The 55,595-nt window shown below is 63.4% G+C and carries 60 protein-coding genes, 1 tRNA gene and 1 other RNA gene (2 of these 62 running past the window's edge); 44 read left to right on the plus strand and 18 right to left on the minus strand.

Annotated features, from left to right (window positions below; genetic code table 11):
• On the plus strand, positions 1-219 hold the end of the coding sequence (locus G8E03_RS05595; RefSeq protein ID WP_430693239.1) for an ABC transporter permease. The gene continues 1,458 nt to the left of window position 1, outside the view; 219 of the gene's 1,677 nt are visible here — the last part of the coding sequence; the start codon falls outside the window, past its left edge; its stop codon occupies positions 217-219.
• A 37-nt stretch (positions 220-256) separates the two neighbouring features.
• Here the strand turns inward: G8E03_RS05595 and G8E03_RS05600 are convergent, their stop codons facing one another.
• The 7 genes from G8E03_RS05600 to G8E03_RS05630 all read right to left on the minus strand — a co-directional run bounded on the left by G8E03_RS05600 (position 257) and on the right by G8E03_RS05630 (position 3,784).
• The gene (locus G8E03_RS05600) at positions 257-460 is read right to left on the minus strand and encodes a SlyX family protein (protein ID WP_166189578.1); all 204 of its coding nucleotides are present in this window, start codon (positions 458-460) and stop codon (positions 257-259) included.
• Positions 457-1,398 carry a 2-hydroxyacid dehydrogenase gene (locus G8E03_RS05605; protein ID WP_166189581.1) on the minus strand — a complete coding sequence of 314 codons (942 nt, stop codon included), beginning with the start codon at positions 1,396-1,398 and terminating at the stop codon, positions 457-459. The genes G8E03_RS05600 and G8E03_RS05605 overlap by 4 nt, the downstream gene beginning before the upstream one ends.
• Positions 1,398-1,709, minus strand: coding sequence for a tRNA-binding protein (locus tag G8E03_RS05610; RefSeq protein WP_166193911.1), 312 nt, complete (start codon positions 1,707-1,709; stop codon positions 1,398-1,400). Before G8E03_RS05610 ends, G8E03_RS05605 begins: the two co-directional genes overlap by 1 nt.
• Positions 1,710-1,735: 26 nt before the next feature.
• Complete coding sequence (locus tag G8E03_RS05615; RefSeq protein ID WP_166189583.1) at positions 1,736-2,161, minus strand: phasin family protein; 426 nt, start codon at positions 2,159-2,161, stop codon at positions 1,736-1,738.
• Between the two features lie 2 nt (positions 2,162-2,163).
• Positions 2,164-2,985: a pyrroline-5-carboxylate reductase gene (gene proC, locus G8E03_RS05620; RefSeq protein ID WP_166189585.1), complete on the minus strand. Its 822-nt coding sequence runs from the start codon at positions 2,983-2,985 to the stop codon at positions 2,164-2,166.
• A gap of 23 nt (positions 2,986-3,008) precedes the next feature.
• Positions 3,009-3,512, minus strand: a complete 504-nt coding sequence (locus G8E03_RS05625; RefSeq protein WP_166189588.1) for a type III secretion system chaperone family protein — start codon at positions 3,510-3,512, stop codon at positions 3,009-3,011.
• A gap of 196 nt (positions 3,513-3,708) precedes the next feature.
• Positions 3,709-3,784 (minus strand) — tRNA-Glu (locus G8E03_RS05630).
• Positions 3,785-4,109: 325 nt separating this feature from the next.
• Between G8E03_RS05630 and glyA the strand changes: the two genes are divergently transcribed.
• The 3 genes from glyA to G8E03_RS05645 all read left to right on the plus strand — a co-directional run bounded on the left by glyA (position 4,110) and on the right by G8E03_RS05645 (position 8,039).
• Positions 4,110-5,405: a serine hydroxymethyltransferase gene (gene glyA / locus G8E03_RS05635; RefSeq protein ID WP_166189590.1), complete on the plus strand. Its 1,296-nt coding sequence runs from the start codon at positions 4,110-4,112 to the stop codon at positions 5,403-5,405.
• 213 nt (positions 5,406-5,618) lie between these two features.
• Entirely contained in the window at positions 5,619-6,788 is a 1,170-nt protein-coding gene (locus tag G8E03_RS05640; protein ID WP_166189592.1) for a zinc-dependent alcohol dehydrogenase, read from the plus strand.
• A 420-nt stretch (positions 6,789-7,208) separates the two neighbouring features.
• Positions 7,209-8,039, plus strand: a complete 831-nt coding sequence (locus G8E03_RS05645) for a LysR family transcriptional regulator (protein WP_166189594.1) — start codon at positions 7,209-7,211, stop codon at positions 8,037-8,039.
• 46 nt (positions 8,040-8,085) lie between these two features.
• Here the strand turns inward: G8E03_RS05645 and G8E03_RS05650 are convergent, their stop codons facing one another.
• On the minus strand, positions 8,086-8,907 hold the full coding sequence (locus G8E03_RS05650; protein ID WP_166189597.1) for a pseudouridine synthase: 822 nt from the start codon (positions 8,905-8,907) through the stop codon (positions 8,086-8,088).
• A gap of 145 nt (positions 8,908-9,052) precedes the next feature.
• Here G8E03_RS05650 and G8E03_RS05655 point away from each other — a divergent pair, with 145 nt between their 5' ends.
• The 3 genes from G8E03_RS05655 (at position 9,053) to G8E03_RS05665 (ending at position 12,114) form a co-directional block, all read left to right on the plus strand.
• Positions 9,053-9,502, plus strand: a complete 450-nt coding sequence (locus tag G8E03_RS05655; protein WP_166189599.1) for a nucleoside deaminase — start codon at positions 9,053-9,055, stop codon at positions 9,500-9,502.
• A gap of 87 nt (positions 9,503-9,589) precedes the next feature.
• Positions 9,590-11,362 carry an aspartate--tRNA ligase gene (gene aspS / locus G8E03_RS05660; protein ID WP_166189602.1) on the plus strand — a complete coding sequence of 591 codons (1,773 nt, stop codon included), beginning with the start codon at positions 9,590-9,592 and terminating at the stop codon, positions 11,360-11,362.
• Positions 11,363-11,364: 2 nt separating this feature from the next.
• Complete coding sequence (locus G8E03_RS05665; RefSeq protein WP_347340511.1) at positions 11,365-12,114, plus strand: BglII/BstYI family type II restriction endonuclease; 750 nt, start codon at positions 11,365-11,367, stop codon at positions 12,112-12,114.
• Here G8E03_RS05665 and G8E03_RS05670 read toward each other — a convergent pair.
• The 4 genes from G8E03_RS05670 to nudC all read right to left on the minus strand — a co-directional run bounded on the left by G8E03_RS05670 (position 12,090) and on the right by nudC (position 15,094).
• Complete coding sequence (locus G8E03_RS05670; RefSeq protein WP_166193914.1) at positions 12,090-12,722, minus strand: MT-A70 family methyltransferase; 633 nt, start codon at positions 12,720-12,722, stop codon at positions 12,090-12,092. The two genes, G8E03_RS05665 and G8E03_RS05670, sit on opposite strands and share 25 nt — an antisense overlap.
• A gap of 88 nt (positions 12,723-12,810) precedes the next feature.
• A complete protein-coding gene (locus G8E03_RS05675) occupies positions 12,811-13,650 on the minus strand; it encodes an alpha/beta hydrolase (RefSeq protein WP_166189606.1) in 840 nt (279 codons plus the stop codon).
• A gap of 66 nt (positions 13,651-13,716) precedes the next feature.
• Positions 13,717-14,130 (minus strand): SRPBCC family protein, encoded by a 414-nt coding sequence (locus tag G8E03_RS05680; protein WP_166189608.1) that lies wholly within the window; start codon positions 14,128-14,130, stop codon positions 13,717-13,719.
• A gap of 1 nt (position 14,131) precedes the next feature.
• Positions 14,132-15,094: an NAD(+) diphosphatase gene (nudC, locus tag G8E03_RS05685; RefSeq protein ID WP_166189610.1), complete on the minus strand. Its 963-nt coding sequence runs from the start codon at positions 15,092-15,094 to the stop codon at positions 14,132-14,134.
• Positions 15,095-15,272: 178 nt separating this feature from the next.
• Between nudC and ftsY the strand changes: the two genes are divergently transcribed.
• Positions 15,273-16,313, plus strand: coding sequence for a signal recognition particle-docking protein FtsY (ftsY, locus tag G8E03_RS05690; protein ID WP_166189612.1), 1,041 nt, complete (start codon positions 15,273-15,275; stop codon positions 16,311-16,313).
• Positions 16,314-16,398: 85 nt separating this feature from the next.
• Here the strand turns inward: ftsY and G8E03_RS05695 are convergent, their stop codons facing one another.
• Positions 16,399-16,893: an MgtC/SapB family protein gene (locus G8E03_RS05695; RefSeq protein WP_166189614.1), complete on the minus strand. Its 495-nt coding sequence runs from the start codon at positions 16,891-16,893 to the stop codon at positions 16,399-16,401.
• A 185-nt stretch (positions 16,894-17,078) separates the two neighbouring features.
• Here G8E03_RS05695 and G8E03_RS05700 point away from each other — a divergent pair, with 185 nt between their 5' ends.
• The 8 genes from G8E03_RS05700 to G8E03_RS05730 all read left to right on the plus strand — a co-directional run bounded on the left by G8E03_RS05700 (position 17,079) and on the right by G8E03_RS05730 (position 22,463).
• The gene (locus G8E03_RS05700; RefSeq protein WP_166189616.1) at positions 17,079-17,984 is read left to right on the plus strand and encodes an EamA family transporter; all 906 of its coding nucleotides are present in this window, start codon (positions 17,079-17,081) and stop codon (positions 17,982-17,984) included.
• Between the two features lies 1 nt (position 17,985).
• A complete protein-coding gene (locus G8E03_RS05705) occupies positions 17,986-18,594 on the plus strand; it encodes an inner membrane-spanning protein YciB (RefSeq protein ID WP_166189618.1) in 609 nt (202 codons plus the stop codon).
• Between the two features lie 64 nt (positions 18,595-18,658).
• Complete coding sequence (locus G8E03_RS05710) at positions 18,659-19,585, plus strand: DMT family transporter (RefSeq protein ID WP_166189620.1); 927 nt, start codon at positions 18,659-18,661, stop codon at positions 19,583-19,585.
• 50 nt (positions 19,586-19,635) lie between these two features.
• Positions 19,636-19,974 (plus strand): DUF952 domain-containing protein, encoded by a 339-nt coding sequence (locus tag G8E03_RS17420; protein WP_240910433.1) that lies wholly within the window; start codon positions 19,636-19,638, stop codon positions 19,972-19,974.
• Complete coding sequence (locus G8E03_RS05715) at positions 19,971-21,026, plus strand: quinone-dependent dihydroorotate dehydrogenase (protein WP_240910434.1); 1,056 nt, start codon at positions 19,971-19,973, stop codon at positions 21,024-21,026. Before G8E03_RS17420 ends, G8E03_RS05715 begins: the two co-directional genes overlap by 4 nt.
• 57 nt (positions 21,027-21,083) lie before the next feature.
• Positions 21,084-21,809 carry a heme ABC transporter permease gene (locus tag G8E03_RS05720; protein ID WP_166189624.1) on the plus strand — a complete coding sequence of 242 codons (726 nt, stop codon included), beginning with the start codon at positions 21,084-21,086 and terminating at the stop codon, positions 21,807-21,809.
• Entirely contained in the window at positions 21,809-21,952 is a 144-nt protein-coding gene (gene ccmD, locus G8E03_RS05725) for a heme exporter protein CcmD (RefSeq protein ID WP_166189626.1), read from the plus strand. Before G8E03_RS05720 ends, ccmD begins: the two co-directional genes overlap by 1 nt.
• Positions 21,942-22,463, plus strand: coding sequence for a DsbE family thiol:disulfide interchange protein (locus G8E03_RS05730; RefSeq protein ID WP_166189628.1), 522 nt, complete (start codon positions 21,942-21,944; stop codon positions 22,461-22,463). Before ccmD ends, G8E03_RS05730 begins: the two co-directional genes overlap by 11 nt.
• Before the next feature lie 6 nt (positions 22,464-22,469).
• Here the strand turns inward: G8E03_RS05730 and G8E03_RS05735 are convergent, their stop codons facing one another.
• A complete protein-coding gene (locus tag G8E03_RS05735) occupies positions 22,470-22,916 on the minus strand; it encodes an MmcB family DNA repair protein (RefSeq protein ID WP_166189630.1) in 447 nt (148 codons plus the stop codon).
• A 90-nt stretch (positions 22,917-23,006) separates the two neighbouring features.
• Between G8E03_RS05735 and ssrS the strand changes: the two genes are divergently transcribed.
• From ssrS to G8E03_RS05755, 5 genes are all read left to right on the plus strand, one after another.
• Positions 23,007-23,163: non-coding RNA, 6S RNA (ssrS, locus tag G8E03_RS17680), on the plus strand.
• A gap of 38 nt (positions 23,164-23,201) precedes the next feature.
• The gene (locus G8E03_RS05740; protein WP_166189632.1) at positions 23,202-23,777 is read left to right on the plus strand and encodes a 5-formyltetrahydrofolate cyclo-ligase; all 576 of its coding nucleotides are present in this window, start codon (positions 23,202-23,204) and stop codon (positions 23,775-23,777) included.
• A gap of 9 nt (positions 23,778-23,786) precedes the next feature.
• Entirely contained in the window at positions 23,787-24,614 is an 828-nt protein-coding gene (locus G8E03_RS05745; RefSeq protein WP_166189634.1) for a TIGR00282 family metallophosphoesterase, read from the plus strand.
• A gap of 123 nt (positions 24,615-24,737) precedes the next feature.
• Positions 24,738-26,516, plus strand: a complete 1,779-nt coding sequence (locus G8E03_RS05750) for an SLC13 family permease (protein ID WP_166189636.1) — start codon at positions 24,738-24,740, stop codon at positions 26,514-26,516.
• Between the two features lie 123 nt (positions 26,517-26,639).
• On the plus strand, positions 26,640-27,380 hold the full coding sequence (locus G8E03_RS05755; protein ID WP_166189638.1) for a YebC/PmpR family DNA-binding transcriptional regulator: 741 nt from the start codon (positions 26,640-26,642) through the stop codon (positions 27,378-27,380).
• Between the two features lie 51 nt (positions 27,381-27,431).
• On the opposite strand, the gene G8E03_RS05760 is transcribed toward G8E03_RS05755, so the two are convergent.
• The 3 genes from G8E03_RS05760 to G8E03_RS05770 form a co-directional block, all read right to left on the minus strand.
• Entirely contained in the window at positions 27,432-28,781 is a 1,350-nt protein-coding gene (locus tag G8E03_RS05760; protein WP_205793273.1) for an MATE family efflux transporter, read from the minus strand.
• A 142-nt stretch (positions 28,782-28,923) separates the two neighbouring features.
• Entirely contained in the window at positions 28,924-29,373 is a 450-nt protein-coding gene (locus G8E03_RS05765) for an SRPBCC family protein (protein WP_166189642.1), read from the minus strand.
• Positions 29,374-29,450: 77 nt separating this feature from the next.
• Positions 29,451-30,830, minus strand: coding sequence for a helix-turn-helix domain-containing protein (locus G8E03_RS05770; RefSeq protein ID WP_166189645.1), 1,380 nt, complete (start codon positions 30,828-30,830; stop codon positions 29,451-29,453).
• A gap of 135 nt (positions 30,831-30,965) precedes the next feature.
• Between G8E03_RS05770 and G8E03_RS05775 the strand changes: the two genes are divergently transcribed.
• The 8 genes from G8E03_RS05775 (at position 30,966) to G8E03_RS05810 (ending at position 37,958) form a co-directional block, all read left to right on the plus strand.
• Positions 30,966-32,498 carry an acyl-CoA carboxylase subunit beta gene (locus G8E03_RS05775; protein WP_166189646.1) on the plus strand — a complete coding sequence of 511 codons (1,533 nt, stop codon included), beginning with the start codon at positions 30,966-30,968 and terminating at the stop codon, positions 32,496-32,498.
• A 33-nt stretch (positions 32,499-32,531) separates the two neighbouring features.
• Positions 32,532-32,780 (plus strand): DUF7218 family protein, encoded by a 249-nt coding sequence (locus G8E03_RS05780; RefSeq protein WP_166189648.1) that lies wholly within the window; start codon positions 32,532-32,534, stop codon positions 32,778-32,780.
• Between the two features lie 17 nt (positions 32,781-32,797).
• On the plus strand, positions 32,798-33,127 hold the full coding sequence (locus G8E03_RS05785) for a glycosyltransferase family protein (RefSeq protein WP_166189651.1): 330 nt from the start codon (positions 32,798-32,800) through the stop codon (positions 33,125-33,127).
• 418 nt (positions 33,128-33,545) lie between these two features.
• A complete protein-coding gene (locus tag G8E03_RS05790; protein WP_166189653.1) occupies positions 33,546-33,743 on the plus strand; it encodes a hypothetical protein in 198 nt (65 codons plus the stop codon).
• 33 nt (positions 33,744-33,776) lie between these two features.
• Positions 33,777-34,121 (plus strand): hypothetical protein, encoded by a 345-nt coding sequence (locus G8E03_RS05795; protein WP_166189655.1) that lies wholly within the window; start codon positions 33,777-33,779, stop codon positions 34,119-34,121.
• A 155-nt stretch (positions 34,122-34,276) separates the two neighbouring features.
• Positions 34,277-34,456, plus strand: coding sequence for a hypothetical protein (locus tag G8E03_RS05800; protein ID WP_166189658.1), 180 nt, complete (start codon positions 34,277-34,279; stop codon positions 34,454-34,456).
• Between the two features lie 44 nt (positions 34,457-34,500).
• The gene (locus G8E03_RS05805) at positions 34,501-36,495 is read left to right on the plus strand and encodes an acetyl-CoA carboxylase biotin carboxylase subunit (RefSeq protein ID WP_166189660.1); all 1,995 of its coding nucleotides are present in this window, start codon (positions 34,501-34,503) and stop codon (positions 36,493-36,495) included.
• Positions 36,496-36,722: 227 nt separating this feature from the next.
• Positions 36,723-37,958, plus strand: coding sequence for a Y-family DNA polymerase (locus G8E03_RS05810; protein WP_166189663.1), 1,236 nt, complete (start codon positions 36,723-36,725; stop codon positions 37,956-37,958).
• 37 nt (positions 37,959-37,995) lie between these two features.
• Here G8E03_RS05810 and G8E03_RS05815 read toward each other — a convergent pair whose 3' ends face one another.
• Positions 37,996-38,427, minus strand: coding sequence for a DUF4174 domain-containing protein (locus G8E03_RS05815; RefSeq protein ID WP_166189665.1), 432 nt, complete (start codon positions 38,425-38,427; stop codon positions 37,996-37,998).
• Between the two features lie 253 nt (positions 38,428-38,680).
• On the opposite strand from G8E03_RS05815, the gene scpA reads away from it, so the two are divergent.
• The 15 genes from scpA to G8E03_RS05890 all read left to right on the plus strand — a co-directional run.
• Positions 38,681-40,798, plus strand: coding sequence for a methylmalonyl-CoA mutase (gene scpA / locus G8E03_RS05820; protein WP_430693240.1), 2,118 nt, complete (start codon positions 38,681-38,683; stop codon positions 40,796-40,798).
• Between the two features lie 2 nt (positions 40,799-40,800).
• Positions 40,801-41,106: a hypothetical protein gene (locus G8E03_RS05825; RefSeq protein ID WP_166189669.1), complete on the plus strand. Its 306-nt coding sequence runs from the start codon at positions 40,801-40,803 to the stop codon at positions 41,104-41,106.
• 28 nt (positions 41,107-41,134) lie between these two features.
• Positions 41,135-41,620, plus strand: coding sequence for a GNAT family N-acetyltransferase (locus G8E03_RS05830; protein WP_166189672.1), 486 nt, complete (start codon positions 41,135-41,137; stop codon positions 41,618-41,620).
• Positions 41,621-41,666: 46 nt separating this feature from the next.
• Positions 41,667-43,952 carry an NADP-dependent malic enzyme gene (locus G8E03_RS05835; protein ID WP_166189674.1) on the plus strand — a complete coding sequence of 762 codons (2,286 nt, stop codon included), beginning with the start codon at positions 41,667-41,669 and terminating at the stop codon, positions 43,950-43,952.
• Positions 43,953-44,032: 80 nt separating this feature from the next.
• Positions 44,033-45,925, plus strand: coding sequence for a propionyl-CoA synthetase (locus G8E03_RS05840; RefSeq protein WP_166189676.1), 1,893 nt, complete (start codon positions 44,033-44,035; stop codon positions 45,923-45,925).
• Positions 45,922-46,656, plus strand: a complete 735-nt coding sequence (locus G8E03_RS05845) for a response regulator (protein ID WP_166189678.1) — start codon at positions 45,922-45,924, stop codon at positions 46,654-46,656. The genes G8E03_RS05840 and G8E03_RS05845 overlap by 4 nt, the downstream gene beginning before the upstream one ends.
• A 129-nt stretch (positions 46,657-46,785) precedes the next feature.
• Positions 46,786-48,138, plus strand: coding sequence for a sigma-54-dependent transcriptional regulator (locus G8E03_RS05850; RefSeq protein WP_240910435.1), 1,353 nt, complete (start codon positions 46,786-46,788; stop codon positions 48,136-48,138).
• Positions 48,139-48,291: 153 nt separating this feature from the next.
• The gene (locus G8E03_RS05855) at positions 48,292-49,293 is read left to right on the plus strand and encodes a BMP family lipoprotein (RefSeq protein WP_166189683.1); all 1,002 of its coding nucleotides are present in this window, start codon (positions 48,292-48,294) and stop codon (positions 49,291-49,293) included.
• 86 nt (positions 49,294-49,379) lie between these two features.
• A complete protein-coding gene (locus G8E03_RS05860; protein ID WP_166189685.1) occupies positions 49,380-50,366 on the plus strand; it encodes a BMP family lipoprotein in 987 nt (328 codons plus the stop codon).
• A 92-nt stretch (positions 50,367-50,458) separates the two neighbouring features.
• Positions 50,459-50,884 carry a VOC family protein gene (locus tag G8E03_RS05865; RefSeq protein WP_166189687.1) on the plus strand — a complete coding sequence of 142 codons (426 nt, stop codon included), beginning with the start codon at positions 50,459-50,461 and terminating at the stop codon, positions 50,882-50,884.
• The gene (locus tag G8E03_RS05870) at positions 50,881-52,395 is read left to right on the plus strand and encodes an ABC transporter ATP-binding protein (protein WP_166189689.1); all 1,515 of its coding nucleotides are present in this window, start codon (positions 50,881-50,883) and stop codon (positions 52,393-52,395) included. Before G8E03_RS05865 ends, G8E03_RS05870 begins: the two co-directional genes overlap by 4 nt.
• A 70-nt stretch (positions 52,396-52,465) precedes the next feature.
• Positions 52,466-53,563, plus strand: a complete 1,098-nt coding sequence (locus G8E03_RS05875; RefSeq protein ID WP_166189692.1) for an ABC transporter permease — start codon at positions 52,466-52,468, stop codon at positions 53,561-53,563.
• A complete protein-coding gene (locus G8E03_RS05880; protein ID WP_205793275.1) occupies positions 53,556-54,536 on the plus strand; it encodes an ABC transporter permease in 981 nt (326 codons plus the stop codon). Before G8E03_RS05875 ends, G8E03_RS05880 begins: the two co-directional genes overlap by 8 nt.
• Positions 54,536-54,922 carry a cytidine deaminase gene (locus tag G8E03_RS05885; RefSeq protein WP_166189695.1) on the plus strand — a complete coding sequence of 129 codons (387 nt, stop codon included), beginning with the start codon at positions 54,536-54,538 and terminating at the stop codon, positions 54,920-54,922. Before G8E03_RS05880 ends, G8E03_RS05885 begins: the two co-directional genes overlap by 1 nt.
• Positions 54,919-55,595 carry the 5' portion of a purine-nucleoside phosphorylase gene (locus G8E03_RS05890; RefSeq protein WP_166189698.1) on the plus strand. The gene runs 115 nt beyond the window's last position, so 677 of the gene's 792 nt are visible here — the first part of the coding sequence; its start codon is at positions 54,919-54,921; the stop codon falls past the right edge of the window. The genes G8E03_RS05885 and G8E03_RS05890 overlap by 4 nt, the downstream gene beginning before the upstream one ends.

A 55,595-nucleotide genomic window follows, 5' to 3' on the forward strand; every position in this document is an offset into this window, starting at 1 on the left:
GCCACCCTGATCATGCGCCCGTTCAACTACGACACGCTGGCGGTGCAGGCGCACCGGCTGGCGGCAGACGAACGGCTGACGCAGGCGGCGGTTCCCAGCCTGGTGATCGTGGCGTTCGGATTGTTGCCTGTGATCCTGGTCTGTCGCTCGATAGGGGAGCGTCGAACCGCCCGCCCGCGCCGCCGCCCAGACGCCGCGCAGGCCGAGGGTGTGCTGTAACCATGAGGGTGTGCTGTAGCGATACTGGCGCTCAGCCTCAATAATGCGGGGGCCGTTGATCCGACAGGGGCAGACCGCTGGCCTGATCCGCCTCCTGCTCCGCTGCGCGGGTCATCAGCATGTTGACGCGACGCTCCAGCAACTCGATCCGATTCGCCTGATCGGTGACGACCTCGTTGAGATCCTCGACCACGCGCAAGGCCTCGGCCAGGGCTTCCTGCATTCGGACCGTATCGCTCATACCGGATTGGGCACCTGACGCCCCGCCACGAATGCCTCGACATTATCCAGCGCCATGTTTCCCATCGCTTCACGTACCTCCAATGTGGCTGAGCCCAGATGCGGCAGCAGCACGGCGTTGTCCAGTGCGCGCAGACGGGCAGGGACGGCAGGCTCGGCCTCGTACACGTCCAGACCGGCGGCGTAGATCGCGCCGGACTCCAAGGCTTCGATCAGCGCGCCCTCATCCACCACATCCCCGCGTGAAGTGTTGATCAGAACTCCCGTGGGTTTCATCGCGGCGATCGCGGCGGCACCAAACAGATGCCGGGTATCCGCGCCGCCGGGAGCATGGATTGCCACCACATCGGCCTGTGCGGCCAAATCCTCGACCGTGTCGAGCCGTTGCGCCGGAAAATTCAAATCCTTGGCCGAGCGATTGTAATACAGGATTTGCATTCCAAAGCCGTGATGCGCCCTGCGCGCCATTGCCTGACCGATCCGGCCCATGCCGACGATGCCCAGTGTCCGCCCGGTGACGGTTTGGCCCAGCATCTGCGTTGGCGTCCAGCCGGGCCACGCATCCGCGCGGACCATCCGCTCCCCCTCACCGGCGCGGCGCAGGGCCATCAGCATCAGCGCCATCGCCAGATCGGCGGTCGCATCGGTCAGAACGCCGGGGGTGTTGGTCACGGTGATGCCCGCAGCCTGTGCGGCATCGGCGTCGATATGGTTGTAGCCGACGCCGAAATTCGCGATCAGGCGGCAGCGCGGATCACCGGCGAACATATCCGCCGAAAACCTGTCGCCCAGCGTGCACACCACGGCGTCATAATCGCGCAGCAGGGCGGCACGGTCCGTGTCATTCAGAGCTGTATCGCTGTCGTGCAGCTCCGCGCCCATGCCGCGCGCGCGGGCCATGACGCTGTCGGGCAGTCGCCGGGTCACGAAGATCTTCATCAGTGCATCCGTCCCCCGACGGGCACGGGACCGTCCGGTCCGACCAAGACAATCTCACCCGATGCGTCGGGCAGGCCCAGCACCAGGACCTCTGACATGAACGGTCCGATCTGGCGCGGCGGGAAGTTTACGACCGCCATCACTTGCTTGCCGACCAGGACGGTCGGATCGTAATGCGCCGTGATCTGGGCGGAGCTCTTGCGCTCACCTATCTCGCCGCCGAAGTCGATCCACAGCTTGATCGCGGGCTTGCGCGCCTCGGCAAAGATTTCCGCGCGGAGGATTTCCCCCACGCGGACATCGACTTTCATGAAGTCGTCGAAGCTGATCTCGTCGCTCACTTCGGCTTCGCCATCTGTTCCAGCTCCGCGATGGAATCGCGCATACGGGCGGATACGATTTCCCAGGCGCGCGCGTTGGCCTTTTGGGCCTCGGTCGCCAGTTCGGTGCTGAGATCCATTGCCTTTTGCACGCCAGCGGCCATGACCTCCTGCGCCTTGGCCGGATCGCGGGCGGCCTCGGCCGAGGTCTTGGCCTCGCTCATCATGGTTTTCATCATCTCGACCTGCTTGCTGAACAGATCCTTGTACGCCTCGGACGCGGCGGAGTTTGCGGCCTGAAACGCCTCCATGTTGCGGTTCTGCATGTCGCTGAGCGCAGCAGGATCGAAGCCCTGCATCTTGGGCATCATGTCCGCGAAGGGCATTTGCTGCATCATCTTCATCATCGCTTCGGGGTCGAAGGGGTTGAAGCTCTTGTCCATCGTCATTCTCCCAGTTCGCGCGAGCGGTCCGCCGCGGCGTTGACGGCCCGGCGCATCAGTTGCGCCAGACCGGTTTGGTCATCCATCAGGACCGCCAGCGCCGCCGCGGTGGTGCCCCCCTTGGATGTTACGTTGACGCGCAGTCGCTCAGGCGTCTCGTCCGCCTGCTCGGCCAATACGCCGGCACCTGCGACAGTCGCGCGGGCCAGGGTCATTGCCAGTTCGGGGTCCAGTCCCTGTGCCTCACCCGCGGCGGCCATCGCCTCGATCATATGGAACACATAGGCCGGACCGGAGCCGGAAACAGCCGTCACCGCATCCATTTGCGCTTCGTCCTCGATCCGCACGGTCTGACCGACGGCCTGCAACAGCTCCTCCGCCAGATCCAGCGCTTCGGCCCCGGCGGCGCCATTGCCTACGATCGCGGTGATGCCGCGCCCGACGGCGGCGGGTGTGTTGGGCATGGCGCGCACGATGGCGGCCTTGTCTCCCAGCACCCGCTCGAAATAGGCCAGCGTCGATCCCGCCGCGATGGACAGGAATATCGTGCCCCCCTGCGCCAGATCGCTGATCTGCGGCAGCGCGTCCGTCATCATCTGCGGCTTGACCGCCAGAATGCAGATCGCGGGATCCTTGGGGGGCGCCTCGTTCAGCCGCAACCCCTGTTGCGCCAGTGATTCGAGCCGGTCCGACGGATAGGGATCTATGACGGATATCGAGGAGGGCGCGACGCCGCGCGCCAGCCAGCCCTCCAGCATCGCGGATCCCATTTTTCCACAGCCGAGCAGGACAAGGCCCTGACGGTCAATTCTCTCCAGCGACATGGAGCCTCCGCAAACGTTTAAGGTCAGGCCCGACCATACGCCTGTGACATCGCGATTCCCAGAGCCTGCTGCGGACAGGCACCATCCTCCAGACTGATCTGGAACGCGGGATAATACCGTTCACATGCCTCGATCGCGGCGGCGATCATGTCGTCGATCTGGGTTCCGCTGGCGCTGGCATCGCCGGCCAGGTTCAGCCCGTAGCGAAACACGATCATGTTGTGTTCGGGCCAGGTGGTGAAACTGCCGGACCACAGGGTGTCGTTCGCCCCGTCGATCACCTCCAGCACGGCGGGGCGTCGCTCGGCGGGGACATCCAGCTCGAACGTGCAGACCAGGCGCAGCGTCTCGTCATGGGGGGACCAGGCGAGGCTCAGCGAATAGGTCTGCCAGCTTCCCTCGATGCCCATCGCGATCTGGTTGTCCGCAACGCGATCGAAGTCCCACGCATGATGCGAGGCGAGTGTTTCCACGATGTCGATCGGGTCTGCGTCCTCTGCCGTGAGGTAATGTTCCAGCGTGTCCATGCCGCGCTCCTTTTTGGTGCGCCCCGGCAGGATGGCCCGCTAGGGCTGGTCAGATCGTCGATATGGGCGCGTGGGATGCACGTGCCCTACCAGATATCGTGGTTGCAGATAGCGGCTGTGTAAAGCGTCAATTCACGACAGTCCGGTGACAGGATCGCTGATGCGATGTGTCCGGTGTCATGTCTATGAGAGGAAGTGGTACGCCCTACGGGACTCGAACCCGTGTTTTCGCCGTGAAAGGGCGACGTCCTAGACCACTAGACGAAGGGCGCATTCAGTGGCGAGTGGTCGTCGTCGCCGCGCTGTGAGGGGTTACTAGAAGAATCGTTTCAGGGGTGCAAGAGGCAAATTTCCGCTTTTTGCAGCGCGTTTACACCTGCGCGCGTATTCGCAGGATCGTTCGCTCATGCGTGCTGCCGGAAACCCGGTTTGTCCGCTATGCGCACGGTTGCGCCTGTTAAGGGTTCCACCGCGACGCGCGTCGGCTTAGGACAACGGCAGGATCAATTTCGGTTCCGCGCTTTGCCGCGTCGTTTCGCGACAGTGATGGGCGGGAGCGAACCCGCATAGATGCACGATACCATCGAGGAGACGACAATGCCCAATTCCGTACGCGACGCAGGCTTCTTCACCCAACCCCTGGCCGAGCGCGACCCCCAGCTTTATGGCTCCATGACTGATGAGTTGACGCGCCAGCGCGACGAGATCGAGCTGATCGCGTCCGAGAACATCGTCAGCCTCGCCGTGATGCAGGCGCAGGGCTCCGTCCTGACCAACAAATACGCCGAAGGTTATCCCGGCCGCCGCTATTACGGCGGATGTCAGCATGTGGACGTGGCCGAGAATCTGGCCATCGACCGCGCCAAGCAGCTTTTCGGCTGTGATTTCGCCAATGTGCAGCCCAATTCCGGCTCGCAGGCCAATCAGGGCGTGTTCACCGCGCTGCTGAAGCCGGGCGACACGATTCTGGGGATGAGCCTGGATGCAGGCGGCCACCTGACCCACGGGGCGAAGCCGAACCAGTCGGGCAAGTGGTTCAACGCCGTACAATATGGTGTGCGCCGTCAGGACAGCCTGCTCGACTATGAGGAGGTTCAGCGCCTTGCCACGGAACATCAGCCCAAGATGATCATCGCCGGCGGCTCCGCCATTCCGCGCCAGGTCGATTTCGCCAAAATGCGTGAGATTGCCGATTCCGTCGGTGCCTACCTGCTGGTGGACATGGCGCATTTCGCCGGGCTGGTCGCCGCAGGCCACCATCCCTCGCCGTTCCCGCACGCCCATGTTGCGACCACCACGACGCACAAGACCCTGCGCGGCCCGCGCGGCGGCATGATCCTCACGAATGATGAGGCCATTGCCAAGAAGGTGAACTCCGCCATCTTCCCCGGCATCCAGGGCGGCCCCCTGATGCATGTCATCGCTGCGAAGGCTGTGGCCTTCGGTGAGGCGCTGCGCCCCGAATTCAAGACCTATCAGGCGCAGGTGATCGCCAATGCGCAAAAGCTGGCGGACACGCTGATGAAGGGCGGGATCGACATCGTGACCGGCGGCACCGACACCCATCTGGTGCTGGTCGATTTGCGCCCCAAGGGCGTGAAGGGCAACGCCACGGAGCAGGCGCTGGGCCGTGCCCATATCACCTGCAACAAGAACGGCATCCCCTTCGATCCGGAAAAGCCAATGGTGACCTCGGGCATCCGCCTCGGCACGCCCGCAGGTACGACCCGTGGATTTGGTGAGGCGGAATTCGAGCAGATCGGCAAGCTGATCGTGGAGGTCGTCGATGGCCTGGCCGCGAATGGCGAGGACGGCAACGCCGAGGTCGAAGCCTCCGTCCGCGCGCGGGTAAAGGACCTGTGCGATCGCTTCCCGATCTACCCCGAGCTATAAGTTTGACGATCGAGGGCGGCCCCCAGTTGGTCGCCCTCCACCCACCCTCTCTCCTGAAAATCTGAAACACCTGTCTTCATCGGCCTCACGCCAAGGGAGGCTCCTCACGTTTTCCGCACAGTGGAAACGCGCGCGGAATAGGGGAACTCCTTGCGCGTCAGATGGTTAACGACTTGTTCAAGTATTTTTATTCAGCGTTTCAAGGAGCCCCCCATGCGTGGCGTAACCTATCACGGTACCGGAGATTTTCGCGTCGATACCCATCCCGATCCCATCATCGGTCATGAGCGCGATGCCATCATCCGCGTGACCTCCACCGCGATCTGTGGGTCCGATTTGCATATGTTCGACGGCTTCATGCCAGAGATGAAAACCGGCGACATCATTGGCCATGAATTCATGGGCGTGATCGAGGATGTCGGTTCCGGCGTTGGCAACCTCAAGAAAGGCGACCGTGTCGTGGTGCCGTTCACCATCAATTGTGGCCACTGCCATTGGTGCCAGAACAAGCAATTCGCGCTCTGCGATGAATCCAACCCCGATGCCGAAAAGCTGGCCGCGATCACTGGGCAGGCGGCCGCAGGTCTGTTCGGCTTCTCGCACCTTTACGGCGGCTACGATGGCGGTCAGGCGGAATATGTCCGCATCCCGTTTGCGGACGCCACCCACCTGAAAGTGCCGGACGGCTTGACTGACGAGCAGGTCCTGTTCCTCTCCGATATCTTTCCCACCGGCTGGCAGGCGGCTATGAACGCAGAGGTCAAACCGGGCAGCACCGTCGCAATCTGGGGCGCTGGTCCTGTCGGCCTGTTCGCCCTGAAATCCTGCCTGCTGCTGGGTGCCGAGCGTGTCTTCGTGATCGACAACGTGCCGGAGCGTCTGGCAATGGCCAAGGCTCATGGTGCCGAGATCATCGATCATTCGCAGGTCAAACCCTATGATGCCCTGATGGAGCTGACCAACGGCATGCTTCCCGAAAAGACCATCGACGCGGTCGGGCTGGAGGCGCACGGCACTGGCGTGATCGACACCATCTACGACAAGGTGAAGACCGCGACGATGCAGGAGACCGGTCGTCCGCACGTTCTGCGTGAAGCCATCATGTGTACGCAAAAGGGCGGCATCCTGTCGATCCCCGGCGTCTATGCCGCGATCGTGGACAAGTTCCCCATCGGCGCCGCCTTCGCCAAGGGGCTGACCTTCCGCATGGGCCAGACCCATGTCATGCAGCACGCCCCCACGCTGTTGGAGCACATTCAAGAGGGCCGCATCGACCCCACCTTCCTGATTACCCATCGCGGCAAGCTGGAGGACGCGCCGGACCTCTACGAGACGTTCCGAGATAAGAAAGACGACTGCGTCAAGGTTGTCCTGACCCCATAACGACCCTGACCATAACGAATAAGCGGTGGCCCCTTCCGAGGGACCGCCCCCACTTTGCTCTAGAAATATCCAAATCCACCGTCGCCGCGCTTACTTCCACTTGCGAAGGCTTTTCGACGGGTTCACGGCTCCCCAGCTTGCTTTGAGCGGTACACCGCCTGCGCTCCGGCCTTGTGCCCGCCAGCTTGCGCAGACAGACTCGGACCCTTCTCAGTATTATATCCACCCGCGATGGGCGCAATTCGACTTGCATCCGTGCAAAGCTCTCCTGCTCCTTTTTGTATTCAGTGCACGGCTGATCCGGGATAGTCAGGGGACGAATGACCGGCATCATGGCGGCTCTCCTTTTCGATCTGCTTCAAAGGTAGCCAGCCGACCGCGTGGCGCTCAGCCCCTGAAACCGGATGTGGATTTGCAGAAATGAAAACCGCCCCCGACTGGAACGACCTCGCCTATTTCGCCGCCATCGCGCGCACCGGCGGTCTGTCGCGTGCGGCAGTCGAACTGGGTGTCAGCCCCGCGACACTCAGCCGTCGGATGAAGTTGTTCGAGGCAGAGCTGTCGCGCAGATTGTTCGTTCATGGCGCGGCGGGCTATACCCTGACCGCTGATGGTCAGGTCCTGTTCGAGCGGACCCGTACGATGGAGGACGCGGCCCGTCAGATTGCCCTGTGGCGCGATGCAGGCGCCGGCCGGGTCTGCGTCCGCATCTCCGCCGGAACATGGACGGCGCAGGATCTGGCCGAGAACCTGTCCGAGTACTGGACGGCATCAGCGCCCTGGCTGCCCGAATTCATGTATTGCGACCTAGATCTGGATATCGCGCGGCGCGAGGTCGATATTGGCATTCGCAACCGGCGTCCCGAACAGCCGTGGGTCGCGCGACGTCAAATCGGTTGGGTGGATTATGCTGTCTACGCTGCGAACGCCGATGTGCAAGGCTGGATCGGCGCGTCATGGAACGCGCCGATCACCCCCTCGATGCGCTGGGTGCTGGATCGTTACGGCGATGCAGTGACGGCGAAGGCCAACACGCCGCATCTGGCCGCGACGCTGGCCCGCGCCGGGATCGGGCGAATCGTCCTGCCGACCTTCGTGGGCGGGCGCATGGAGGGGCTCACCTGCCTGTCGGAGCCGATTGTCGATCTGCGCAGCGAACAATGGCTCGTCTCGCATCATGAGGCCCGCAACGAGGCCCCGATCCGCGCCGCGCTCGACGCCATCACGGATTATCTGAAGCGCAGGCCCTAGTACTGGCCTGACTTTGCTCTAGAAACATCCGAATCCTAGGCTGTGCTTACTTCCGCTTGCGAAGGCTTTTCGACGGGTTCGCGGCGCGCTTGTACGGCTCGCCAGCCTGTTTTGCACGCTGCACCGCCTGCGGTTCGGCTTTGATGCCCAACTGGTCGCGCAGGATCTTGCCGCGAATCTCCTCGACCTCGCCGTCCTTCATTTCACCCAGTTGAAATGGGCCGTAGCTGACGCGGATCAGGCGGTTCACGTCCAGTCCGACCTCGTTGAGCGCGCGGCGAATCTCGCGGTTCTTGCCTTCCTTCAGTCCGATGGTCAGCCAGCAATTCGCACCCTGAACCCGGTCGATGCTGATCGACATCGGGCGGAATTTCTCACCGTCGATCACGATGCCGCGTTCCAGCGGTTTCAAGGTCTGCTCCGTCGGGTTTCCCTTGGCGCGCACCCGGTACTTGCGCGTCCACCCGGTCGAGGGCAATTCCAGCTTGCGCTTCAACTCGCCGTCATTCGTCAGCAGCAGCAGACCTTCGGAGTTCAGGTCGAGCCGTCCGACGCTGAGCACGCGTGGCAGATCCTCGGGCAGGCGATCAAACACGGTCGGGCGGCCTTTTTCGTCCCGCTCAGATGTGACGAGGCCGACCGGCTTGTAATAGCGCCACATCCGCGGCGCCTCCGCTGCGGCCAGCGGGATGCCGTCCACCTCGATCCGGTCCGCGGCGGTGACGTTCAGCGCGGGGCTGTCGATGCTCTTGCCGTTCACGCGCACGCGCCCCTCACCGATCAGGCGCTCGGCCTCGCGGCGGGAGGCGCGACCGGCGCGCGCCATGCGTTTGGCGATCCGCTCGCCCTGAGGTGTGGTACTGGTCATCCGCTTCGCATACGCGCGGCAAGCGTTTGGCGCAATGGTGGGTGTGGGGGCAGATGCCTCCGGCGGGGATATTTGGGGAAAGTGAATGGGCTTGCACGGGGCGCCGGGGACTTGCACGCTTCGTGGGGGGCGGGCAGACAGGGGCATGACACGTTTCAACTCCCATATGGATGCAGCATTTGTCCAGGCGCAGGCCGCCGCGGCGCTGGGTGAGGTGCCGGTTGGCGCGGTCATCACGTTGAACGGACAGGTGATCGCGGCCGCAGGCAACCGGACGCGGACGCTGAACGACCCCACCGCCCATGCCGAGATTCTGGCGATCCGCGCCGCCTGTGATGTGCTGGGACAGGAGCGGCTGACGGGGGCCGATCTGCATGTGACGCTGGAACCGTGCCCGATGTGCGCCGGTGCCATCGCCGCTGCCCGCATCGCGCGGCTGTATTACGGTGCGTCCGATCCGAAATCCGGCGGGGTGGAGCAGGGGGCGCGGATCTTTGCCCATCCCCAATGTCACCACGTCCCCGAGATCTATCCCGGCATCCGCGAGGCGCAGGCCACGGAACTGCTGCGGGGGTTCTTCGCGACACGGCGCTGAGCCGCGCTCCCTTGACTTCGCAGCCCCGGCGCGGTGTATCGGCGCGGACCGTCCGCATCCAGCGCACGCCCATCCGGGAGAGATAAAATGCACGCCTATCGTAGCCATACCTGCGCCGACCTCCGCTCCACCAATGTGGGCGACGATATCCGTCTTGCGGGCTGGGTCCATCGGGTTCGCGATCACGGCGGCGTGCTGTTCATCGACCTGCGCGACCATTACGGCATGACGCAGGTTCTGGCCGACAGCGACAGCCCGGTGTTTTCCGAGTTGGAGAAGGTCCGCTCCGAATGGGTGATCCGCATTGACGGCACGGTCAAGGCGCGCGACCCCGAACTGGTGAACCCCAATATCCCGACCGGAGAGATCGAGGTCTATGTGCGCGGTCTCGAAGTGCTGGGCAAGGCGGACGAACTGCCGCTGCCGGTCTTTGGCGATCAGGACTACCCTGAGGAAACGCGCCTGAAATACCGCTTCCTCGACCTGCGGCGCCAGTCGCTGCATGACAACATCATCCTGCGGTCGGACGTGGTGAAGTCGATTCGCAAGCGGATGTGGGACATCGACTTCAACGAATTCCAGACGCCGATCATCACGGCGAGCAGCCCCGAGGGCGCGCGCGATTTCCTCGTGCCGTCGCGCCTGCATCCGGGCAAGTTCTACGCGCTGCCGCAGGCCCCGCAGCAGTTCAAGCAGCTGATCATGGTTGGCGGTTTCGACAAGTATTTCCAGATCGCGCCCTGTTTCCGCGACGAGGACCCGCGCGCCGACCGCTCCCCCACCGATTTCTACCAGCTGGACGTGGAGATGAGCTTCGTCGAGCAGGAGGACATCTTCGCCACCGTGCAGCCCGTCATCCAGGGTGTGTTTGAGGAGTTTGGCGGCGGACGCAAGGTCGACACCGACTGGCCCCGCATTCCGTATGCCGAGGCGCTGGCCAAATACGGCTCGGACAAGCCCGACCTGCGCAACCCGATCATCATGCAGGACGTGTCCGAGCATTTCGCAGGCTCCGGCTTCGCGATCTTCGCCAAATTGTTGGAGCAGGAGGGCACGCAGGTCCGCGCCATCCCCGCGCCAACGGGCGGCTCTCGCAAGTTCTGCGACCGCATGAACAAGTTCGCGCAGGAGCAGGGCCTACCCGGCATGGGTTATATCTTCTGGCGCGATCAGGGCGAAGGGATGGAGGCCGCAGGCCCCCTCGCCAAGAACATCGGGCCTGAGCGGACTGAGGCGATCCGCCAGCAACTCGGCCTTGAGGTCGGCGACGCCGCATTCTTCCTCGGCGGTAAGCCCGAGGCGTTCGAGGGCGTGGCGGGCCGCGCGCGCAACGTCATCGGCACGGAGCTTGGCCTCAGCGAGACCGACACCTTCCGCTTTGCATGGATCGTCGATTTCCCGATGTACGAGAAGACCGAGGACGGTAAGATCGACTTCTCGCACAACCCGTTCTCAATGCCGCAGGGCGGGATGGAGGCGCTGGACGGCGATCCGCTTCAGGCGCTCGGCTATCAATACGATCTGGCCTGCAACGGCTATGAACTGGTCTCGGGCGCGATCCGCAACCACAAGCCGGAGATCATGTATCGCGCGTTCGAAATCGCGGGCTATCCCAACTCCGAAGTGGACAAGCGGTTCGGTGGCATGGTCAACGCCTTCAAATATGGCGCGCCCCCCCACGGTGGCTGCGCGGCGGGTATCGACCGTATCGTGATGCTGCTGGCGGATGAGGCGAACATCCGCGAGGTCATCATGTTCCCGATGAACCAGCGCGCCGAAGACCTGATGCTGGGCGGCCCCTCGGACCCCACGAACGAACAATTGCGTGAATTGCACCTGCGGGTGGTGAAGGAAGACTGATGATGAACGATCTGCGCGCTGCGGGTTTCGACATCGAAACCCGCAACCATGCGCAGGCCATCCTCGTAGGCGATTTTCCGGAGGTGGCCGCAGATCTCTGCGAAGTTCTCTCCAGTTTTTCCATCGAGGCGCGCGAAGTCATCGGCAGCGGTGGCGGTCAGGCGAAATCCACTATGCGTTTGCGCGACGCCCTTTACGACAAGGGCTGGCCGAAACACGAATTCGTCGTGCAGACCATCGTGGACGGGGTTGAGCGCGAAGCGATCAGCCATGAGATCGACCACATCCATCATGCCGCCGCCGGGACGCTGGCCCTGGAAATCGAGTGGAACAACAAGGACCCGTTTTTCGATCGGGACCTTGAAAATTTCCAGAGATTGCATGCGCAAAGTGCGATCTCTCTCGGCATCATCATCACGCGCGGCGCGAGCCTGCAATCCTCGCTGGAGGATATCGTGGAGTGGACCCTGCGGCGCGATGGCATCCTCGACGTTTCCGAACTGGAGGATTGGGGCATGAAGGAGCGTACCGCCCGCCAAAAAAGAATGCTCGATGCCCAGCTGGAAAAGCAGGTGCCCTTTGCCAGAGCATTCGCGCGGTCATTCGTGGCGGATAAGTATGGCCAGGCGACGACACATTGGGAGAAGCTCGCCACCCGTGTCGCGCGCGGTGTGGGCAATCCATGCCCATTGGTGTTGATCGGGTTGCCGGTCGGGGTCGTTACGGATTATTCCGCCGCGACGCCGGAATGATAGGAATAGGTCTTCCAGTCCGGTTTGTAATCCGCGTCCGCCTGATTTCCCCACGTGGTCCAGCCATCGCGCACGCCGCGACTGAACAGTTCCAGATACGGACCCCATGAGCAGCTTTCGATAAGCTCGTATTGTTCGTCGGGCTTGCGGGAATGTTCACGCTTTCGGGTCTGGATCATGTTGACCTGACGGCGGCCGGCGGCCTCGGTCCGAACGTTCTTGCCGCGCGTGCCGAACAGCAAAATCTCCGTTACGTTTCGAAAGTAGAACCCGACGCCACGCCCGTCGGAGCCGCCATCCTTGCGGATTTTGTGCCAGATGATGTTCGACTTGTATTCGAAACCCCATGCGGACAGGACTTTCAGTCCGTCGGGCAGCAAGGCGTTCGGCACCCACATGTAACAATGGGCACGATCCTCCAGATGCTCCGCCACGGGCAGGGCGCAGATATCGTCGAGGGTCATGGTTGGATAGCGTGCGAGCCGTTTATGCTCCGGCGCGACCTTTCCCGTGCGATTGGTGAATCGCCAAGGGGGATCCGCCATGACGCAGCTGAACTTGCTACCGTTCAGGAACTGTCGCAAATCTTGTGAAGGGTTCGTATCCATGTCCAACATATTGCCCATCCACAGCGATATTCCAACCGAAAAGTCAGAAGAACGTTACGTGAACGAGCGTTGCGGATCCAGTATTATCTCACCTGCATCCTGACGCTCCGCCCTCGTCCAGCCAGGTTGTGATGTCGGTGAAGGTAGGCGCGGCACGCCGCAGATAGCCGTAGCGCGACATGGCGGAGATGATGTCGATATGGCCGACCCCTTCGTAGAGGCGCTCCTCCACCGGGTTGCCAGCGGCGCGCAGGGCGGCGCTCATCAGTTCGGTATCCTCGGCATGGACCGTCGTGTCGGCCAGACCGTGCAGCAGCAGGGAGGGCGGCTTCGGCCCCTGGGCGAAATTGATCGGCTGGCTGTCGTCGCGCGTGGCCTCGGGGAAGGTGACGCGGTGGGTTTCCTGTGTCAGCGGCAGGAAATCGTAGGGGCCTGAAATCCCGACAAAGCCCGCGAAATCGCAATTGCTGCGCCCCACGGCCTGCATATAGCGCGGGTCATAGGCCAGCAGTGCCGCGATGTGCGCCCCGGCGGAATGACCCATCAGGACGACAGGGCGATCACCCTGCAGAAAGTGATCCGCCGCCAGTGCCGCGTCCTCGACGAATCCCGGAAACACCGTTCCGGGGCTGAGGCGGTAATTCACGACCGCGACCGGATAGCCCGCATCCCCCAACGCGGTGCCGAGGAAGCGATAGATGTCCTTGGAACCCTCCATCCACGAACCGCCGTGCACGAACAGGATCAGCGGGGCGTCCACCCCCGCGTTCGCGGGTTCGTACAGGTCGTAGGCGTGACGTTCCAGCGGCCCATAGCTGAGGTCCCTCTGTTCGCGCACCATGTCCGAACCGGAGACGGAATTCAGAATCGTGACGGGGGAGCATCCCGCAGCGAACAGGGCGACGAAGAGGCTGGCGATGCGGCGCATGATATCTCCTGACTTTCGGATGACGGTAGCTGGTAGAGCCGTCCTGTAAAGCCGCGCAATACCGCGTCAGGTGGGGCGTGCGAGTTTGTAGACCATCTTGTCCAGACCCGTTTGCATCTTGGGTGCCATCAGTTTCAGCCCCTGCATCAACATCTTGCCCTTCATCGACGCACCTGCGAAATCCAGGACCACCGTCAGGTCGGTGCCGTCGCCCTCCTCGCTCAGTACGAATTCCAGGGTGATGACCAGCCCCTGCGCAGTTGCCTGATAGATCAGGCGGTCGGGGGCTTCGCGCACGGTGCACACCAGATCGGCCTCCACATCCGCGCCGTTCATCTGTGCCTTGACGGTCCATGCATCGGGGTCGGTGGGGATCACCTGCATGCTGTCGTTCAGGTGGGCGAGTCTGGCCGGATCGCTCAACCGGGCGTAAATGTCGGCGGGGCAATCATCCAGACGGGTTCGGGTCGTCAAGTTCATTTCAGGTCCTGTCTTCCAGCCACATATCGAGCAGATGGCGTGCAATGGCACCCCGTCGGGCTGGCATGATGTCCGGATCGCCACCGCCCATCGCACGCATGCAACGTTCGCGGCTGATCCAGATCGCATCCTCCAGCTCGACCGGGTCGAGTTTGATTTCAGTGTCCAGCGCCTCCCCCGCGCAGCCGATCATCAGCGACGCGGGAAAGGGCCAGGGTTGCGAGGCGAGATAGCGCACCGCCCCCACATTGACCGCGGTTTCCTCCATGACCTCACGTCGCACGGCGGCTTCGATGGTCTCTCCCGGCTCCATGAAACCGGCGAGGAGGGAATACATGCGCTTGGGCCATCCGGGGGAGCGGCCCAGCAACACGTCGTTACCATGGGTGATCAGCATGATGACGACCGGATCGGTGCGCGGGAAATGCAGCGCGCCGCAGGCGCCGCACATGCGCGACCACCCCCCCTTGATCGCGTCGGAGGGCTGGCCGCATTTTGCGCAAAAACGGTGCGAGTGGTGCCATTCCAGAATGCCCCGCGCCATCGCCGCGTTGCCGGCATCTGTTGGCGTGAAACGTACCATGTTGGCGCGCAGATCTCCGAAGGACGTGCCCTCCGGCAAGCCGGTGCCGTAATTTCGGGATGGATCGAGGAAAGTCGCCAGCTCCGCCGGGGCGCCCGCCGGTTCCTTCCACGTGGACAGGTCGGCGGCGAAACGTGGCGCGCCGGTCTGCGTCAAACCCAGAAAGATCGGCTTTTCCCGTCCATGATCCAGAACGGCATGATCGCTGGGCAGCCAGATCAGGTCCGGCTGCGGACCATCGCTGAGCAGCGGTTTCCCGCGCCAGACCGCCATCACACCCGCCTCGGGATGCGCCCAGGCGGCGGACAGGCCCGCCTCGTCCTCACGGATATGCGCGGCCCGGTCTATGTCCGCCCCGCCGAATGTCACCTGCTCGTCCATCACGCTCCGCCTTCGTGGTTTCGCTTCGCAGCTAACACGCACGGGGGCAGGGGGCAAAGGGGAAGGGGGCGCGGAGTGTACGATCTGGCCCTGCTGTCCCCCCATGCCTGAAGGTAGGCCCCTTCCCACCGACCGCGGGACGGTCTAGATGTTCGCCAGCACAGCAAAAGGGTCGCGCATGTCATTCTTCGGTAAGCTCAAGGATCGCCTGACCAAATCCTCCAGCAAGCTGGAGCAGGGTCTGGACGCCATAGTGGAGGAGGCACCGGCCCCCGAACCGCAACCCGCCCCGACACCCGATCCGCAACCGGCCCCGGTGCCCACGGACGCGCCCGCGCCGAAACCCGGTTTTTTCGCCCGGGCGCTGGGACGCAGCGATGCGCCGCGCCGGATCCTCGACGATGCGATGCTCGAAAGCCTTGAGGAAGTGTTGATCCAGTCGGACATGGGGGTGGAAACTTCGATCAATGTCGCCGCCGCGCTGGCCGAGGGGCGCTTTGGCAAGCGGTTGTCCACGCCCGAGATCAAGGACGCGCTGGCGCAGGAAATCTCTAAGATCATCGCGCCGGTCGCCCGCCCCATGCCGCTCTACGCAAAGAAGCCGCAGGTCGTGCTGGTGGTCGGCGTCAACGGATCGGGCAAGACCACGACCATTGGCAAGTTGGCATCCCAGTTCAGGGCGGCGGACAAGTCGGTGGTGATCGCGGCCTGCGACACGTTTCGCGCCGCAGCGGTGGAGCAGTTGCAGGTCTGGGGGGATCGCGCGGGCGTTCCCGTCCTGACCGCCGCGCAGGGGTCCGATCCGGCCTCCCTCGCCTATGAGGCGATGGTCCGGGCGGAGGCGGACGGTGCCGACCTTCTGATGATCGACACGGCGGGCCGCCTGCAAAACCGCGCCGACCTGATGGAGGAACTGGCCAAGATCGTCCGTGTGATTCGCAAGAAGGACCCCGACGCGCCGCACAACACTCTGCTGGTTCTCGACGCCTCCACCGGTCAGAACGCCGTTGGTCAGGTCGAGACGTTCCGAAAGATCGCCGATGTCACGGGCCTGGTGATGACCAAGCTCGACGGCACGGCCAAGGGCGGCGTCCTGGTGGCGCTGGCCGACAGGTTCGGCCTGCCGATCCATGCGATCGGGGTGGGGGAGAATATCGAGGATCTGCAAGCGTTCGATCCGGATGATTTCGCCCGTGCCCTGACCGGCGCCGATGCTTAGACGCGACCGGTCCGTCGGTTCGGCCCCCCATCTGTCGGCGGTTCCCGCCGCGAACGTGGTGCCGGTTCCCGCCGCGAAAGCGGCGTCAGTCCTTGTTCGAGGACAGTTTCTTCTCGACCCGTGTCGTGATCTTGCTCAGCAGCCACAGCACGATCAGCGTCATGATCGTCGCCTGCAAGGCCAGCATCAGTCGCCCTGTGCCGCAGGCCAGCCCGACCGCCCCGGCCAGCCACATGCTGGCCCCGGTGGTCAGTCCCTTGACCTTGCCGCGCGAGGTGATGATCGAGCCCGCCGCCAGGAACGCGACACCTGCCGTCACCGCCTCGATCAATCGCAGGGGGTCGAACTGCACGCTCTCGCGGTCGGTCGCGCCCATCAACTCGAACGCGATCAGGGCGAACAGACAGGCCGCGAGGGTAATCATGATATGCGTCCGCAGCCCCGCCGGATGATTGTCCGCCTCACGCTCCAACCCGATCATGCCGCCGAAGATCAGCGCCGCGAACATGCGCAGCATCGCGATGGCGGGCGGAACGGCCGCATTCGGATCGACGAATTCCCCGATGATCGTATCGAGCATACGAAAGTCCCCTCAGACATTTGCAGACAGATGACAGGTAAATCGCTTCGGCGCTGCGTCTATGCGCCGCGCCCCGGAACCGCCACCCTCGCAGGTCGAATGCTTGGGAGTTTTTCTGTGCAACAACAGTGCAGCCGCATTGCCACCGCAGCGCAGCCAACCACTTTCGCGCAGGTCGCGGCCCGATGACAGACTGGATCGCGGGTATCGAAGGCACCGCCGCAGGGCATCAGATGGCGATGATCCTTGCCCTGACCTCGGCTGTTGCGCACGCCCTGTTCGGCGCATTGCAAAAGGGGCGGCACGACCCGTGGCTGACTCGTGGGGCGATTGATATATGCTACGGGCTGATGGCCCTGCCGGTCGCGCTGTTTGTGTTCCCGCTGCCTACGCCGCAATTATGGGCGGTTCTGGCAGGCGTTTTCGTGATCCATGCAGGATATAAATGGCTGCTGGCGATGGCCTATTCACGCGGCGCCTACACGGTCGTCTATCCCGTCGTGCGCGGCACTGCGCCGATCATCACGGTTGTGGCTGCGGGGGTGCTGTTTCACGAGCGGTTCACACCCTTGCAATGGGGGGGGACGGCTTTGCTGTCCCTGGCTATTTTCGGCCTCGCCGCTGTGAACCTGCGCGCCGCGACCGTGGGGCGGGCCGCGCTGGGGGCGGCGCTGGGCCTTGCCGTCGTGACGGGAATTCTGACCTCGCTCTATACCGTTTATGACGCCTTTGGCATTCGCATGGCCGAAAACGCCTTTACCTTTCTGGCGTGGTTTTTTGTCGTGGACGGGCTGGGGCTGTTTCCCTGGGTCGCGCTGGCGCGGTGGAAACGCATGGAAAACCGGCCCGCTCCCGGCCCGCTGATGCTGCGGGGGCTGGTGGGGGGATTGCTCGGCTTCGTCAGTTTCGGCGCGGTGATGCTGGCCACCCGGCTGGACAAGGTCGGTGAGGCGGCGGTACTGCGCGAGACATCGACCGTCTTCGCCGCTGCAATCGGCTGGCTTTTCCTGCGCGAATATGTAGGACCGACCCGTGCCATTCTGATGGCGCTCATCGCCGCCGGAGCGGTCCTCGTGGAAATGGGAGGCTGACATGGCCGACGCGAAAAAAATGAATCCCCTCCTGAAGCTGGCATTGGAGGTCGGCCCCGTCGCCGTCTATTTCTACGCCTATCGCCGCTTTGCGGACGGGGTGACATATGGCGGAACCGAATATTCGGGCGTCGTCGCGGCGACGGCTGTTTTCGTGCCGCTGATCCTGCTGTCGCTGGTCATCAGCTGGATCCTGACGCGCACCTTGCCGCGCATGGCGGTGTTTACGGCGATCATCGTCGTTGTTTTCGGCGGGCTGACGATCTGGCTGAACGACGACGTGTTTACCAAGATGCGCCCGACGGTGGTCTACGGCCTGTTCGCCTTCGTGCTGGGAACCGGTCTGTGGCTGCAGGGGCGCAGCTATCTGCGCTATCTGATGGGGGAGGTCATGCCCCTGACCGAGGAAGGGTGGATGCTGTTCACGCGCAATTGGGTGTTCTTCTTCGCCGCGATGGCCGTGTTCAACGAGTTCACCTGGCGCGTTCTGGGTGAGGAAGCGTGGATCTGGCTCGACACGTTCGGGCAGATGATCCTGACGTTCGTTTTCCTCGCCACACAACTCCCCATATTGACCCGGCACGCAATCGAGGATGAGGACCAAGGCTGAAACGGCACCTCAGCCATGCCTGCTTTGTATGCGACATGACTGCCGCAACCTGTAGAGTGCGCGGATGATCTTCCTTCGTGGCATCTTCCTCAAAATCGCGTCGGTCGCGGTGTTCGTGTGCATGTCCGCAATCGTGAAGGCCGTGTCCGACACCGTTCCCGCGGGTGAGACGGTCTTTTTCCGCTCGATTTTCGCGGTGCCGGTGATTCTGGGGTGGCTGTTGCTGCAGCATGACAACCTGCGCGATGGGCTGAAGACGGCGAATCCGATGTCGCATCTGTGGCGGGGCGTGGTGGGCACAACCGCAATGGCGCTGACGTTCACGGGTCTGGGCCTGCTGCCCTTGCCCGAAGTTACCGCCATCGGCTATGCCGCGCCGCTGTTCGCGGTGATCCTGGCCGCGATGTTTCTGGGTGAGCAGGTGCGTCTGGTTCGACTGGCTGCGGTGTTCATGGGGCTGATCGGCGTTGGCATCGTTCTGTCGCCACGCCTGACGACGCTCAATTCCGACGGACTGACCGATGCGGAGACGCTGGGCGCGGTGATCGTCCTTGCCTCCGCCGTGTTTGTGGCGCTGGCGCATGTGTTTATCCGCAAGCTGGTCGCGACGGAGAAGACGACCGCGATCACGTTCTGGTTTTCCATAACCGCCAGCGTGCTGTCGCTGATGACGCTGCCGTTCGGCTGGGTTCTGCCGGGCCCGGTGACGTTCGGGCTGCTGGTCGGGGCGGGGTTGCTGGGCGGTGTCGGGCAAATCCTGCTGACCTCGGCCTATCGCTACGCGCCCACGGCGGTGATCGCGCCGTTCGACTATGCCTCGATGATCTTCGCGTTGATTCTGGGATACGGTTTGTTTGGTGAGGTGCCGACGGGCAGGATGCTGATCGGCGCGGCCATTGTCGTGGCCGCGGGCCTGCTGATTATCTGGCGCGAGCAGATGCTGGGGATCTCGCGCAAGGAGCAGCGGCGCGCGCAAACACCGCAAGGCTAGGCTTGCCCGCGCGGCCCCGGCCCGCTACCCCTCCGCCAACGGAGGGTGCCATGCTGATCTACAAGATTTTCCGACAGGCCGAATGGGACGCGTTGCGCGCCACAGGCGAAACCGCCGGTGCGCCGATCGACCTGAGCGACGGCTATATCCACTTTTCCACAGCTGAAACCGTGCGTGAAACGGCGGCGAAGCACTTTGCCGGGGCGGATGGCCTGATCCTCGCCGTGGTGGACAGCGACCGGATCGCGGATGCCCTGAAATGGGAGGTCAGCCGTGGCGGGGCGGAGTTTCCGCACCTTTACCGACGACTGGCACTGAGCGAGGTTCACGCGCACGCCCCGCTGCCCCTGCGGGACGGTGCGCATGTCTTTCCGGAGGGGATCGCGTGATCGAACGTGCGGGCCTGACCCTGCTGCACCGGATCGATCCGGAGCGGGCGCACCGCATCGCCATCCACGCCCTGCGCGCGGGACTCGTGCCGCGTCCCGGTCCTGTTACCCCCCCCCGTCTAGCCACGCAAATCGCGGGGCTCGACCTGCCGAACCCCCTGGGCCTCGCCGCCGGGTTCGACAAGAACGCCGAGGCCGTCGACCCCCTGTTGATGAGCGGTCTGGGCTTCGTCGAGGTCGGCGCCGCCACCCCGCGCGCCCAGCCCGGCAATCCAAAACCACGCCTGTTCCGGTTGAGCGAGGACCGCGCGGTCATCAACCGTTTCGGGTTCAACAATGACGGGATGCAGGCGATCACCGCGCGCTTGCAGGCGCGCAAGCGTCCCGGCGTGGTCGGCCTGAATCTCGGCGCGAACAAGGACAGCGACGACCGGGCCGAGGATTTCGCCCGCGTCCTGACCCATGCGGGGCCGTTCATCGACTTCGCCACGGTCAACGTCTCCTCCCCCAACACGGAGAAGCTGCGCGATCTGCAAGGCGCGCAGGCGCTGGCCAGCCTGCTGGACGGTGTAATGGTGGCCCGCGACGCGCTGGCCCGACCGGTTCCCGTCTTCCTCAAGATCGCGCCTGACATGGACGCCGCCGCGCTGACCGAGCTATGCGACGTGGCGGTTTCGGCGCAAGTCGATGCCATCGTCGCCACGAACACGACATTGCGCCGCGACGGGCTGCACGGCCCCCATGCGGGCGAGGGCGGAGGGCTGTCCGGGGCACCTCTACGCGATCTGGCGCAGCAGGTGCTGACGGATGTCTATCGCCTGACGCAGGGCAAGGTGCCGCTGATCGGGGTCGGCGGCATCGCCAGCGGGGCGGATGCCTATGCCCGCATTCGCGCAGGGGCCACGGCGCTGCAGCTTTATTCCGCGCTGGTCTATGGCGGCATGGGCCTGATCGCCACGATCCTGCACGATCTGGACGCGCTGCTGGAGCGGGACGGCTTCGCATCGGTCGCGGATGCGGTCGGGGTGGATGCGGTGAGGCCGGATGCCTGAGGCCACCGCGACATCGCCGCGCTTGCGCCTCTGGGGCGGCGTGGATAAGTCGTTCGCATGAACATCTGGGAATTTGCCAACCCCGCGCGGTTCACGCGCCTCGTCAGTCGTGTCCTGCCTTGGGTGGCGGGGGGGGCGGCGCTCTGCCTTACCGTGGGGTTGATCTGGGGGTTCTATTTCACCCCTGACGATTTCCGACAGGGCTCGACCGTCAAGATCATCTATATCCATGTGCCAGCCGCCTTTGTCGCGATCAATGCTTGGCTCATGATGTTCGTGATGTCGCTGATCTGGCTGATCCGGCGGCACCATGTCAGCGCGCTGGCCGCCCGCGCCGCCGCCCCCATCGGGGCCGTGATGACGCTGGTGGCCCTGCTGACCGGCGCAATCTGGGGGCAGCCGATGTGGGGCACGTGGTGGGAATGGGATCCCAGGCTGACCTCGTTCCTGATCCTGTTCGTGTTCTACCTCGGCTATATCGCGCTGTGGCAAGCGGTGGATGAGCCGGACACCGCAGCCGATCTGACCGCGATCCTGTGTCTGGTCGGCTCCGTCTTTGCGCTGCTGTCGCGCTATGCCGTGCTGATCTGGAATCAGGGTCTGCATCAGGGCGCTTCGCTGAGCCTGGACAGGGAGGAGAACGTCGCGGACGTCTTCTACCAGCCGCTGTTGCTGTCGCTGGCGGGGTTCGTGTTGCTGTTCGTAGCGCTGGTCCTGTTGCGCACCCGGACCGAGATTCGCGCCCGCCGCCTGCGCGCGCTGATGCTACGTGAGGTGGCCTGATGCTGGGACAATATGCACCGTTTGTGCTGGGCGCCTATGCCGTGACCTTCGTTCTGGTGGGGGGCCTGATCGTGCAATCCGTCCTGCGCTCCGCCCGCGTACGTGCAGCCCTCAGCAAGGTGGAGCGCAAGAATGGCCGGTAAAAACCTTTCCCCCATCCTGATCGTGCCGGTGCTGGCCGCCGCCGTGCTGGGAACCTTCCTGTGGGCGATGCTGCGCGACAATCCTGATGAGCTGCCTTCGCAATTCATCGCGCAGACCGCCCCCCCGCTGGATGTCGAGCCGTTCGAGGGCACCCTGCCGGATCTGGGGGGGGAGGTCATGCTGGTGAATTTCTGGGCCAGTTGGTGCGGCCCCTGCCGGATCGAGCATCCCGTGCTGATGGATCTGGCGGCGGAGGGGATCCCCATCGTCGGCATCAACTATAAGGACGATCCCGCGAACGCTCGTGCATTCCTCGACGAACTGGGCGATCCATATGAGGCGATCGGTGCCGACAGCACGGGGCGCACCGGCATTGACTGGGGGCTGTACGGGGTGCCCGAAACCTTCGTCATCGACGCGGAGGGGCGGATCGTGCTGCGTTTCCCCGGTCCGGTCACGGCCTCCGCGCTGGCCACGCGCGTGCGCCCCGCGATCGAGGCTGCGCGTTAGTCGGGCCTAGGCCGGGATCGCGCCCAGATCAGGCTCCAGCCAGCCAAGCTGCCGCCGCATCGCGGCCCGCGCCAGTTTCAGCGTCATCGCCTTGCGCCGTGCACCGGGCATCTTTTCAAGCGGGGCGTCGCGCACGATTGCGGCATCGAACCGGTCCGCGATCATCAGGCCGGTATCTTCGGGCAGAACCTCGACCGGGAAATCCTGCGGCACGGCCCAGAAGAATCGGTCGCACCATTCCAGGTAGTTTTGCCATTTCGCATCCGACCTGAAATCGCCCAGAGAGCTCTTGCACTCCACGATCCAGATCTCGCCCTTCGCCGTCAGCCCGATCACATCAACGCGCAAGCCGCGCACCGGCGTGAATTCCGTCAGCGCGGTCATGTCTAGCGTGTCGAGATGCCGCCACACGCCGCGTGCAATCTCGAATCCGGGAGCCATGCTGTCTGTCATGCGTCCATTGGAACGTACGGGGAACGCGCCGTCAATGTCAGAGTCGACACCCCTTGCATCCTGCAGTGATCGGCATACCTTGTGTCCCGGCGGGTGCTGTTCTTCGCGTGAGGGCTCTACATTCACGAGGCCTTACTTTTTCTTGAGGGAACTGGCTCTGCGACTGGTCCTGGCCTATCGCACCTGGTGCCCACCTGGTTTTCCAGGTCCCGAGAATAAGTTGCCCAACGGTTGCTACGGGCCCGCCACTTGATTCCCTGCGGTTTGCGACGTTAGCGTCGCGGGATGACCGACACCAAATCCGACCTTAGAAAACGCGCCTTCGCGGCACGCAAGGCTGCTCATGCCGCGGGCCAGGGGGCAGGGCAGGGGAACGCGACGTCTCATCTGCTGGCGGAGGTTCTGCGCCAGCCCCCCGGGATCGTCGCCGCCTACATGCCCATCCGGACGGAGATCGACCCGCTGCCTGCCATGCGCACGCTGGCCGAGCAGGGGCACACGCTGTGCGTGCCGGTCATCAGGGCCAAGGCCGCGCCGCTGCAATTTCACGTCTGGACGCCGCGCGGGGTGATGATTTCCGGCCCGTTCGGGGCGCTGGTGCCCGAAACGGGTCAGGGGGTGCAGCCCGATACGCTGATCGTGCCGCTCGTCGCCTTCGACGATGCGGGGCACCGGTTGGGCTATGGCGGCGGGTTCTATGACCGCACCTTGCAGAAGCTGCGGGCGATGAAACCCGTCCGCGCCATCGGTTTCGCGTATGCGGCCCAGCGGATGCCATTGATCGTCGAATCCACGGATCAGCCGCTGGACGTGATCGTGACCGAGCATGGCTCCCTTGCGCCGTCGGCCGTCAAAGGCTAATCCGGCACCATGCGTATTCTGTTTCTTGGCGATGTCATGGGCCGCTCCGGCCGCCGCGCGATCAGCGAGGGCCTCGCCGACCTTCGCGCGCGCCTGAAAACCGATTTCGTCGTCGTGAACGGTGAGAACGCTTCGGGCGGTATGGGCCTGACCGGCGCGCATGCGAACCTGCTGTTCGAGGCAGGGGCGGATTGCGTCACGCTGGGCGATCACGCCTTCGATCAAAAGGACATGTTGACCCATATCGCGGGCGATGACCGTATCGTGCGCCCGCTGAACTTCGCCAAGGATGCGCCGGGACGCGGCGCGCGGATTTTCGAGGTTAGCCGGGGCCGGTCGATCATGGTGGTGCAGGCATTGGGCCAGGTCTTCATGAAACGTCCCTTCGCTGATCCCTTCTCCGCGTTGGAGGCGGAGTTGAAGCGCGTTCCCATGGGCGCGCGGGTCAACGCCACGCTGGTGGATTTCCATGCCGAGGCCACGTCCGAGAAGATGGCGATGGGCCATTGGTGTGATGGACGGGCCAGCATGGTCGTGGGCACGCATACCCATGTGCCGACCGGCGATGCGCAGATTCTGGGCAAGGGCACCGCCTATATGACCGATGCGGGCATGTGCGGCGATTATGACAGCGTGATCGGTATGGAAAAGGCCGAGCCGATGCGCCGGTTCATCACCGGGATGCAGAAAACCCGATTTACCCCGTCCGACGGGCCCGCGACCCTGTCGGGCTTTTTCGTTGTGACGGATGATCGGACCGGGGCGGCCAAATCCTGCCACCCGATCCGGGTCGGCGGGCGTTTGGGGCAAAGCCTGCCGGAAGCGTCTTCGGACTGATCGTCTTTTCCGCCGTGCACATATTCCCCCACGGGACAGTCGCGCCCCGGCGCACCGATCCCTACTTGAGTGCCACCCCGTGCTGCGCCATTGTCGGCGCAATGCGCTGATGGGGCCGCCAGAATGACCGAATTGATGTCTTTCCACTATGCCGGTGCGATTGCGGGCCTGCTGATCGTCTTCGCGATGTTCGGCCTGTTCCTGTTGGAACGCTGGCCGGTGGAGGTCGTGGCCATGGTCGCGGCCAGCACCATGGTCGTGACCGGATTGGTCGATCAGGACGCGGTTCTGTCGTCGATTGCCAACCCCGCACCGTGGACGATCGCGGCGATGTTCATCCTCAGCGGGGCGCTGGTGCGAACGGGCGCCTTGGCGGCGCTGACCCTGCCGATCGCGGCGCAGGCGGACAAGCGGCCCGTGGTGGTGATAGCCACTCTGGCAGGCTTCACCGTGCTGGCCTCCGCTTTCATGAACAACACGCCGGTCGTGGTGATGCTGATCCCCGTGGTTGTGGGTTTGACCCAACAATTGGGTGTGACCCCGTCCAAGCTGCTGATTCCCCTCAGTTACACGGCCATCCTAGGGGGGCTGCTGACGCTGATCGGCACTTCGACCAACCTTTTGGTGGACGGTGTCGCGCGTGAGGCGGGGATGGCCCCCTTCACCCTGTTCGAGATCACGCCATTGGGCATCGTGCTGGTTGTCGTCGGTCTGATCTACATGCGCATCTTCGGGCCGATCCTGCTGCCCGAGCGTCAGTCGATGGCCGGTTTCCTGACGGATCGCAAAGCGCAGAAATTCTTTACCGAGGTGGCGATCCCGGCGGGTTCGCGCCTTGTCGGGCGCCCCGTGATGGAGGTCGAGCTGTTTCGCCGCGACGGAATGCGGGTGATCGACGTGTTGCGCGGCGATGCCTCTCTGCGGCGCAACTTCCCGGATGTGGAGGTGCGCGGCGGCGACCGTGTGGTGTTGCGCACGGCGGTGAACGAGCTTCTGGGGCTCAAGGAAAGCCCCGACGTGGTCATGGTGGACCGGGCCGACGGGCGAACGATGGTAACGGTCGAGGCGCTGATCTCACCCGGTTGCCGTCTGGTCGGGCGCACGCTGGGTGGGTTGCGTCTGCGACGGCGTTACGGTGTCTATCCGCTGGCGATCCACCGCAGGAACCAGAACCTCGGCCGTCAGATGGACGATGTGGTCGTGCGCGTCGGAGATACCCTGCTGATCGAGGGCGACCCCGAGGATATCCAGCGTCTGGCCCGTGACGTCGATCTGGTCAATCTGGCCCAACCGATCGAGCGGCCGTACCGTCGGACCCATTCCCCCGTCGTGCTGGCCGTGCTGTTCGGTGTCGTTGCGCTGGCGACGTTCGGCATAGCCCCCATTCACATCCTCAGCCTGATCGGCGTTGCCATCGTTCTGGCGGCGCGTGCGATCGACAGCGACGAGGCGATGGACTTCGTGGATGGACGATTGCTGGCGCTGATCTTCTCGATGTTGATTATCGGGCGGGGCCTGCAAGATGCGGGCTCCGTCGATCTGATCGCAAATACGGTCGCCCCCTATCTGGGTCTGCTGCCACCGCCGCTGATGGTGTGGGCGGTCATCCTGATGACTTCGGTTCTGACGGAACTGGTCAGCAATAACGCGGTTGCGGTGGTGGTCACGCCGGTGGCGATCGGGCTGGCGCAGGCGCTGGGCGTCGATCCGCGACCGCTGGTGGTGGGTGTGATGGTGGCGGCCTCAGCCAGTTTTGCCACACCCATCGGCTATCAGACCAACACGCTGGTCTATGGTCCGGGGGGGTATCGGTTTACCGATTTCGTGCGGATCGGGGCGCCGCTCAACCTGCTGATCGGGGCGGTGTCGGCGTTCATCATTCCGCTGCTCTGGCCGCTTTGAGGGCGCGCGAACCGGCACCGTACGCCTTCGCGGAACCGGCCCGCGACCCCTCGCTTGAACACAGGGGCGCGCCTGACCTATAAGGCGCGCAGCATTCATCTTCTGCAATACGGGAGGCCCTTCATGGCCGGCCATTCCAAATGGGCAAACATTCAGCATCGCAAGGGCCGGCAGGACGCCGTGCGCTCCAAGATGTTCTCCAAGTTCTCCAAGGAGATCACCGTCGCGGCCAAGATGGGCGACCCTGATCCCGAAAAGAACCCCCGCCTGCGCCTCGCGGTGAAGGAAGCCAAGTCGCAGTCCATGCCCAAGGACAATATCGACCGCGCCATCAAGAAGGCCATCGGCGGCGATGCGGAGCATTACGATGAGATCCGCTATGAGGGCTACGGCCCCAACGGCGTCGCTATCATCGTCGAGGCGATGACCGACAACAAGAACCGCACCGCGTCCAACGTCCGCTCCACCTTTTCCAAGAACGGCGGAAATCTGGGGGAGACCGGCTCCGTCGGCTTCATGTTCGATCGCAAGGGTGAGATCACCTATAGCGCTGAGGTCGGTGACGCCGACACCGTGATGATGGCCGCGATCGAGGCCGGCGCTGAGGATGTCGAGAGCACCGAGGACGGCCACACCATCTATACCGACGCCAACGACCTGAACGCCGTCTCCACCGCGCTGGAGGCCGCGCTGGGTGAGAGTGAGAGCACCAAGCTGATCTGGAAACCCCAGACCACGACCGAAATGGGACTGGAGGACGCGCAAAAGCTGATGCGCCTGATCGAGGCGCTGGAAGACGACGACGACGTGCAGACCGTCACCGCCAATTTCGACATCTCGGATGAGATCATGGAACAGCTCTGATCCATTCCGCCGGTCCTGTTGTTCGTACAGGACCGGCCGATCGGCCTTCGCTCAGCCGGTGATCCGCGTCAGGTGCCGAAACCGCAGGGCCATCATCGTCACGCTGACGATGCTGGCCAGCAAAATGCCCTGATAGATGCCGATCACGCCCGCTCCGCTACGGATGCCGAACCAGTATCCGGCGGGCACCATCACCAGCCAGTAGCTGACCAGATGCATCGCCGTCGGCACCCAGGTGTCGCCGCGTCCACGGCAGGCATGGCTCAGCACTGACTGGTTGCAGTCGAACACCAGCGCCAGCGTCATCCAGGCCATGACCGGGGCGGCCGCCGCCAGCAGGACCGGATCGGTCGTGAACAGGCGCAGGGCTTGCATCGGAAAGGCTACGTAGATCACCGCGAACAGGCTGGCCAGAAGCGTGGTCAGCCCCAGCCCCGTCCACCCGGCCAGCGCCATGCCCCGCGCGTCGCCGCGCCCCCACGCATTGCCGACGCGCACCTGTGTCGCGGCTGCCAGCCCGAACGCCATCATGAAGGTCAGCGCCAGGAACTGGAACACCACCGCCTGCACGGCCAGCGCCATGGTGCCCAACCAGCCCACGAACAGCGTCATCATCACGAAGGCCCCGGCCTCGAAGCTGAACGACAGGCCTGCACCGTATCCGATGCGCCGCTGCTCCGCCGCCGTGGGGGCGTTGGGGGACACCTGACCGATGCCATAGCGGGCGCGATCCGGCAGGCGGTGACGGGTATAGAGCCACAGGCCCGCCGCCAGCAGGGCGGAGTTGATGACAGTCGCCAGCGCGGCCCCTTCGGCCCCCATCTGAGGGAACGGCCCGATACCGTGGACCAGCAGGATGTTCAGCCCCAGATTCGAGATATTCGCCAGCGCCACCGCGAACATGCCCACCATCGGACGGTGAAGCGATTCCAGAAAGGTGGTGGTGGCAAAGTAGATCGCAACGAAGGGCAGCGCCAACGCCACCAACCGCGTCACCGATCCCGCACTGGCCGCGCGCGCAGGCGTCTGTCCCAGCAGGGCAAACAGTTGAGGCGAGAATTGCAGCAGCACGGCCAGCGCGCAGCCGATCAAGGCGCCATAGACCACGCCGCGCCACCAGATCGTGCCGGCCACATGGTCCAACCCCGCACCCGTGCTGCGTGCGGTCAGAACCCCGATGCCCATGGTCAGCCCGCCCATTGTGGCGAGCAGACTGTCATATATCGACAGGCCCAGCGTATAATCGGCAAGCTCCTCGGCCCCCGCACGGCCCAGCACCATCACGTCCGCCGTGGTCAGGCCGACCAGCCCCATCCGCGCCAGCATCACGGGCCAGGCGAGGATCAGGGTCCGCCGAATGTGATCGGCAATGGTGTGATTTGGCAGGGTCGCATCGGTCATCCGTCCCGATACACCCGCCGCATGTCTGCGCCAAGTGCGCGGTTGTACCGGCGCGATTCGGGCGGGGTACTCCTGATCAGACCTCAATCAGATCCCCCGATCAGGCCAGAATGATCAGGCCAGAATGATTGCCCCCGAACGATCAGCTCTGGGCACCCTCAACGTGATCCTTGAAATCCTCGAAGAACTTGTCCGCCATCTTCTTGGCGAAACCGTCCACAATGCGTGAGCCGAGCTGCGCCAGCTTGCCGCCGACCTTCGCGTCAACGGTATAGGCCAATTCCGTGCCCTCGGGGGTTTCGCTCAGCGCAACGGCCGCCTGACCCTTGGCGAAGCCCGCCGCGCCGCCCTTGCCCTCACCCACGATGCGATAGCTTTCGGGCGCGTTCACATCCTCCAGCGTCACGGCACCCTTGAAGGTCGCCTTTACCGGGCCGACCTTCTGCACGACAGTCGCCTCGAAGCCGTCATCAGCTGAACCGGACAGTTCCTGACAGCCGGGAATGCAGGCCTGCAACGTCTCGGGATCGTTGAGTGCGGCCCACACGGTCGCGCGATCCGCGGCGATCAGGCGGGTGCCGGTAAGTTCCATGGCGTATCTCCCTTAACAGTTTGCGCGAACAGTTTGCGCGAATCCTAGGCGCGCATCGCGATCACCGCAACGGCCGTTCAATCCAGCGCATAGGGCAGGCTTCCCCGCTGGTCGGGATCAATGCGGACGGGGCGTTCCAGCGGCGGCACGGCGCGTTGATGGCATTGAATGCGCGGGCAGATCCGGCACGAGACGCCGATCGGTTCGAATGATGGCGCGCCATCGACCATACCGTCCGCATAGACCAGCTCGGACGCATGCGCGATCTCGCAGCCCAGCCCGATGGCTTGCCGGCGGACGGGCGCGTCGAAGCTGCCACCGCGTTTTGACACGTCACGCGAAAGGCAGAAATAGCGCACGCCGTCGGGGGTTTCGGCAAGTTGCCGCAGGAATCTGTCGGGCCGTTCAAACGCGGTATGGACGTTCCACAACGGGCAGGCACCGCCGAACCGTGCGAATTGCAGATGCGTCGCGGAATGGCGCTTGGTGATCGTTCCCGATGGGTCCACCCGCACGAAGAAGAACGGCACCCCCCGCGCGCCCGGTCGTTGCAGGGTGGACAGACGGTGCGCCACCTGTTCGATCGATGCGCCGAAGTCCCTCGCCAAACGCTCCAGATCGTGCCGCGCGTCGCGGGCGGCCTTTGCAAACCGGGTGTAGGGCATCTGCGCCGCTCCGGCGAAATAGTTCGCCAGACCCACCCGTGCGATGGCGCGTGCGCCCTCCGAGGTGAACCGCGCCAGATCCAGCGTGGCGTCGATCAGCTCCCCATGGGCGATCATGCCGATCTGATGCAGGGCCTGAAACACCTGGGTCTGCACGCTCACCGAATCCGACAGGGTCAGCACCGTGCCATCGAAGTGACGCACCGGCCCGCCCGACACGCGCCGCAAGGTCATGCCTTTATCCGCCATCCAGATCGTCAGGTCGTCCATGATGTCACGCCCGGTCAGGTTGCGGCTGGCAAATCCCTCCGCCGCGCGGTCGATTGCGTCGATGTAATTGTCGCAATAGTGGAAGAAGTCGCGGACCTCCTCCCACGGTTGCGGGACCAGCCCGGTATGGGCGAGCTTCTCATCCAGCGTGGCGAGACGCTCGGTCGTTTCCTTGTGCTGCCGATGCAGTTTGAGAAAGGCCCGCGCCAATGCGGGTGCATTGCTGGCGGTCAGTGTCAGATCCGCCTGTGGAACGTCGTCGAATTCGGGGTCGGCCAGGGCCTCACGCATGTCGGTGGCGATGCGCTCGGCCTCACCGGCCTCCAATGTCGTGATGTCATAGGCGAATTCACGGGCCAGCGCCAACAGGACGGAGGAGGCGACGGGCCTGTGATTGTTCTCCATCTGGTTGAGATAGCTGAGCGAGACGCCCAGACGCGCGGCGAATGCCTTTTGCGTCAGCTCATGCGTCCTGCGCAATTCGCGGAGTTTCGCCCCGGCATAGAGTTTCGTGCGCGCCATCTTACCTTATCCGGTTTGCAAATTCGCAATTCGCAGTGTGGATATCAGATAAACTATGCAAATCCACGTGATTTTGGTTTCAAGCTGGCCTTCGCCCGGCTAGTCTGAGGGCAAATCAGGCTTGCGGAGGGCCCCGTGAAGGACATTCTCGATCAACTCGAACAACGCCGTGCAGATGCCCGCCTTGGGGGCGGTCAGGCGCGGATCGACCGGCAGCACCAGAATGGGAAGCTGACGGCGCGCGAACGTCTGGACGTGCTGCTCGATCCGGGCAGCTTCGAGGAATACGACATGTTTGTCGCGCATCGCGCGGTCGATTTCGGGATGGAGCAGCAAAAATACCCCGGCGACGGCGTCGTCACCGGCTGGGGCACGATCAATGGACGGCAGGTCTATGTGTTCAGTCAGGATTTCACTGTCCTCGGCGGCTCCCTGTCCGAAACCCACGCGCAGAAGATTTGCAAGATCATGGACATGGCGCTGCAAAACGGCGCTCCTGTGATCGGTCTGAACGATTCGGGCGGCGCGCGTATTCAGGAGGGGGTCGCCTCCCTCGCCGGATATGCCGAGGTGTTCCAGCGCAATATCGAGGCCTCGGGCGTCATCCCGCAGATCTCCGTCATCATGGGGCCGTGCGCGGGCGGGGCGGTGTATTCCCCCGCGATGACCGACTTCATCTTCATGGTGCGCGACAGCTCCTACATGTTCGTGACCGGTCCCGATGTGGTGAAGACTGTGACGAATGAGACGGTAACGTCCGAGGAACTGGGCGGCGCGTCCGCCCACACGACCAAGTCCTCCGTTGCCGATGCCGCGTATGAGAACGACGTGGAGGCCCTAGCCGAGGTGCGCCGTCTGGTGGATATGCTGCCGTTGAGCAACCGCGAAAAACCGCCCGTCCGTCCCTCCTTCGACGATGCGGACCGGGGGGATTATAGCCTCGACACGTTGATTCCCGACAACGCGAACACCCCCTACGACATGAAGGAACTCATCACGAAAATCGCGGACGAGGGCGATTTTTTCGAGATGCAGGCCGCCTATGCCAAGAACATCCTGACCGGTTTCATCCGGTTGGAGGGGCGCACCGTCGGCGTTGTCGCGAACCAGCCGATGGTGCTGGCCGGGTGCCTCGACATCGCGGCCAGCCGCAAGGCCGCGCGGTTCGTGCGTTTCTGCGACTGTTTCGAGATTCCGCTGCTGACACTGGTGGACGTGCCCGGCTTCCTGCCCGGCACCTCGCAGGAATGGAACGGCGTCATCAAGCACGGCGCGAAACTGCTGTTCGCCTATGGTGAGGCGACGGTACCCAAGGTGACGGTCATCACGCGCAAGGCCTATGGCGGTGCCTATGACGTGATGGCGTCCAAGCATATCAAGGCCGACGTGAACTATGCCTGGCCCACGGCAGAAATCGCCGTGATGGGCGCGAAGGGCGCGGTCGAGATCATCTATCGCAACGAACTGGGCGATCCGGACAAGATCGCGGCGCGCACCGCCGATTACGAACAGGCCTTCGCCAATCCGTTCAAGGCGGCCGAGAAGGGCTTCATCGATGAGGTGATCTTGCCCCACTCCACCCGCCGCCGCCTGACCCGCGCCTTTGCCTCGCTGCGCAACAAGAAACAGGCGCTGCCTTGGAAAAAGCACGACAACATTCCACTCTGATAGAAACCTACGTTTCGAAAGGAGGACAGGACCATGACCAAGGACCACGGAAAATCCATCAAGGACGATGAGAAATACGAGGCGCTGCGCGACGAGGGCTATTCCAAGTCCAAGGCCGCCGCGATCGCCAATGCGGGCGATTCCGCCTCTGAAAAGGGTGGTTCCAACCCGCCTTATGAGGAGTGGACGAAAGAGGAGTTGTACGATCGGGCACAGGAGCTCGACATCGAGGGGCGCTCGGACATGAGCAAGGACGAATTGATCGAGGCCTTGCGCAAGTGAGCCGGAGGGGCTGGCATATGGATCGCGGCGTGGACGTCCTGACGCTGGCCCGCCAACGCCCCGCCCGGTTCGATGTGGCGGCGCGCGCCAGTTTCCCACCGCTTCGGCGCGGGCGGCTGGCGCATCTGATCCGGCAGGACCTGTGGCGGGCATTGCAATCGCTGCGGGGCTTTTCGCCGGTGGTGCGGATCGCGACGGTGCCCGGCGGGCTGATGGTGACGGCAGGGGGCCGCGTGGCTGGCCCTGTCGCCCCGAACGTGCAGCGCCGCATCGCCGCCCTGTTGGACGATCCTGAACGTCGCGCCCGCTGGATCACGAACGCGCGTCTTGGCGACCCCGCCCCCTAGACGGCAGATATTCCGCGCGACCCGATGGGGTGATCGCGCGGTGGCATTGGAGAGAGACGAGAGATGAAGACGCTTTTCACCCTTCTGCTGCTCACGGCCCCCATCGCCGTGCCCGCATGCAAGGTCGATGCGATCCGGGCGGCGGTGCGATGACTCCGACGATATCCAGTATAGGACGCATTAAACTGCTGTGGAACGGTTCGCCTGCGCAGACGTTTTTCCCTGAGACATGTAGTTTCACAGGGTCAAAATCATGTACGCACGCCGTGTCATCGTCCTGTCGGGTTCGACAGATCAAAAGATCGGTGCCATTCCAAGTGTGGGCCCTGCCAGCGACTGATTGCAATCGGGGCGCTGCGCGGCCTCGATGCGCATCGCCTCTTCATCAAGCCCTTAATGGGGCTGACAGGAGGATAGAATGTCCATTTCTAAAATGCTCAGCGCAGGAGCCGTCGGTTTCCTGCTTCTCACCAGTGTCGCGGGATGCGAAGTGGCGACGGGTGCGGCAGTCGGCGCAGGTATTGGCGCGGTTGGGGCCGAAGCAACCGGTAACGACGTCGAGGACGGTGCAGCCGTCGGCGGCCTGGTTGGCGCCGGGGTTGGCGCGGCCAACTGATTGGCGGGCATCCCCCCGTCTGAGGGGGATGCAATGCTGAAACATCGCGGCTTTCCGGGCCGTTTGCGCGGCACGGACTACCAATTCACGATTCGCCGTGCCGCCACGAAGGGCATCACGGAGATCAAGGTGCGGGAGCGGTATCGCGACCGCCGTAAACCTGATCTGGAGGCGGACGAGGGGTTCCTTGCCGCCCTGATCGAAGCGTTTGGCGATGAACCGTTCGAGCGTGGCAATCTGGATGCAGGTCGCCTGTCCTGGCTATTCGGTCGGGAGGTGGTTCCCGCCGAGGAACCGTTCGACGCTGCCTCCTACGAAGCCTTGTTGCGGGTGGACATGGATGTCGCCCGCCGCAACTTTCCCGATATTTTCATCTGATGCGCGCGGGGCTGTTCCTCATGTCGCTGACGCTCGGCGGGTGCACTGTTATATCCGTGGCGGGCGCTGGCATATCTGCGGTCGGCACGGGCATCAGCGTGGCGGCGGATGTCGGTTCCGCAGCCGTCGGCGCCATTGTGCCGGGAGGCTAGCTCATGTTTTCGATCCAAATTCTGCGAGGCCCCGTGCTTCGCTTCTTCACACTCTTTCTCACCCTGTCGATGCTGACGGCCTGCACGAGTGCGGGCATCGGCGTGGGGCCGGGTGGGGTAAATCTCAATCTGGGCGGTTCTGTCGGCGGCGTGGGCCTTGGGGCCAGCGTGCCCGTCAAATGATCGCCTGTCCGCAACTCCTGTCTGCCTGAACGAAAGATCTGCTCATGTTCAAGAAAATCCTCATCGCCAACCGGGGCGAGATCGCCTGTCGCGTCATCAAGACCGCCCGCAAGATGGGGATCGCGACCGTCGCGGTCTATTCCGATGCGGATCGTGACGCGCTGCACGTCCAAATGGCGGACGAGGCCGTGCATATTGGACCGCCGCCAGCCAATCAGTCCTATATCGTGATCGACAAGATCATGGAGGCGATCCGCCAGACCGGGGCGGAGGCCGTGCATCCCGGCTATGGCTTCCTGTCCGAACGCGCCGAATTTGCCGAGGCGCTGGCCGCCGCAAACGTCGCCTTTATCGGCCCGCCCGTCGGCGCGATCGAGGCGATGGGCGACAAGATCACATCCAAGAAACTGGCGGCGGAGGCCGGCGTTTCCACCGTTCCCGGCTATATGGGCCTGATCGACGATGCCGAACACGCCGCGAAAATCGCGGGCGAGGTCGGCTATCCGGTGATGATCAAGGCATCCGCGGGCGGCGGCGGCAAGGGGATGCGCATTGCTTGGAACGACGACGAGGCCCGTGAAGGTTTTGCCTTGTCCAAATCGGAGGCGGCAAATTCCTTCGGTGACGACCGCATCTTCATCGAGAAATTCGTGACCCAGCCCCGCCATATCGAAATACAGGTGCTGGGCGACAAGCATGGCAACTGCATCTATCTGGGTGAGCGTGAATGTTCCATTCAGCGCCGCAACCAGAAGGTCATCGAGGAAGCCCCCTCGCCCTTCCTGGACGAGTCCACGCGCAAGGCGATGGGTGAGCAATCCGTCGCGTTGGCCAAGGCGGTGGATTACTGCTCCGCTGGCACCGTCGAATTCATCGTCGATGGCGACCGCAATTTTTACTTCCTGGAAATGAACACCCGCTTGCAGGTGGAACATCCCGTGACGGAGCTGATTACCGGCGTCGATCTGGTCGAACAGATGATCCGCGTCGCCTATGGCGAGCATCTGGAAATCCAGCAGGACGACGTGAAGCTGGACGGATGGGCCATCGAAAGCCGCCTTTATGCCGAGGATCCGTTCCGCAACTTCCTGCCCTCCATCGGGCGTTTGACCCGCTACCGCCCCCCGCAGGAGGTCGAGCGGCGCGTGCGCAATGATACCGGCGTCTATGAGGGCGGTGAGATCAGCCGCTTTTACGATCCGATGATTGCCAAGCTGTGTTCCTGGGGCGCGACCCGTGAGGCCGCGATCGAGGAGATGCGCGGCGCGCTCGACCGGTTCGAGGTGGATGGCATCGGTCACAACCTGCCTTTCCTGTCCGCCGTGATGGATCACCCGCGTTTCGTTTCGGGCAATATCACCACCGCCTTTATCGAGGAGGAATACCCCGAGGGGTTCGAGGGCGCGGCCCTGGCCGATACCGACGCAACCCGCCTGTCCGCCGTCGCCGCGGCCTGTCATCTGGTGCGCCAGCGGCGCGCGGGGCAGGTGTCCGGCGCGATGGAGGGACGCGAATACAAACCCGGTGCGGACTGGGTGGTGCAGATGTCGGGCGACAGCCGCCCCGTCACCGTCACCGATGCGGGCGATTGGTTGTTCAAGGTGACCATCGACGGCGCGACCCTGACCATTGACCTGACGAAATGGCGTCCCGGCGATGTGATGATCGACGCTGCGGTCGATGGTGTGCCCATGCCGCTGAAGGTCACGCGGATCACCGACGGCTATCGCATCGCGTGGCGCGGTGCCTCTCGCAAGGTCTTCATCCGCTCGCCCCGGGTGGCCGAGCTTGCGGCGCTGATGCCCGAGAAGCTGCCGCCTGATACGTCCAAGATGCTGCTGTGCCCCATGCCCGGTCTGGTCATGTCCATCGCCGTGGCCGAGGGCGATGAGGTGCAGGAGGGGCAGGCGCTTTGCACCGTCGAGGCCATGAAGATGGAGAATGTCCTGCGGGCTGAGCGCAAGGGAATTGTTTCCGCCATCAAGGCCGAACCGGGTGACAGCCTTGCCGTGGATGCCGTCATCATGGAATTCGAGTGACGTGACCGGCGCGACACCGCATATCCCGTCCCCCTCCCGCGCCGCATCAGGTGCGTGGATCGCGGGGGAGTCGGCGGTGTCGCGCCATTTACGGGTGAAGGCCCCTTCAGAAAAAATGTCTGACGCGGCTCAGCCATATGGCCGGCGCGGTGCAGCCACGTCAGATTCGCGTATGTTCGCTAAATGTTCTATTCTGACAGCTTCCCTGAGTCGCCCGGATCGGACCGATGGACCTGCACGTCAGCACGCTGTTTTTCGACATGACCTCCTATTTCGCCTCCGTCTGGCAGGCGGAGGAACCGGGCTTGCGCGGGCATCCCGTCGGAGTGCTGACCACGGATGCACCGGGCGCGGCCCTGATCGCCGCAAGCAGGGAGGCGAAGGCGCTGGGCGTCACGGGCATGATGCGCGCGGCCGAGGCGAGAAAGATTTGCCCCTCCATACAATTCCGGGTGGCGAAACACGATCTGTTCGTGGACTACCATCACCGGATACGCGACGCGGTGGACACCGTCATTCCCATCCATCGCGCGCATTCGGTGGACGAGTTCTCCTGCCTTCTGACCGGATCGCAGCAGGAGCTGAGCCGCGCCCTGTCCATCGGCGCGGATTTGCAGAATGCGATTCTGGAACAGGTCAGCCCCGCCCTGACATGCTCCGTCGGGGTGGCTCCGAACAAGATGCTGGCCAAGGTCGCCGCCGCCCTGCGAAAGCCGGGCCTGGACTGGATGCATCCGTCTGTTTTGCCACAGAAAATCGCGCATCTGCGGCTCAAGGATTTACCGGGCGTGTCCAAGGGCATCCTGCCCCGTCTGGCGGCTGCCGGCATCAACGATGTGACCGCCTTGCACGCCATGTCGCCCAAGGCCGCCCGGCATCTGTGGGGCAATGTGGAGGGGGAACGGTTCGTGCGCCAACTGCAGGGCGAGCATGTGGTCTATCCCGAAACCAAACGGCACAGTCTGGGCCATGGTCAGAACCTGACACCGCAAAACCGCACGCAGGACGCCGCCCGTCTGGTCGCCCGTCGCCTGTTGGTCAAGGCGGCCTCACGTCTGCGTCGGGAGGGGGTTTATGCCCGGTCTCTCCACATCTCCGCCAAGTGCGAGGGGCAGGGGCGCCTGTCCATCGATGGACAGATCGCCCCGACGCAGGACAGTTTCACCCTGCTGCGGATATTCGAACGGTACTGGGCGCAACTGCCGGTGGTGCGCCCCATTGCGGTCAGCGTGATGTTGGGCGGCCTGCAGGTTACGCAGGACGATCCGGGCGATCTGTTCAGTCCGACCCGCGCAGGCGAGCCGACCGGATCGGAGGCGCTGTGCGCCAGTATAGACAAGCTCAACGCCTTGTTTGGGCAGGATACGATCCGCTACGGCGAACTGCCCCCGCAGAAGGTGGCCTATACCGGCGCGAAGATCGCGTTCAACCGGGTGCCGGACCGGTCGGAGTTCCACGAATAGGGCCTGCTCGGTTCGTGGTGGCTCAGTTTGTAGTGGCTCAATTCGTAGTCGGGGGGTCGATTTGCAGCGAATCCCGGCCCCTCAGGGCCCGTTCGGCCTGCAACTCGTCCAGGCGCATCGGCGTCCTGTCGATGACACGGGCCAGTTCGCGCACCGGAACCGGATCGGGCTTGCGGTACTTCACCTCACCATCCTTGCCGATCAGCAGGAACTGGAAGTCGCGGGGGTGGAACCGGTCACGCAGGGCGCTGTCCTGCTCGGTATCCACTATCACCACGACGTCCCGATCCTCCAGATCGCGACGGCCCAAGTCGAATTCGCCAAGCTGTTCAACCACGCGCGGGTCGCGCGGACTGTCCGCGAAGATGATGATGGGGCGTGCCACCCAACGATATTCTGCCAGCGGATCGTCCTGCGCACCGGCTGGCAGTGCGATTGCGATAAGGGCAGCGGTCAACCTTCTGAGCATGAAAGCTCCTTTCAGAATGGAATATAGGCGATTTTTCGCGCAAGGGGAGAGGCCGACATGACGCAAACCCCCGCTATTCGTCGCACCGTATTCCCGCCGTCGCCGTGGACTAGGGGCCCTGCAGGGTCTCAGACCGCCCCGCAAAGCCCCCTGCATACCATAATTAACCCTGATATCAGAATGACCCGCCGGGATCGGAACGCCGCGCGCAACATGCGCCAGGCCCCATCCCCCGCCGTGAAGGAGACCTATGATGAGTGACTGGAAAAAACTGGCCGAGAAGGAACTGCGCGGCCGTCCCCTCGAAGATCTGACATGGCACACGGCGGAGGGGATCGACGTCAAACCACTCTATACCGCGGACGATGTCGAAGGGTTGGAGCATATGGGCGGCGTCCCTGGACAGGCGCCATTCACCCGCGGACCGCGGGCGACGATGTATACCGGGCGTCCCTGGACGATCCGGCAATATGCGGGTTTCTCGACCGCCGAGGAATCGAATGCGTTCTATCGCAAGGCGCTGGATGCGGGCCAGCAGGGTGTTTCCGTGGCCTTCGATCTGGCAACACATCGCGGCTATGACAGCGACCACCCCCGGGTTGAGGGGGATGTGGGCAAGGCCGGTGTCGCCATTGATTCCGTCGAGGATATGAAGATCCTCTTCAACGAAATCCCGCTCAAGGACATCTCCGTCTCGATGACGATGAACGGCGCGGTGATCCCGGTTCTGGCCTGTTTCATCGTCGCAGGGGAGGAGCAGGGATGTTCCATCGCGGATCTGTCGGGCACCATTCAGAATGACATCCTCAAGGAGTTCATGGTCCGCAACACCTATATCTATCCGCCCGAACCTTCGATGCGGATCGTGTCGGACATCATCGGATATACCGCGACCAACATGCCGCGCTTCAACTCGATCTCGATCTCCGGCTATCACATGCAGGAGGCTGGCGCGAACCTGGTGCAGGAACTGGCCTTCACCCTGGCGGACGGGCGCGAATATGTCCGCGCGGCGATTGCCAGCGGCATGGATGTGGATGCCTTCGCGGGGCGGTTGAGCTTCTTTTTCGCCATCGGCATGAACTTCTTCATGGAGGCGGCGAAGCTGCGCGCCGCGCGTCTGCTGTGGACCCGCATCATGGCGGAGTTCGAGCCGAAGAAACCCGGCTCCTCCATGCTGCGGACGCATTGCCAGACCTCGGGCGTATCCCTGCAGGAGCAGGATCCCTATAACAACGTGGTGCGCACGGCTTATGAGGCCTTGGCCGCCGTGCTTGGCGGCACGCAGTCGCTGCACACCAACTCGTTCGATGAGGCGATCGGCCTGCCCACCGCCCATTCCAGCCGCATCGCGCGCAACACCCAGCTGATCCTGCAGGAGGAAACCGGCATCACCAATGTCGTCGATCCGCTGGCCGGGTCCTATTATGTCGAGAAGCTGACGGCGGATCTGGCGGAGGCCGCGTGGAAGATCATTGAGGAGGTCGAGGAAATGGGCGGCATGACCAAGGCCGTGGCCTCCGGCATGCCAAAACTGCGCATCGAGGAAGCCGCCGCCCAGAAACAGGCCCGCATCGACCGGGGGCAGGAGGTCATCGTCGGCGTGAACAAGTATCGCCGCGACAAGGAGGAGGAGATCGACGTCCTCGACATCGACAACGTCGCCGTCCGGGGCAGCCAGATCGAGCGGTTGGAAAAGATACGCGCCAGCCGCGATCAGGCGGCATGTGACGCGGCGCTGGCCGCGCTGGAGACTGCCGCGGGCGGCACCGAAAACCTGCTGGCCGCCGCGGTCGAGGCCGCGCGGGCCCGCGCCACCGTCGGGGAAATCTCCGACGCAATGGAAAAGGTGTTCGGGCGCCACCGTGCCGAGGTCAAGACCCTCGCAGGTGTCTATGGAGCGGCATATGAAGGGGATGACGACTTCGCTCAGATCCAGCGCAACGTGGAAACCTTCGCTGAGGAGGAAGGCCGCCGCCCCCGGATGCTGGTCGTCAAAATGGGTCAGGATGGTCACGATCGTGGCGCGAAGGTTATCGCTACGGCCTTCGCGGATATCGGCTTCGACGTCGATGTTGGTCCGCTGTTCCAGACGCCCGAGGAAGCCGCGCAGGACGCCGTGGACAACGACGTGCACGTCATCGGCATCTCGTCGCAGGCGGCAGGGCACAAGACCCTCGCCCCGAAACTGGTCGCCGCGCTGAAGGAGGCAGGCGCAGGCGATATTCTGGTTGTCTGCGGCGGCGTGATCCCGCAGCAGGATTATCAGTTCCTGTACGATGCAGGCGTCAAGGCGATCTTCGGCCCCGGCACGAACATTCCGCATGCCGCTGCAAATATCCTCAATTTGATCCGAAAGACGCGGGAGTGAACATGCTGCCGGTCCTGCTGCTGCTGGGGGCCACACCGGTGCTGGCGCAGGAGGTCGTGCGTCCGGCGCCGCGCCCCTGTATCCTGGCGGAGTGTCCGCCCAGGACATTGCGCACCAGGACATTGCGCACATTGGGCGGTCCGGTGCCGAACGTGATCGGTGATGCCGATGACCAGATTTCGGACCGGGCCGAACAGGAGCCGGACGCCGCGACGCCCTTCGATACCGAAGCGGTCGGTCCGACGCGTGACCTGCTGCTACGCCGATTGGGTCGTGACGCGCCGCGCAATCGCATCGGTCACTATTGAGATCGGCCATTATTAGGAAGGTAGCGCCATGAAGATCAGACAGACCGATCCTTCCTCACCCGAAGCGGTGGCGATATTGCAGCAGAGCTGGCAGTTTCTGGACGCCCGGTTTCCGCCCGAACAGCGGTTTCGGCTGGATCTGGAAAGTTTGCGCGCCTCCAACGTGACCTTCTTTCTGGCGACGGAAGGGGGCATGGCCACCGGCTGCGTCGCCTTTGCGCAGCAGGGCGATGATTGGGGTGAGGTCAAATCCATGTTCGTCACCTCCGCCGCGCGCGGGTCAGGCGCGGCGAAAGCATTGTTGCAGGCGGTGGAAACCTGCGCCCGCGCGAAGGGCTGTACGTTGCTGCGCCTGGAAACCGGTGTGGGACTGGACGCGGCGCACGCGTTCTACGCTCGCGAAGGGTTCGTTACGATCGGACCGTTCGGCGCCTATCCCGACATTCCCAGTTCGGTGTTCATGGAAAAGAAACTTGCGCCGGATTCGGGTGACGACGAGGCGGCGTGCGGTTAGGTCAGATACAGGGCAGGTTTGGCCGATGGACAGGGGAACAACCGCGATGACCGACAACAAAGATGCGAACCGGCAGGCGAACCGGCAGGCCGCGCTCGATTATCACGAATTTCCGCGCCCCGGTAAGCTGGAGATTCGTGCGACCAAGCCTCTGGCCAACCAACGTGATCTGGCGCGCGCCTATTCGCCCGGCGTTGCCGAGGCCTGTCTGGAGATTGAGACCGACCCCGCCACCGCCGCGAAATACACCGCCCGCCAGAATCTGGTCGCGGTGGTCACGAACGGCACGGCGGTCCTCGGCCTTGGAAATATCGGTGCGCTTGCCTCCAAGCCGGTGATGGAGGGCAAGGCCGTCCTGTTCAAGAAATTCGCCAATATCGACTGTTTCGACATCGAAGTGAACGAGACCGATCCGCACAAGCTGGCCGATATCGTGACGTCGCTGGAGCCGACCTTCGGCGCGATCAATCTTGAGGATATCAAGGCGCCCGATTGCTTCATCGTCGAAAAGCTGTGCCGCGAGCGGATGAACATCCCGGTCTTTCACGACGATCAGCACGGCACCGCAATCGTCGTTGGTGCTGCGGCGCTGAATGCGCTGCGCCTGACAGGGCGCAGGTTCGAGGATATCAAGGTCGTCTCTACCGGGGGCGGGGCGGCCGGGATCGCCTGTCTGAACATGCTGCTGGCGCTGGGTGTCCGGCGTGAGAATGTGTTCCTGTGCGATCTGGCCGGGCTGGTGCATGAGGGGCGCGAGGCCGACATGACCCCGCAAAAGGCCGAATACGCGCAGCCCGGCGGCCCGCGCGGGCTGACCGACGTGATAGAGGGGGCGGATCTCTTCCTGGGCCTGTCCGGCCCGAACGTGCTGAAGCCCGAGATGGTCGCGAGGATGGCGGATGCTCCGATCATTCTGGCTTTGGCCAACCCCAACCCCGAAATCGACCCGGACGAGGCCCGCGCCATCAAGCCCGACGCGCTGATCGCCACGGGCCGTTCGGACTATGCCAATCAGGTCAACAACGTCCTGTGCTTCCCGTTTATCTTTCGCGGGGCGCTGGACGTGGGCGCGACGGAAATCAACGAGGCCATGAAAATCGCCTGCGTCGAGGGGATCGCGGAGCTTGCCCGCGCCTCCTCCAGCGCCGAGGCCGCGGCGGCCTATCAGGGGGAGCGGCTGGTCTTCGGTCCCGAATACCTGATCCCCAAACCCTTCGACCCGCGCCTGCTGGCTGTGGTCGCCGGGGCCGTGGCCAAGGCCGCGATAGACAGCGGCGTCGCCTCGCGCCCGGTCGCGGATTTGCAGGCCTACAAGGAGAAGCTGGACAGCTCCGTCTATCGCTCCGCCCTCATCATGAAGCCGGTTTTCGAGGCGTCGCGCAGTTCCCCGCGCCGCATCGTCTTTGCTGAGGGGGAGGACGAGCGCGTGCTGCGCGCCGCCTTCGCGATGTCCGAGGAAACGATCGATCGCCCGATCCTGATCGGCCGGCCGGAGGTGATCGCCAGCCGTGCCGCTCGCAGTGGCATTCCGCTGAACACCGACAATTATGAAATCGTGAATCCCGAAAGCGACCCGCGCTATCGCGATTACTGGGAAACCTATCATGGCCTGATGGCGCGCAGGGGCGTGACCCCGGATCTGGCCCGCGCGATCATGCGCACCAACACCACGGCAATCGGCGCGGTTATGGTCAATCGCGGTGAGGCTGACAGCCTGATCTGCGGAACGTTCGGGCAGTATCTGTGGCACCTGAACTATATCGAACAGGTTCTGGGCGGGCAGGGGCGCAAACCCATCGGCGCGTTGAGCCTGATGATACTTGAGTCTGGTGCCCTGTTCATCGCGGACACGCATGTGCATCCCGAACCCTCTGCCGAACAGATCGCGGGTATCGTCATAGGAGCGGCGCGTCATGTGCGGCGCTTCGGTCTGGAACCCAAGATCGCCCTGTGCTCTCACTCGCAATTTGGCAATCTGAACACCGAAAGCGGGCGGCGGATGCGGGCAGCGCTCGAAATGCTGGACGCACAATCGCTCGATTTTGAATATGAGGGCGAGATGCATTCCGACGCGGCGCTCGACCCGGACCTGCGGGCCCGGATATTCCCCGACAGCCGGATGAAGGGCGCGGCCAACGTCCTGATCTTTGCCAATGCCGATGCCGCATCGGGGGTTCGCAATATTCTGAAAATCAAGGCCGGCGGTCTGGAAGTGGGGCCGATCCTGATGGGAATGGGCAACCGGGCGCATATCGTCACCAGCTCGATCACGGCGCGCGGGTTGCTGAATATCTCGGCACTGGCGGGAACGCCGGTCGCCAGTTACGGCTGACAAAGGCCGAAAATACAAATGGACCGTCCGTGCAGGGCGGCACAACATCCGTCGCAAAGCGGGAACGGGAGAGGAACCGAATGTCTTATCATAAAACTTACGCCGCCGCGAAGGCCGACCCCGAAGCATTCTGGTTGGAGCAGGCGAAAAGCATCGACTGGGATTCGCCGCCCACTGCCGGTTATGACGAGGCCACGAATTGCTGGTACGCCGATGCCATCGGCAACACCTGCTACAATTGCGTGGATCGCCATGTGGAGGCCGGACGCGGCGATCAGGTCGCGATCATCCATGACAGCCCCGTCACCAATAGCGTCAGCCGCCTCACCTATGCCCAGTTGCAAGATCAGGTTTCGCGCCTTGCCGGTGTGCTGCATGAACGCGGCGTGCTCAAGGGTGACAGGGTCGTGATCTATATGCCGATGGTGCCCGAGGCATTGGTCGCCATGCTGGCCTGCACGCGGATTGGCGCGGTGCATTCGGTCGTCTTCGGCGGGTTCGCCGCCCCGGAACTGGCGGTGCGCCTGAACGACTGTACGCCCAAGGCCGTGATTGCCGGATCCTGCGGGATCGAGCCGAACCGCGTGGTGGAATACAAACCCCTGCTGGATGCGGCGATCGAAATGGCCGAGGAAAAGCCCGAGTTCTGTCTGATCATGCAACGCGAACAGGCGCGGGCTGACCTTATATCGGGTCGCGATTTCGATATGCTCGATGAAATGTCGCGGGCCGCACCTGCGGATTGTGTTCCCGTGGCAGGCTCGGACCCGGCCTATATCCTGTATACATCGGGCACGACAGGTCAGCCCAAGGGCGTGGTCCGTCCGACGGCCGGTCACATGGTCGCGCTGAACTGGTCGATGGGCAACATCTACGATGTGGGCATCGGTGATGTATTCTGGGCGGCCTCTGATGTGGGCTGGGTCGTGGGGCATTCCTACATCTGCTATGGCCCGCTGCTGGCAGGCTGCACGACCGTGGTGTTCGAGGGCAAACCGGTCGGCACGCCGGATGCGGGCACGTTCTGGCGGGTGATTGCCGATCACAAGGTCAAAAGCTTCTTCACCGCGCCGACGGCGTTTCGTGCGATCAAGCGTGAGGACCCCAAGGGCGAGCATGTCGCGCGCTACGATCTGAGCGATTTCAAGACGCTTTATTTCGCAGGCGAACGGGCCGATCCCGATACGGTCCACTGGGCGGCCGATGTGCTGGGCGTGCCGGTGATCGACCATTGGTGGCAGACCGAAACCGGCTGGGCCATCGCCGCGAACCCGATGGGGCTGGAGGCTTTGCCGGTCAAGGTGGGCTCCCCCTCCGTCGCGGTGCCGGGCTACGAGATTCACATTCTGGCGCCCGACGGAACCGAGATGCCGACAGGAGAGTTGGGCGCGGTCGCGATCAAGCTGCCCCTGCCGCCCGGGACGCTGCCGACGCTGTGGAACGCGGACGACCGGTACAAGAAAAGCTATCTCACCACATTTCCCGGTTATTATGAGACGGGCGATGCTGGCCTGATCGACGAGGACGGATACCTCTACATCATGGCGCGGACCGACGATGTCATCAACGTGGCCGGACACCGCCTGTCCACCGGCGCGATGGAGGAGATCCTCGCTGAGCATCCCGACGTGGCCGAATGCGCGGTGATCGGCGTGTCGGATGACCTGAAGGGCCAGTTGCCGGTGGGATTCCTCTGCCTCAACCGCGGCGTGGACCGCCCCGAGGCGGAGATCGTGGCGGAATGTGTCGCGCAGGTCCGTCAGGTGCTGGGCCCCGTCGCCGCCTTCAAATCCGCGGTCGTGGTGGAGAGGTTGCCGAAAACCAGATCCGGCAAGATCTTGCGCGCGATCATGGTCAAGATCGCGGACGGGGCGGAGTATAAGGTGCCCGCAACCATCGACGATCCCGCCATCCTCACCGAAATTTCCGAGGCGCTGAGCCGTATCGGATATGCGGATGCAGCGAAAAAATGAGTGTTCCGTCACTCCTCGATGGCCGCTCAATCCTCGTGGCCGAGGATGATGCGAACAATCTGGATGTGGTCACGCAGATGCTGACGAAGTTGGGGGCGGCGGTGACGACCGCCCGCAACGGCATCACGGCTGTGGAGCGGATACGCCGCGACCGCCCCGAAATTGTCCTTCTGGATATCGAAATGCCCGAGATGTCGGGGCTGGACGTTCTGCGTGAGATCGGGCGGGACAGCACCCCTCCGACGGTGATCTGCCTGACGGCGCATGTGGATCAGGACTATCTCAACCGTGTGCTGGAACTGGGCGCGAAGGGAACGATCGGCAAGCCGCTGCGTTCGATCGAACGTCTGGGCCAGCGTATTCTGGAGATCCACAACGGATTGCGCGATGCGCTGGATGTGCCCGTGCTCGACCTGACGATCTTTGACATGCTGGCCCGGGCGTTGGGGGAGGATATGGTCGGAACGCTGGTCGATCAACTCGGTGCGGATCTTGAGAAGTGCAATGCCGCGCTGGTGCATGCCGTGCGCAGCAAATCGTTGAAGGATGTGCGCACCCAGACGCATATCCTGACGGGGGTGGCCGGATCGGTCGGGGCATCGCGTCTGGCCGTGCTGGCGGGGCAACTGAACTCCGCCGCGCATGGCGAAGACATTATCGCCCTGCGCAGCACCGTGCCGCAACTGCGGGTGGAAATCGACGCACTGTTGCGCGAAATGGCTGAGCGTTGATCCTTTCTGAAAGTCACAGGCCACGTTCACCCGGGAATGGCCCCAGGACTGGCGCTGGGTTTCAGATCGTCATATTGTAACAATATGACAAGTTCTCTCCTCCTAGTTGAAGACACTCCATCCCTTTCGATGGTGTACGAGGCCGTGTTGAAGCAAGCGGGGCACAAGGTGGATTGCGTTTTTACCGCCCGCGATGCGCGACGGGCCTTCGATCCGGCCAGACACAGGATCGTGTTGCTCGACATGATTCTGCCGGACGGCAACGGTCAGGATGTGCTGGTCTGGATCAAGAAGCGGGCACCTGAAACACGGGTGATCGTCATTACCTCGAACGGATCGGTCAAGATTGCGGTCGATGCCATGCGAATGGGTGCTGTCGATTTTCTGGTGAAACCATTCGACGAAGGTCGCCTGCGCAACGCGGTCGCGAACGCCACACGCGGCGACACACCCGAGGCGGCGGACCTTGCCACCGCGAGCGATTCGTTGCCGCCGCTCGAAGGGTTCATTGGGCAGAGTCGACAGATGCGCGATATCTACCAGACCGTCCGCGTCATAGGCCGCTCCACCGCTACGGTGTTCATCACCGGGGAAAGTGGCACCGGCAAGGAGGTTTGCGCCCACGCCATTCATGCCATGTCGAAACGGGCGGACGGTCCCTTCATCCCGCTCAACTGTGGCGCGATCCCGACGAACCTTCTGGAATCGGAGGTGTTCGGCCACCTCAAGGGGTCCTTCACCGGCGCGATCTCGGACAAGCAGGGCGCGGCGATGGCTGCCGACGGCGGAACCCTGTTTCTGGACGAAATCTGCGAGATGGACCTGAATCTGCAAACCAAGCTGCTGCGATTCATTCAAAGCTCGACAGTGCAGCCGGTGGGCGCGACGCGCGCGCGCAGCGTGGATGTGCGAATTCTGTGCGCCACCAACCGCGATCCGCAGCGCGAGGTGCAGGAGGGGCGTTTCCGCGAGGATCTGTTCTATCGTCTGCATGTGGTGCCGCTGCACCTGCCGCCCCTGCGTGAACGCGGCGATGACGTGAACATGATCGCGCAGGATGCGCTGGCCCGGTTCGCACACGAGGAAGGCAAGCAGTTCCGTGGATTGGCGGAGAACGTGCAGGAGTTGTTCCGCACGCTCGAGTGGCGCGGAAACGTGCGCCAATTGCTGAATGTGTTGCGCAACGTCGTCGTCCTGCACGACGGGCCGCTGGTCCTGCGAGAAATGCTTCCGGCCGATCTGGTGCGGCGGGCGCAGTCCGGTCCGGCGGCGGGTGCGGATGCGATCATGTCGGAGGATGCGGCGTTGAACGCCCTGGTCGGGCGTCGGCTCGCCGATCTGGAACGCACTTTCATCCAGGCGACGATATCCGCCTGCGACGGCTCGATTCCACGTGCGGCGCGGATGCTGGAAATCAGCCCGTCGACCCTCTACCGCAAGCGGGAGACATGGGAGCGTAAGTCGCGCGATGCCGCTGAATGATGCCGCCGCGCACTTTTTGCTGACCTTAGGGCACCTCATTTGCCCTTGAAAGCTGGTCACGAATACGGTGCACTACGCCACGTTTCGGTCTGACCGAACACGCAATTCAGGCGATGCGGGGAAAGCATCGCCATTCAACAGTAGAGGTTTCACATGAAAAAGACCCTGATCGGTGCCGTCGTCGCATCGCTGGTCGCGACCAGCGCATATGCCGAGAGCCACGCGGAAATCATGCCTGCCGTGGTCTATGACATGGGTGGCAAGTTCGACCAGTCGTTCAATCAGGCCGCCTATATCGGGGCAGAACGTTTCATGGAGGAGACCGGAATCGAGTATCGCGATTTCGAGATCCAGAACGACGCCCAGCGTGAACAGGCCCTGCGCCGCTTCGCCCAGCAGGGCCACAATCCGATCATCGCCATCGGCTTCTCGCACGGCGCGGCCGTGGACAAGGTCGCGGCTGAGTTCCCCGACACCGATTTCGCCATCGTCGACATGGTCGTCGAACAGCCCAACGTCCGCTCCATCGTCTTCAAGGAGCAGGAGGGGTCGTATCTCGCCGGTGTCGCGGCGGCCATGGCTTCGGACTCGCAGGCGGTCGGCTTCGTCGGCGGCATGGACATCCCGCTGATCCGCAAGTTCGAGTGCGGCTTCCTTGGCGGCGCACGCTCCGTGAACCCGGATATCGAGTTCATCGGCAACATGACCGGCACGGACGGGTCCGCGTGGAACAACCCTACCCGCGGTGATGAGCTTGCCCGTTCGCAGTTCGCGCGCGGCGTCGATGTGGTCTACCATGCGGCTGGCGGCACCGGCATCGGCGTTCTTCAGGCGGCGGCGGATGAGGGCCTGTTGGGGATCGGCGTCGATTCCAACCAGAACGCCATGCATCCCGGTTCGGTCCTGACCTCGATGCTCAAGCGTGTGGACAATGCTGTCTACGACACGTTCGAGGATTCCATGAACGGGGAGTTCACTTATGGCTTCGACGTGAACGGTCTGGCTGAGGAGGGCGTTGGCCTTGCCTTGGACGAGCACAACGAAGAGTTGATGACGCCTGAAATCCTCGAAGCGGTCGATCTGGCGCGTCAGCAAATCATCGATGGCGAAGTGGAGGTGCACGACTACACCTCGGACAGTGCCTGCCCTTACTGATCCTTGCGGATCGTCTGAAATCTGGGGGCAGGTCCGACGGACTTGCCCCCTTATCATTCTGCAACTGTCACGCATTGGAGCGTCCCATGTTCTCTGCCCGTACTGCCCTAGGTTTGATGCTCGGCCTGATGATTGGCATGTGCGGCCCCGCGATGGCTGAGCCGGGCATCGTCTATTCCGTCGGTGGCAAGTTCGACGCTTCCTTCAACGAAGGTGCGTGGCGCGGTGCGGAACAGTGGGCGATGGAAACGGGCGAGAGTTACGGCGAATTTGAAATCGACGGTATCGCCCAATCCGAACAGGCGCTGCGGTCCTTCGCCCGGCGTGGCTACGATCCGGTGGTCGCCATCGGGTTCCTGCATGCCGACGCGCTGGCCAAGGTCGCGGCGGAGTTTCCGCAGACCCGCTTCGCCATAGTGGATATGGTGGTGGAGGCCCCGAACGTCATGTCCATCGTGTTTCGGGAACATGAAGGCAGCTATATCACCGGCGTCATGGCGGCGATGGCCAGCGAAAGCGGCGTTATCGGCTTCGTCGGGGGCATGGACATTCCGCTGATCCGTCGGTTCGAATGCGGTTACCGTCAGGGGGCTGCCTCGCAGAACGCGGATATCAAGGTCATCGCCACGATGACCGGCGCGTCGCCCGCCGCCTGGTCGGACCCCGTGCGCGGTGCCGAAATCACGCGCGGCCAGATCTCCGAAGGTGCGGATGTGATCATGCAGGCCGCCGGCGGCACCGGGATCGGTGTGCTGCAGGCGGCAGCGGACGCGGGCATTCTGGGCATCGGAACCGATTCCAATCAGAACGGCCTGCATCCGGGGCAAGTGCTGACCTCGATGCTGAAACGTGTAGACGTCGCCGTTCAGGAGGCATTCGACGAAAAGACATGGAGCGCCGGGGTGGTATCGCTGGGCGTGGCGGAGGGCGGCCTGTCCATCGCGATGGATAACAACAACGCCGCGCTGGTATCCCCGGCCATGAAGGCAGCGGCTGATGAGGCGGCCCGGTCCATCGCCGCAGGGGAAATCGTCGTTCACGATACCTACGTTGACGGCGACTGCCCGTTCTAGAGAATTTCCCTTGAGTCACCGGTCGGATCGCACAGGACCGGTCCTGCTGATTAGTGCTTGCCACATTGGACCGCATGGTCAAAAAATGGTGGATGAGCGAAATCAGACCTGAACGTCCCCCCTTCCAGATCGGTGGATTGGGCGAAATTGCCATCAGATGTCGTGACATGGGTGCGATGTGCGCCTTCTATGGCGATGTGCTGGGGCTGGAGGTTCTGACGCAGCGCCACGCCGATCTGATCTTCTATCGTCTGGGCGCGGGTGTGGCGGGTCACACGCAGGTGCTGGCGCTATTCGGTGGCGATCAGGCGCTTGCCGGCGCGACCTCGACCCTGCACCACATCGCGCTGGGTTTGACGCCGCCTGATCAGGATCGTGCCATTGACTGGTTCGAACGTTGCGGCCAACCCTACCGTATCGAGCATTTCGACTGGATCGGCTGGCGCGGGGTCTTCACGGCGGACCCCGAAGGCAATACCGTCGAACTCGTCGCCAAGCTGAAGGAGCCTCACCCATGACCGCCCCCGCCATCCAGCTTCAGGGCATTTCCAAGAGTTTCGGCTCCGTCCATGCCAATCGCGATATTGATCTGACGGTCGAAAAGGGAACCATTCACGGCATTATCGGTGAGAACGGTGCGGGAAAGTCCACGCTGATGTCGATCCTCTACGGGTTCTATCAGGCGGACCGGGGCACCATCGCGGTGGATGGCACGCAGGTCACGATCAGGGATTCGGATGCCGCCATCGGGCTGGGCATCGGCATGGTGCACCAGCACTTCATGCTGGTCGAACCGTTCACCGTTCTGGAAAATGTCATGCTGGGTGCGGAGGGCGGTGCCCTGCTGAACAAGGGGCGCGCCGAGGCGCGTCAGGAATTGCAGCGGCTGGAGAAGGAATACGAGCTCAACGTCGATCCTGATGCCATCGTCGGTGATCTGCCGGTCGGGCTTCAACAACGTGTCGAAATCCTCAAGGCGCTGTACCGCGGGGCGGAGATCCTGATTCTGGATGAGCCTACGGGCGTGCTGACACCGGATGAGGCGGACCACCTGTTCCGCATCCTCGGGCAACTTCGCACGCAGGGTAAGACGGTTCTGCTGATCACGCACAAATTGCGGGAAATCATGGCGATCACCGATGACGTGTCCGTAATGCGTCAGGGGCAGATGGTCGCGACCCGTCACACTGCGGATACCAGCGTGGAGGAGTTGGCCGAGCTGATGGTCGGCCGCCGCGTGCTGTTGCAGGTGGACAAAGGCGCCGCCACCCCCGGCAAGGTCAAGCTGGAGGTCCGCAATCTGGAGGTGGTGGACGATATCGGTGTGCGCCGGGTCAAGGAGGCCAGCTTTCAGGTGCGCGCGGGAGAGATCGTCGGCATCGCCGGGGTCTCAGGCAACGGCCAGTCGGAACTGCTGGAGGCGATCGCGGGCATCGGTCCCATCGCCAGTGGTGAGGTAGAGCTGTTCGACATTTCAGGTGAGCCGACAGGCTGGCGCCCCCGTCATGGTCTGGGCCACGTGCCAGAGGATCGCCACCGCATGGGCCTAGTTACCAAGTTCACGGCACGGGAAAACACCATTCTGGGCTATCAGCGCGATGCCGAATTCGGCTCCGGCATGTTCCTGGATCGTAAGGCAGTGCTTGAGGCGTCCAAGGCGCAGATGGAACGGTTCGACGTGCGCCCGCCTGATCCCAGCCTGAAGGCCGCGAACTTTTCCGGCGGCAACCAGCAAAAGATCGTTCTGGCGCGTGAGATCGAGCAGGACCCCGATGTCCTGCTGATCGGTCAACCGACCCGCGGCGTCGATGTCGGCGCCATCGAATCCATCCACCGCCGCCTGATCGAACTGCGCGACGCGGGCAAGGCGATCCTGCTGGTCAGCGTGGAACTGGACGAAATCCGCGCCTTGTCGGACCGCATCCTCGTCATGTTCGCGGGGGAGATCATGGGCGAGGTCGGACCCGAGGCCAGCGAGCGTGAAATAGGCTTGCTGATGTCCGGCGTCCGGGCGGAGGATGCGGCATGACGGGCGGGATCTTCGGCGGGGATATTGTGACGACCAGCAAGGCGCAAGGCGCACATAAGGAGCGGACGGCATGAACAAGGACCTTCCCGGCTGGGTGGATTTCGGGCTGTTGCCGCTGCTAAATCTGCTGACCGCGTTTCTGGTCGCCGGCATCGTGGTGCTGGCCATCGGGGAAAACCCGCTGGAGGCCGTGAGGCACATCCTCTATGGCGCGTTCGGATACGGAAACGGTGTCGGCTACACGCTGTTTTATACCACGAACTTCATCTTCACGGGTCTGGCGGTCGCCGTTGCGTTCCATGCAAGCCAGTTCAACATCGGGGGGGAGGGGCAGGCCTATCTGGGCGGTCTGGGTGTCGGCCTCGCCTGTCTGATGCTGGATCAATATCTGCCGTGGTGGGGCATCCTGCCGGTGGCGATCCTGCTGGGGGCCAGCTTCGGCGCAATCTGGGGGGCCATTCCGGGCATTCTGTACGCCAAGCGCGGCGCCCATGTCGTGATCACCACCATCATGTTCAATTTCATCAGCTTTTCGCTGATGAATTACCTCATCAACGAATATCTCAAGATGCCCGGCAATGCCTCCGTCCAGTCGCGCACGTTTGAGCAATCTGCATGGATGCCGAAGCTGACATGGCTCGAAGGGGTGATGCCCGGAATATCCACCAGCCCTGCCAATCTCAGCTTCGTGATTGCGCTGATCGCATGTGTCTTCGTCTACATCCTGATTTGGCGGACGAAGTTCGGCTACGAGGTGAGGGTCTACGGTGCCAGCCCCTCGGCCGCGCGCTATGCAGGGATTTCCACCACCCGGGTCGTGGTTCTGACCATGGCGATTTCGGGGGGGCTGGCGGGCCTGATGGGTCTGAACCCGGTGATGGGGGATCAGACGCGCATCTTTCTGGATATTCCGCAACAGGCGGGATTCGTCGGGATCGCGGTGGCGCTGATGGGCCGCTCGCATCCGCTGTGGATCGTCTTCGCGGCGCTGTTGTTCGGCACGCTATATCAGGGCGGTGCGGAACTGGCGTTCGAGATGCCTTCGATCACGCGCGACATGGTCGTGGTGATCCAGGGTCTGGTAATTCTGTTTGCGGGTGCGATGGAGTTCATGTTCAGGCCGTGGGTTGCCCGCGCCTTTTCGATGAGGGAGCAGGAAAATGGGTGATTTCATTCCCGATCTGAGTACCGTCGTCGCCCTGTCCGACGGCACCTTGCGCGGGGCCACGCCGCTGCTGCTGGCCTGTCTGGCGGGGCTGTATTCGGAGCGTTCCGGCGTGTTCGACATCGGGCTGGAGGGCAAGATCCTGATCGCGGCCTTCGCCGGGGCGACGGTGGGAATCCTGACCGGCAGCGCGCTCATCGCCGTTCTTGCGGCCATCGCGGCCTCGACCCTGTTCGCGCTGATCCATGGGGTGGCCTGCATCACGTTTCGGGGCAATCAGATCGTGTCGGGCGTGGCGATCAACTTTCTGGCGCTGGGATTGGCGGCTGTGGCTGGCAACGCGATCTTCTCCATGGGGGGGCGCACGCCGCAATTGCCGGCCAGCGCACGTCTGAACGGGGGGGACAGCTGGTTCACCCCGATGTTGGAGGGGATGGGACGCTACGGTCAGGCGGTGGAGGATATCGCCTTCGATCAATCCATCTTCGTCTACATCGCCTTTGCCGCTGTGCCGTTCACCTGGTGGGTGCTGTACCGCACCCGCTTTGGCATGCGGTTGCGGGCGGTCGGTGAAAACCCGGCGGCGGTCGATACGGCGGGCATCTCCGTCACCGGTCTGCGCTACCGTGCGGTGATATGCGCTGGCGTTCTATGTGGTTTGTCCGGGGCGACGTTGTCCATGGCGCTCAATTCCGGCTACATCAATAACATGAGCGCGGGGCGCGGCTTCATCGCCCTTGCCGCCCTGATCTTTGCCAAGTGGCGTCCGGTGCAGGCGATGTTCGCATGTCTGCTGTTCGCATTTCTCAATGCCTCCGAAAGCCGCCTGCAAGGGACGGAGGTCCTCGGCTTTGAAATTCCTGTGCAGTTGGTACAGGCCATGCCCTATCTGCTCGTCGTGATCCTGCTCGCAGGCTTCATCGGGCAGGCGCGCGCGCCCAAGGCGGGCGGCGTGCCCTATGTGAAGGAACGCTGATGTCCGATCTGTTCGAGGCGGCAAGGGCTGCCCGTGAAAACGCCTACGCCGCCTATTCCGACTTCAAGGTCGGGGCCGCCCTGCGCACGCCGTCGGGCATCTATGTTGGATGCAACGTCGAAAACGTCGCCTATCCTGAGGGCACCTGCGCCGAGGCCGGTGCCATCGCCGCCATGTGCGCGGCGGGCGAACGTCAGATCATCGAGGTTCTGGTCATCGCGGACAGCCCCGTTCCCATCACGCCCTGCGGCGGGTGTCGTCAGAAACTGGTCGAGTTCGCGGGCGCGGACGCGCAGGTCATCCTTGCCGGGTTGGAGGGGGAGACCGCCCGAATGAAGGTCGGTGACCTGCTGCCCGGCACCTTCACGGTGGAGCATATGAAATGATGCTGGACGACATTCGCGCGCGCATCGGCGATGCCCCCATCGCGCTGGGCATGATCCTCGGCTCCGGCCTTGGCCAGATGGCCGGGGAAATGGAGGATGCGACCTCGATCCCCTTCGATCAGATTGAGGGGATGCCGCAATCGGGTGTCTCGGGCCATGCCGGGGCGCTGGTCGTCGGCAATCTGGAAGGGGTGCGCTGCGCAATCCTCTCGGGCCGGGTTCATTACTATGAGCAGGGTCACGCGGCGGCGATGCGCCCGGCGCTGGAACTGCTGGCCGCGCTGGGCGCGCAATCGGTTCTGCTGACGAACTCCGCCGGGTCCACGCGTGAGGGAATGCCGCCGGGCAGCCTGATGGCGCTGAACGATCACATCAACTATTCCGGCCTGAATCCGCTGATCGGCGATGGTGGCGACGAACGGTTCGTCGGCATGGTGGACGCCTATGCGCCCGATCTGCTGGCCCGCCTGCGCGATGCCGCCCAGGCTGAGGGGATCACCTTGCATCAGGGCGTTTATGCCTGGTTTTCGGGCCCGTCCTTTGAAACCCCGGCCGAGATTCGCATGATCCGCACGATGGGGGCCGATGCCGTCGGCATGTCCACCGTGCCCGAAACCATCCTGGCCCGGCGGATCGGGCTGAAGGTCGCCGCGATCTCGTGCATCACGAATTT

The organism is Pontivivens nitratireducens (genome assembly GCF_011290545.1).
Classification (GTDB): Bacteria; Pseudomonadota; Alphaproteobacteria; order Rhodobacterales; family Rhodobacteraceae; genus Pontivivens; species Pontivivens nitratireducens.

Coding starts and splice junctions, on each gene's coding strand:
- G8E03_RS05700 (WP_166189616.1), top strand. CDS start 17,079: ATGACAGACTGGATCGCGGGTATCGAAGGCACCGCCGCAGGGCATCAG.
- G8E03_RS05875 (WP_166189692.1), top strand. CDS start 52,466: ATGAACAAGGACCTTCCCGGCTGGGTGGATTTCGGGCTGTTGCCGCTG.
- G8E03_RS05785 (WP_166189651.1), top strand. CDS start 32,798: ATGGATCGCGGCGTGGACGTCCTGACGCTGGCCCGCCAACGCCCCGCC.
- G8E03_RS05755 (WP_166189638.1), top strand. CDS start 26,640: ATGGCCGGCCATTCCAAATGGGCAAACATTCAGCATCGCAAGGGCCGG.
- G8E03_RS05665 (WP_347340511.1), top strand. CDS start 11,365: ATGAACGATCTGCGCGCTGCGGGTTTCGACATCGAAACCCGCAACCAT.
- G8E03_RS05760 (WP_205793273.1), bottom strand. CDS start 28,781: ATGACCGATGCGACCCTGCCAAATCACACCATTGCCGATCACATTCGG.
- G8E03_RS05745 (WP_166189634.1), top strand. CDS start 23,787: ATGCGTATTCTGTTTCTTGGCGATGTCATGGGCCGCTCCGGCCGCCGC.
- G8E03_RS05830 (WP_166189672.1), top strand. CDS start 41,135: ATGAAGATCAGACAGACCGATCCTTCCTCACCCGAAGCGGTGGCGATA.
- scpA (WP_430693240.1), top strand. CDS start 38,681: ATGAGTGACTGGAAAAAACTGGCCGAGAAGGAACTGCGCGGCCGTCCC.
- G8E03_RS05740 (WP_166189632.1), top strand. CDS start 23,202: ATGACCGACACCAAATCCGACCTTAGAAAACGCGCCTTCGCGGCACGC.
- G8E03_RS05655 (WP_166189599.1), top strand. CDS start 9,053: ATGACACGTTTCAACTCCCATATGGATGCAGCATTTGTCCAGGCGCAG.
- G8E03_RS05840 (WP_166189676.1), top strand. CDS start 44,033: ATGTCTTATCATAAAACTTACGCCGCCGCGAAGGCCGACCCCGAAGCA.
- G8E03_RS05815 (WP_166189665.1), bottom strand. CDS start 38,427: ATGCTCAGAAGGTTGACCGCTGCCCTTATCGCAATCGCACTGCCAGCC.
- nudC (WP_166189610.1), bottom strand. CDS start 15,094: ATGGACGAGCAGGTGACATTCGGCGGGGCGGACATAGACCGGGCCGCG.
- G8E03_RS05680 (WP_166189608.1), bottom strand. CDS start 14,130: ATGAACTTGACGACCCGAACCCGTCTGGATGATTGCCCCGCCGACATT.
- G8E03_RS05800 (WP_166189658.1), top strand. CDS start 34,277: ATGTTTTCGATCCAAATTCTGCGAGGCCCCGTGCTTCGCTTCTTCACA.
- G8E03_RS05765 (WP_166189642.1), bottom strand. CDS start 29,373: ATGGAACTTACCGGCACCCGCCTGATCGCCGCGGATCGCGCGACCGTG.
- G8E03_RS05885 (WP_166189695.1), top strand. CDS start 54,536: ATGTCCGATCTGTTCGAGGCGGCAAGGGCTGCCCGTGAAAACGCCTAC.
- G8E03_RS05710 (WP_166189620.1), top strand. CDS start 18,659: ATGATCTTCCTTCGTGGCATCTTCCTCAAAATCGCGTCGGTCGCGGTG.
- glyA (WP_166189590.1), top strand. CDS start 4,110: ATGCCCAATTCCGTACGCGACGCAGGCTTCTTCACCCAACCCCTGGCC.
- G8E03_RS05855 (WP_166189683.1), top strand. CDS start 48,292: ATGAAAAAGACCCTGATCGGTGCCGTCGTCGCATCGCTGGTCGCGACC.
- G8E03_RS05790 (WP_166189653.1), top strand. CDS start 33,546: ATGTCCATTTCTAAAATGCTCAGCGCAGGAGCCGTCGGTTTCCTGCTT.
- G8E03_RS05810 (WP_166189663.1), top strand. CDS start 36,723: ATGGACCTGCACGTCAGCACGCTGTTTTTCGACATGACCTCCTATTTC.
- G8E03_RS17420 (WP_240910433.1), top strand. CDS start 19,636: ATGCTGATCTACAAGATTTTCCGACAGGCCGAATGGGACGCGTTGCGC.
- G8E03_RS05610 (WP_166193911.1), bottom strand. CDS start 1,709: ATGAAAGTCGATGTCCGCGTGGGGGAAATCCTCCGCGCGGAAATCTTT.
- G8E03_RS05645 (WP_166189594.1), top strand. CDS start 7,209: ATGAAAACCGCCCCCGACTGGAACGACCTCGCCTATTTCGCCGCCATC.
- G8E03_RS05835 (WP_166189674.1), top strand. CDS start 41,667: ATGACCGACAACAAAGATGCGAACCGGCAGGCGAACCGGCAGGCCGCG.
- proC (WP_166189585.1), bottom strand. CDS start 2,985: ATGTCGCTGGAGAGAATTGACCGTCAGGGCCTTGTCCTGCTCGGCTGT.
- G8E03_RS05825 (WP_166189669.1), top strand. CDS start 40,801: ATGCTGCCGGTCCTGCTGCTGCTGGGGGCCACACCGGTGCTGGCGCAG.
- ccmD (WP_166189626.1), top strand. CDS start 21,809: ATGCTGGGACAATATGCACCGTTTGTGCTGGGCGCCTATGCCGTGACC.
- G8E03_RS05750 (WP_166189636.1), top strand. CDS start 24,738: ATGACCGAATTGATGTCTTTCCACTATGCCGGTGCGATTGCGGGCCTG.
- G8E03_RS05730 (WP_166189628.1), top strand. CDS start 21,942: ATGGCCGGTAAAAACCTTTCCCCCATCCTGATCGTGCCGGTGCTGGCC.
- G8E03_RS05675 (WP_166189606.1), bottom strand. CDS start 13,650: ATGCGCCGCATCGCCAGCCTCTTCGTCGCCCTGTTCGCTGCGGGATGC.
- G8E03_RS05735 (WP_166189630.1), bottom strand. CDS start 22,916: ATGACAGACAGCATGGCTCCCGGATTCGAGATTGCACGCGGCGTGTGG.
- G8E03_RS05670 (WP_166193914.1), bottom strand. CDS start 12,722: ATGGATACGAACCCTTCACAAGATTTGCGACAGTTCCTGAACGGTAGC.
- G8E03_RS05705 (WP_166189618.1), top strand. CDS start 17,986: ATGGCCGACGCGAAAAAAATGAATCCCCTCCTGAAGCTGGCATTGGAG.
- G8E03_RS05870 (WP_166189689.1), top strand. CDS start 50,881: ATGACCGCCCCCGCCATCCAGCTTCAGGGCATTTCCAAGAGTTTCGGC.
- ftsY (WP_166189612.1), top strand. CDS start 15,273: ATGTCATTCTTCGGTAAGCTCAAGGATCGCCTGACCAAATCCTCCAGC.
- G8E03_RS05780 (WP_166189648.1), top strand. CDS start 32,532: ATGACCAAGGACCACGGAAAATCCATCAAGGACGATGAGAAATACGAG.
- G8E03_RS05880 (WP_205793275.1), top strand. CDS start 53,556: ATGGGTGATTTCATTCCCGATCTGAGTACCGTCGTCGCCCTGTCCGAC.
- G8E03_RS05860 (WP_166189685.1), top strand. CDS start 49,380: ATGTTCTCTGCCCGTACTGCCCTAGGTTTGATGCTCGGCCTGATGATT.
- G8E03_RS05850 (WP_240910435.1), top strand. CDS start 46,786: ATGGTGTACGAGGCCGTGTTGAAGCAAGCGGGGCACAAGGTGGATTGC.
- aspS (WP_166189602.1), top strand. CDS start 9,590: ATGCACGCCTATCGTAGCCATACCTGCGCCGACCTCCGCTCCACCAAT.
- G8E03_RS05605 (WP_166189581.1), bottom strand. CDS start 1,398: ATGAAGATCTTCGTGACCCGGCGACTGCCCGACAGCGTCATGGCCCGC.
- G8E03_RS05650 (WP_166189597.1), bottom strand. CDS start 8,907: ATGACCAGTACCACACCTCAGGGCGAGCGGATCGCCAAACGCATGGCG.
- G8E03_RS05805 (WP_166189660.1), top strand. CDS start 34,501: ATGTTCAAGAAAATCCTCATCGCCAACCGGGGCGAGATCGCCTGTCGC.
- G8E03_RS05600 (WP_166189578.1), bottom strand. CDS start 460: ATGAGCGATACGGTCCGAATGCAGGAAGCCCTGGCCGAGGCCTTGCGC.
- G8E03_RS05865 (WP_166189687.1), top strand. CDS start 50,459: ATGAGCGAAATCAGACCTGAACGTCCCCCCTTCCAGATCGGTGGATTG.
- G8E03_RS05615 (WP_166189583.1), bottom strand. CDS start 2,161: ATGGACAAGAGCTTCAACCCCTTCGACCCCGAAGCGATGATGAAGATG.
- G8E03_RS05845 (WP_166189678.1), top strand. CDS start 45,922: ATGAGTGTTCCGTCACTCCTCGATGGCCGCTCAATCCTCGTGGCCGAG.
- G8E03_RS05795 (WP_166189655.1), top strand. CDS start 33,777: ATGCTGAAACATCGCGGCTTTCCGGGCCGTTTGCGCGGCACGGACTAC.
- G8E03_RS05770 (WP_166189645.1), bottom strand. CDS start 30,830: ATGGCGCGCACGAAACTCTATGCCGGGGCGAAACTCCGCGAATTGCGC.
- G8E03_RS05695 (WP_166189614.1), bottom strand. CDS start 16,893: ATGCTCGATACGATCATCGGGGAATTCGTCGATCCGAATGCGGCCGTT.
- G8E03_RS05720 (WP_166189624.1), top strand. CDS start 21,084: ATGAACATCTGGGAATTTGCCAACCCCGCGCGGTTCACGCGCCTCGTC.
- G8E03_RS05640 (WP_166189592.1), top strand. CDS start 5,619: ATGCGTGGCGTAACCTATCACGGTACCGGAGATTTTCGCGTCGATACC.
- G8E03_RS05625 (WP_166189588.1), bottom strand. CDS start 3,512: ATGGACACGCTGGAACATTACCTCACGGCAGAGGACGCAGACCCGATC.